Below are 57671 nucleotides of genomic sequence, written 5' to 3'. Positions count from 1 at the left end.
GGCCAGGTTCGCGGTGTGCATCCCGATGACGAGGGTGGCGACACCGGCCGCCTGGGCGAGCAGTCCCAGTCCGCGCTTGGCGGTCGTGGTCAGCCGGGTGGTGAGGCTCTGGGCGGTGGCGGCGGCGCCGAAGACGGCGAAGACGATCAGCCCGGCCAGCGCGCGGGAGGGGTGGTGCAGGGAGCCGGCGACGAAGCCCGGGGCCACGGAGGTGAAGAGTCCGAAGACGGCGAAGGACGCGAACCCGGCGGCAGCGGCGGCGATGTATCCGGCGCGGTCACCGTGGTCGACCGAGATGCGCTGGGGCCGGTAGGCGGGCCGGACGAGCTGTTCCTCGACCGTCTCGGGCGTGAGGGCGATCGCGACGATGCTCGCCAGCAGCAGTGCGGCGAAGACGATGTAGGGGGTGCGCAGGGGGCCGGTGACCCACTGGGCCAGGAGGCCGGCGACGAGCGGGCCGATGCCGAGGCCGCCGATGTTGGCCGCGGTCGACACCAGCTCGAAGCGCTGGGTGGAGGCGCCGGGCCGGTGCGCGGTGTGCAGTTCGTGCAGGTGGGCGGTGGCCGTGGCGGTGACCATGCCGACACCGAGACCGGTGATGAGCCGGGCGGCGAGCAGGACGGGCAGGGACGTGTCGGTCAGGAAGAGGACCGCGGCGATCAGCTCCAGACCGATCGCGGGGACGAGGACCTTCTTGCGGCCGACCCAGTCCGAGATGTGGCCGGCCAGGATCAGGCTGATCACCACGCCGACCGCGTAGACGGCGAAGACGACGGTGACCATGAAGGTGGAGAACCCGTCCTTCGCCATGTACAGCGGGTACAGCGGCGTGGGGACCGTGGAGAACGCCATCGCGGTCAGGAAGGCGAACGCGATGAGCGAGAACCCGACGCCGTGGCGGCGGGCACTGGCACGGGTGCCGGTGGGCGCTGCCGCACGCGGGCGGGGTGCGGATGTCGACTGTGCCATGGGGGACTCTCCAGGCTGAGGCGTTTTGCTTGAACGCTTAACAGAGTGGACCGGCGGAACTATCTCGTCCAACGAAAGTTGGTGAGGGTGACCATCTCTGAGGGAGATACTTGGGCCATGGAACTGCGCCAGCTCGAATGCTTCGTCGCCGTGGCGGACGAAGCGAACTTCACCCGCGCCGCGGCCCGCCTGCACGTCGTCCAGTCCGCCGTCTCCAGCACGATCAAGAGCCTCGAACGCGAACTCGGCACCCCGCTGCTGGACCGCAACTCCAAACGGGTGCTGCTCACCGACGCCGGCGCCGCACTGCTGCCCCGCGCACGCGCCACACTGCACGCCGCCCGGGAGGCCGCGGACGCGGTCGCCGAGGTCCGCGGCGGACTGCGCGGCACCCTCCGGCTGGGGACGATGACCTCGGTACGGCTGCTCGACCTCCCGGCGCTGCTCGGCGAGTTCCACCGCCGTCACCCCGGTGTGGTGCTCCAGACCAGCGCGGTGCCCTCCGGTTCGCAGGGGCTGGTGGACGCCCTCCTCGAACGGCGCCTCGACCTCGCCTTCGTCTCGGTGCCGGGGCCGTGTCCGGCCGGCGTCACGCTGACCGACCTCACGAGTTCCGTCCTCGACCTCGTCGTACCGGCCGGCCATCCGCTGGCCGGGCGCCGCAGCGTGTCGATCGCCGAGCTGACCGGACTCGACTTCGTCGACTCCCCGGTCGGATACGGCAACCGGACCGTGGCCGACCGCGCCTTCGCCGCCGCGTCCGTGCCCCGCCGCGTCGCCGTCGAGATCACCGACGTCGGCACCGGCGTGGACTTCGTACGGCACGGTCTCGGGGTGGCGCTGCTGCCCCGGTTCGCCCTCCGGGAGACCGCGGACATCGTGACCCTGACCGTGAGCGACGTCGACCTGAACTGGCCGCTGTCCCTCGCCGTGCCGAGCGAGTACCGGCCCGGTGCGGCCGCGCGCGCCATGATCGCGATGGCCCGCGAGTTCGTGACCTGAGAGGACCGCCCCGTGCGCGCGACGGGACCGGCTCCGGCATACCCGAGCCGGTCGATCCCGACGATGCTCGCTCACCGCGTCAACGTACGGCGGTGTCATGCGTCGGCTCATGACATGAATAGGTGAAACGAGGATTCGACCAGCCCGGCTTCTCATGCGAGATTCTCATGAAACATGCGAGAGCTGTGTTAGGTTCAACCGTATGAGTATGGCTCTGGACGAGCGGGTGCGGTCCGCGGTGGCCGCGCTGCTGCACGCGACCGGCGAGTCGCAGACCGCTCTCGCCGCCGCGCTGGGGGTGAGCCAGGCCCAGGTGAGCCGCCGTCAGTCCGGCAGCGCGGCCTGGAGCCTGGCCGACTGTGACGCGGTCGCCGCGCACTACGGCGTGGACGTCCTCGACCTCCTCGCCGGGCCCACCCGCGCCGTCGAGGCGCTTCCCGCGGCACGCCGCCGTCCCCCCGGCGGCCACACCACCACCGCCCGCCCCGCGGCCGTACCGGAGGGGGGAACCCGATGACGGACTTCGACGCGATCGACGCCCTGCTCGCCGGCGCCAGGCAGGAGGTCCCGCTGCCGCCCGCCGGGGAACGGCGTGCCCTGCGCGAGGGGCTGAACCTCTCCCGCACCCAGCTCGCGCGCGCCCTGGCGGTCAGCCCGTCCACGATCGCGGGCTGGGAGTCCGGACGCGACCCGAGCGGCGAAGTCCGGGAGAAGTACGCGTACTTCCTCAAGGGAGCGCGGGCGAAGCTGGCGACGGCGGCCCCGGCCGGGAAGCCGGAGGATCTCCCGCCGACCGAGGCCGACGCCGAGCCGGAGACCGAGACCGACCAGCACCCCGTCCAGGACGACGGCGACGACGTGGGAGCACTCCCCACCCCTCGGCCCTGCGTCCTGTGCGGACAGCCCGCCCGCCACCAGGTCGCCGGATTCCCCCAGCACCTGGACCCCTCGCACTGCGGCACACCCGAGCGCACGCGTACGACCCACCCGGCGTCGGCGGCCGAGCCCCCGTCCCCGCCCACGCCCGCCTCCGCACCCCCCCGCCCGCAGGCAGGCGGCGGTGTCAAGGTCGTCCCCGCCGGCCGCCGGCTCAAGACCGCCGACGACCCCGACCTGATCGCCGCCGCCGTGTCGGCCGCCCTCGACCAGCACGGCGGCGATGTCGAAGCGGCGACCGCCGCGCTGGTCCGGCGGGCCATCCCGGACGCGATGGCGTTGCTGGACCAGACCCGCAAGGGCGGCCGGTACGACATCGTCGCGCACCCCTGGCTGCCCGACGTCCTGCGCAAGCAGAGTGCCCGTGGCCCGGACCAGATCTGGGAGGCCCGCCCCAAGTGGACCCGTCCCGACCTGCCGCCCGGCGAGTTCGAGGTCACGGCGCTCGACGTCAACGGCGCCTACCTGTCCGCGCTCAAGACGCACCTGCCGCTCGGCCAGCTGGAACACTCCACCGGCGACCGGCACGACCGCCGCCGTGCCGGCGTCCACCTGATCACCCCGCCCGCCTGGGAGCACGACGCCTACCTGCCCAACCCCATCGGCAGCCGCGACGAGCCGGGCCCGCTCTGGGTGACCGAGCCGACGCTGCGCCTGCTGCTGCGCCTGTCGGGACCGAAGTACGGCCTGTGCGACCCCCCGGAGATCCACGAGTCCTGGACCTCCGGCGCCACCGAGGGCCTGCTGGAGAAGTTCCGCGTCGCCCTGAAGGACGCCCGGGACCGTGCGATCGCCCACGACGACGACGTGACGCTGGAGTACGTCAAGGCCATGTACTCCAAGTTCGTCTCCACGATGGGGGAGTCGAACTACAACCGGGAGCTGTACCGCACCGACTGGATGCACCTGATCCGCTCCCAGGCCTTCGCGAACCTGTGGTGGAAGGCGCACCGCGCCTACGACGAGGGGCTGATGGTCGTCCGCGCGATGGGCACCGACGAGCTCCACGTGATCGGCGACTGGCGCGCGGTGTTCCCCGAGGGGCGCGGGGTCAGCGAGGTGAAGGTGAAGGACGTGTACAGAGTCGGCACCCCGGTGGCGGCCGGCCAGGACGTGTAGCGTGACGCGTAGGTGAGGTCGTATCGGGTCGAGGGGCGGCGGGAGACAGGGAGATGCCGGAGAGGACGCTCAACTTCGGTGCGTACGGGGCGCGTGGCATCAAGGGGTACGAGGCCGTCGCCCGGCAGCTGGACGCGCTGGCCGGGTTCGTCGCCACCCCGGTCACGGCCCGGCGCGGCCTGCTCGCCCGCCTGCGGTACCTCACCCGCAGCGACCAGTCCCGCCAGGCGGCCCGCGCGGCCGGCCTGACCGTCACCGACCGCACGCTCAGGGCCTGGCTGCGAGAGGAACGGAGTCCCTCGAAGCGGAACCTGGAGCGGATCGAGACGGCGTACCGCACGGTCCGCCGCCAGAACGTCTCCCGCTACCTGCTGGCGCGCCTCAACCGCGAGGGCCGTGGCACCCGCGTGGAGTTCCATCCGCTCAACCAGTCCCAGGTCCTCCGCCCCCGTCAGCGGGTGGTCGCCTACCGCACGCTCAACGTCCGCCACTGGGACCGCATCGTCGAGGCCTGGGCGGCGGGCGACGCGCAGGCGCTGGACGACGCCTGGATCTACGACGCGGTGGTGGACCTGGGATCCGAGTGGGGCCAGTACGAGTACGTCACCAACATCGGCTTCGCGGCCTGAGCCCTGCGCCCGCAGCCCTGAGCCCTGCGCTCCCACGCCCCTGACGACAGCGCCCACCGGCGTCAGTACGCCAGCTCCCCCGTGCCGCGCGTCGCGATCGGGTAGCTGCTCAGTACCTCCTCGGCGATGCCGAAGCCGGCCACCAGCGTGGGCGCGGCGGGGACCAGTTCCCCGATGGCCGCGTCCGTGGCGTCCGGCAGTGCCACGGCGTCCTCGGGCCGCAGCCGGTCGGTCAGCAGCAGGTCTCCCGTGTGCGGTGCGATGCTCCGCAGCACGAACAGCCGGTGCAGGGCGTACAGCAGGGCCTGGGCCTCCTCGTCGGCCGTACGGTCGGCGGCCTCCAGCAGAGCCGCGCCGGCCAGCCGCCGGGCATGCGCCTCGACCAGTCGCAGCGCGGGGGTGACGGCCTGGTTCCAGCGGCCGAGCGGGTCACCGGGCCGGCCGGCCCGCAGCCGGGTGCGGGCGCGCTGATGCCAGACGCGTTCGACGTCGCCGAGCAGGGCTTGCAGGTGGTCCGGGGAGCCGAGCCGGTCCACACCGTCCGGCAGGGCCACCGGGGGCTGCGGGGTGAAGTGGCCGAGCAGCAGCTCGCCCGCCGCCTTGGCCCAGATCACCAGGTTGTCGCCCTCGGCGGTGATGGCGCCTTCGTGGGCCGGTATCTGCCCGGCGATGCCGTTGACGAGGAACAGGCCCTGTGCGCCGCAGCGTTCCCGGCACTCCGTCATCACGGCCCGTCCCTGCCAGGTGATCCAGCCCTTGGCGACGGCGATGGCGCGCTCGGCGTCCTCCTGCTGCTGCGGCTCCACGGCCTCGGCCCACTGGCGGACCACCGAGCGCTGGAGGAACGACGCCGCGTAGGTGGTGGCGAGGGCCTCGATCAGCGGGGCGTGGTGGCTGCGGTAGGCGAACAACGGCACGGTCTCGCCGGTGCGGACCCCGCTCGTGCGCCGGTTGTGCGCGTGGGTCACGGCCACGGCGAGGGCGTTGCGGGTGACGCCGAGGCTGAACGCGCTCATGCACAGCTTGCCGGCGGTCACCCGGCCCACGGAGGCGAGGAAGCGTTTCCGCTTGCTTCCGACCCCGCTCGTGAACGTGCCGTCCGGGGCGAGCCGGCCGTGGTCCGCCTGGAGCATGGCCTCGTAGGGCAGCCGGACCCGGTCGAAGGTGGTCCGGCAGTGGTCCACGGGGCTGGTGGAGGTCTGGGGCAACCGTGTGACCGCGATGCCGGGCAGGGGGCGACCGGCGTCGTCGTGCAGCGGCGTGAGGAAGAGGAAGACGCCGTGGTCGGTGCCGTCCACGATCAGCCGGGCGGCCACGACGGCGTCCTTCGGCCCGCCGGTGGAACTGGTGTTGGGCATGAACTTGGCGGCGGCCGGCGTCGGGGTGTGCAGTTCGAAGACGCCCTCGGCGGGGTCGTAGGTGGCGGTCGTCTCCAGTTGGGAGACGCTGTTGCCGTGGCCCGCCTCCGTGCACAGGAACGTGCCGGTCCTGGTCATGGCGGTGTACGGCGTCAGGTCCCGCCGCTCACCGTCGTGATCGACGAGGCTGCCCAGGAAGAGGTTGTAGTGGATCGAGCTGACGGTGCACAGCCCCACGTCGGACACGCCGATCCACTCGTGCAGCGCGGTGAGTTCCTCGACGTCCCGGACCAGGTCCAGGGGCTTGCCGACCACGTCGTTGACCAGCCGCAGCCGGTCGTAGGACAGCTCGGTCCGCTCCTGCGGGGACAGCCCTTCCCGGAAGAGGAACGGCTCCGTCGCGAACAGCTCACGCCACGGCGTGTGCAGGGTGTCGAAGCGGCCGCCGTACAAGGCGTCGGTCAGTGCCGCGGCGGTCGCGGGCGCGGTACCAGTCACTGCGGAAGGGGAGTGGTTCATAACGAGTGATAGTAGTTGATGTCACTAAGTGACAACTAACTAAGACAAGGCGTGCACCCAGGTCACATTGCTGTCATCCCCGGGCGGCCTTGCCGGTGTGCTGGACGCCGACGCGCCCACCGCGGTAGAGGAGGACACTGATGACGGCTCCCGCGAGGAAGAAGCCGGCCGACCACCAGTAGACGGTGGCGTAACTGTGCAGCTGTGCCTCGGCCAGGACCTGCGGCGTGGGCTGCTTGCCGCGCGCGTAGGCGGTCGCCGCGCTGGTGGCCAGGGTGTTCAGCAGAGCGGTGCCGACCGCGCCGCCGATCTGCTGCATGGTGTTGACGGTGGCCGAACCCACCCCGGTGTCCTCGGGAACGAGGCCGCTGGTGGCCAGGCTCACGGCGGGCGGCAGGACCAGACCGATGCCCAGGCCCATCACCATCAGCCAGGGCAGGATGTCGGCCGCGTAGGTGCTGTTCAGGCCCAGCCCGGTGAACCTGGTCAGGGCGAATGCCGCGATCAGGGCACCGGCCGGGATGACGTACTTGGGGCCGAGGCGGGGCACGAGCACGATCGTGGACACCTGGGCCGTGACCATCAGCACGCCGATCATCGGCAGGAAGGCGAGACCGGTCTTCACCGGGTCGAACCCGAGAGAGGTCTGCAAGTAGTAGGTCAGGAACAGGAACACGCCGAACAATCCGGCACCGCAGACCGCCACCACGCTGAAGGAGGCCGCGCGGTCGCGGTCGGCCAGCACCCGCAGCGGAAGCAGCGGGTGCCCCGCCCGGCCCTGCCATGCGGCGAAGGCGGCCAGCAGGGCCCCGGCGGCTGCCAGGAAGCCCCAGGTCAGCGGGGAGGACCAGTGGTGGCTCTCGGCGTTGGAGAAGCCGTAGACCAGCGAGAACAGCCCGCCCGACGCCAGGAGCGTACCGGGTGTGTCGAGGGCGGGCCGGTCGGCCGGGCGGCCCCCGCGCAGGAAGACACTGCCTCCGACCACGGCGAGCACGGCGAAGACCAGGTTGACGTAGAGAGTCCAGCGCCAGCTGAGGTGCTCGGTCAGCACACCGCCCAGCAGCAGCCCGATGCCGCCACCCGCGCCGGCGATGGCACCGTAGACACCGAACGCCTTCGCTCGGTGCCGCGTACCGGCGAAGGTGATGTTGAGGAGCGCCAGGGCGGCCGGAGCCAGCAGGGCGCCGAACAGGCCCTGGAGCGTGCGGCCGACGACCAGCACGGTGAAGTCCTGGGCGGCGCCGGCCAGCGCGGACGAGGCCGCGAAGCCGACCACACCGGCCAGGAAGACCGCCTTGCGGCCGATCAGGTCGGCCAGCCGGCCGCCGAGCAGGAGCAGGCTGCCGAACGCGAGGGAGTAGGCGGTGACCACCCACTGCCGGTTGCCGTCGCTGAAGCCGAGTTCCTTCTGGGCCGACGGCAGCGCGATGTTCACGATGGTGGCGTCCAGCACCACCATGAGCTGGGCCAGGGCGATGACTCCCAGCACCCACCACTGTCTGGCGTCACCTCGCGCGGGGGGTGCGCCGTCGCGGGCCGTCGCGGTGGGGCTGTGGTCGTGGACGTCGTAAGTCATCGAGCGCACTCCGAGGGCTGACCGGACCGGACAACGGCAGCGAACCGGGCTCGCGTGCCCCGACGGGGCGGTCCCCCGGGGCGGTTCAGCAACCCCCCACGAAGCCGGGCTCGGACCGTGATCCACCTTCTCCCGCCCCGCAGCCGGTCAGCCATGGAGAGAGCACCAGCATCACGGCCGGGCACCCGTGGGGAACGCCCTACGCGCGGGCTCGGGCGCGGAACACGGGGACGTCCCCGCCCGCCGGCACCCGCCTGGACGTCAGTTCCAGGCGCTGCGCGATGTACTCGCCGAGCGGCTGATCGCCGGCGGGCAGAAAATCGCCCGGCTGTCCGCGGTGCTGCCGTTGCTGCCCAAGGTCATCTTCACCGGTACCCCCGGCCGGTGTGGGTCTGGGCCGTGATCCGCAGCTGGCTGGCGGCCGGGGACGAACTCGTCAGCACCATCGGCGGCATCGGCGAACTGCGTCAGAACTTCGTGGCCTGAGCCCGCCCGGGCCCGACGGAAGAAGGAGTCCCATGGCACTGCATCGTCTGGCCTCCATCACGATGGGGGTCCCCGACGTCGCCGGAACCGCAGCCTATTACACCGACTTCGGCCTCACCCCGGAGGCCGACGGCTGGTTCTCCACGCGTGACGCCGGCCGCCAGCTGCACATCGTGCGCACGCCCACGCGTCGCCTCGTCGAGGTCCGCGTCGGTGCGGACGACCGCGACGACCTGGCCGCGGCGGCCTCCGGACTGCGCCGTCTCGGCGTCGAGTCCCGTGTCGAGGACACGACCCTGACGGCGTACGACAGGGCCACGGGCGTCCGCGCGGTCCTGGAGGTCACCCCCCGGATGGCGCAGGACCCGGTGCCTGCCCCCGTCTACAACGGCCCCGGCCGAGCCCAGCGCACCGGATCGCGGGCCCCTGGCGTCCTGCGCACCGGCCGGGTGCGCCCCCGCAAGCTCGGACACGCCGTCCTCGGCACGACGGACTTCGAGGGAACGACCGCCTTCTTCCGTGACGGGCTCGGCTTCAAGGCGTCCGACTACGTGAAGGACCACGGGGCGTTCCTGCGGTGTTCAACCGACCACCACAACGTTTTCGTCCTGAAGATGCCCGTCGCCTTCATGCACCACTCGTCCTGGCAGGTCGACGACGTCGACGAGATCGGCCGCGGCGCCGTCGCCATGCTGGAGGGCCATCCCGAGCGGCACGTGTGGGGCCTGGGCCGTCACCACGCCGGGTCCAACTTCTTCTGGTACCTGAAGGACCCGGCCGGCAACTTCAGCGAGTACTACTCCGACATGGACTGCGTCGTCGACGACCAGTTGTGGAAGCCGGAGGTCCTGGAGGGGGCGAAGGGCCTGTTCAGCTGGGGACCCCCGCCTCCGCCGTCCTTCCTCTCACCCGAGGACCTCGCCGCCCTCATGACCGGCTCCCACAGTACGGCCGGGTAGTCCGGAACGCGCGCGGCCGACCCGCACGGGGTGTGCGCCGGGGACAACCGTGCTCTGCGGATGGCACTTGTGTGCAGACGAACCCGTCCGGATGTCCCTGGCGGGCTCCCCGGGCTGAAGTGAGCGCAGGGCCTGCCGTGCCGGGGTGGAGACCCGCGCTACCCCCAGCGGGTCGACGGTGACCAGGCGCAGCTCGAAGTGCGGCCACCCGGGCAGCGCGGTGCCCGACCGGCGCGGCTGACGGCTCACCGCACCCGTACCACTTCCAGGCTGCTCGGCTTGTCCCCGCCACCGCGCAGGGTGACGTCGAACAGCAGCCGCCCCCGGCCGGGACGGAGCGTCACCTCCCGGCCGGGGGAGACCCGTTGTTCCCGCCCCTGTTCACGGACACCCGGCCGGGGGCCCGCTATCCAGGAGACGTACGCGGAGGAGTCGCCGGAGTTGCGGACCGTCACCGCCGACGTCGGCACGCACGTGCCGTCATCGCGACGCGGGGCCGGGCAGACGTACCGCAAGTCTCCGAAGCCGTAGCTGCCGCAGGACAGTTGCATGCTCCCCGGGAGGGCGGACCGGCACAGGCGGCCCACGGCCACTCGGTCGGCGTCGTCCGCCCGGCCGTCCCGGAAGGAGAGCCTGTGCCCGGTCACACCCCATGCGGTGACGGCGAGGCAGGCAGCGATGGCCGACCGCACGACTCCGCGTCGTACGCGTCTCATGAGCCTGGCAGAAGAGTTCACGGACTCACATGTCTGTGCATCGATGAATGATGGACATCACTATGTGATGACCGGTGATATGGTGCGCGCGCCGATCACACATCTGTTGGGAATTATATGAGTGACATTACCTCTGCGCCGGGTGGCCGCGGCCGGCACCGGAAGACGAAGCAGCCCGGCGAGGGCGTCCGGCGAGCCGTCGTACTCGCCCTGGCCGTGCCGGTGGCCTCGGCCGCCCTGGCCGGCCCCTCGGCGTTCGCCGCCGACAACCGCGCGACGGTGGCGGGGCACAGCAAGTCCGACCAGACCGCCGGCGTCGACTCCGGTGATCAGCAGATGGTCGCGAACCTGGAGTCCCGCATCGCCGACCCGCGCCTGGGGACCGAGGTCAGCGGTGTGGTGCTCGACGCCGGCTCCGACGCCACCCTGTGGGACCACAACGGCTCCACCGCGCTGATGCCGGCCTCCAATGCCAAGCTCGCCACGGCGACCGCCGCCCTCACCGTCCTCGGCCCGGAGCACCGCTTCCAGACCAAGGTCGTCTACGGTCACGGCACCCTCACCCTGGTCGGGGGCGGCGACCGCACCCTCAGCGGCGACGACCTCGCGCAGCTGGCGCGCACGGCTGTCGCCGGGCTGAAGAAGGCCGGCCTGACCACGGTGAAGGTCGCCGTGGACGACAGCCTCTTCCCCGAGCCGACCCTGGCCGACGGCTGGAACGAGGGCTACTACCCCGACACCGTCGCGCCGGTGCGCGCGCTCGTCGTCGACGGCCATGGTGTCATGGACACGTCCATCGACGCCGGGCAGGTCTTCGCCCGCCTGCTCGCCGCGGACGGCGTCACGGTGGACGGCGATGTCACGCACGCCACGGCGGACCGGTCCGCCGTGCCGGTCGCGCACCACAGGTCCGCTCCGCTCGCGGACATCGTCCAGCACATGCTGAAGACCAGCGACAACAACATCGCCGAGACCCTGCTGCGCATGACGGCGTTGCGGGCCGGGCGTCCCGCCACCTTCGAGGGCGGCACCGAGGTCGTGCGCCACGTGCTCAGCCACCGCTACGGCGTATCCCTCGACAACTTCGAGCTCCACGACGGAAGCGGCCTGTCCCGCAGCGACCGCATCCCGGCCGCCACCCTCGCACAGATCCTCGAACGGGTGACGGAACCGCGCTACGCCCACACGCTGAAGCCCGTCCTGGACGGCCTGCCGGTCGCCGGGGAAGCCGGGAGCACCCTCGGCCCCGAGTACGGCCGCTTCGACGATCCGCACTCCGAGTGCGCCGTCGGCAAGGTGCGGGCGAAGACGGGGACCCTCACCGGAGCCATCGGCCTGAGCGGACTGACACGTACCGACGACGGCGAGTGGAGAGTCTTCTCCTTCGTCGAGAACGGCGCGACGGCCGCTCAGGCCGACACCAAGGACGCGATGGACGGTCTCGCCGCCACCGTGAACGGCTGCTGGGCCTGAGCGGCGTTCCCCGAGCCCCAAGAGCGGTGTCGAGGGACTCGGGCACGGGAGGGCGTCGACTGCCGGTCGGACCAGGTCCGTCGGACGCCCTCCCGTACGGCGCCTGTCAGTACCTCAGCCGCTCCAGCCCGTTGGCCCAGGGATTGACCAGGTAGGCCGTGCGGGTCCTCGTGTCCAGGAACAGACCCCGGCGGGACGTGGACTCGAAGTTGGACACGGCGAGGGTGGAGTCGACGATGTTGGCCACGGGGTGCCGGGCGAGCACCTCACCGGTGTCGGGGTTCACGACCGTGACCTCGCTGAGGGCGTTGTTGTCGCCGCTGGTGGCCGCCTCGTAGAGGTGGGCGACGACGGCCACGTGGTGCCGGGTGTCGAGGACGGGCCAGTGCACACCGCGCGTTCCGAGGTCGGTGGCGCCGCCGGTGGACAGGTCGCCCTGGTCGGCGGTGCGCCAGGAACTGGTCGGGAAGGCGCCGCTGCTGTAGTCGGGTGTGGTCGCCCCGGCGGCGACGTACACCTTCTTTCCCTTGCCGTCGGGCAGCAGACCGGCTGTGCACAGGGGCATGGCCGCCAGCGGCGAGACGGTGCGGGTGCCGGCGTCGTAGCGGACCGCCGCGTACGGCACCCGGCCGGACAGGCACGGACCCATCGTGCCGCTCGTCGCCACGAAGAAGTCGCCGGTGGAGGCGTCCACCGAGACGTTGCTGAAGGCCCGGCCCGGACTGGACGCGTTGACCGGCACCGGCGCGGACACCGCGCCGGTCGCCATGTCGACCGTCCAGAGCCGGTCCACCCCGGTGACGGCGTCGTACGTGACGACGACGGCCCGGTGACGAGCCGGGTCCACGACACCTCCCTGGTAGTAGACGGAGGTGGTGCCGGCATCGGGATCCAGGGTGCTCAGCCGCACCCGCTCACCGGTCGCGGTGTCGCGCAGGTCCACCTCGGGCAGGGCGCCGCCGGCGAACGGGCGGTGCGCGACGAGGGTGTGCCCCGTCGTGGCGTCCGCGCCGACCACCACCTGCATCATCCCCGTGCCCGTCTCGTGCGACACGGAACCGCCGAGGCGGCCGTCGGCCAGCGAGTAGGCCGTGGTGTCGGCCCCGGTGTGACGGCCGTCGGCGAAGGTGTCGGTGGCCAGCAGCGCGGTGTCGCCGGTGACTTCGAAGTTCTCGAGGGTGCCCGGGACGGTGTCGCCGTCGAGGTACTCCACGAAGGACGTCGGTGACGCCTCCCCGACGGGTGTGCCGTGCCGGGTGGCCAGGACGCGCACCGGGTACTGGAGCCCGGTGGGCAGGTCGAGCGCCGTGAGGTCCAGCGTGGTGCGTCCCTTCGCCGAGGGCAGCGGGCGCAGCAGCGTCGAGGCGTGGTCGACCCCGTTGTCGTCGCGACGGCTGCCGTTCTGGTTGGTGGTGGTGTTGAGCGCGCCGTACAGGGTGGGCGCGGGCGTGAGGAACTCGACGGCGGCACCGTCGGCACCGCGCACCCCGCCCGCGTCCCAGGACAGCGTCAGCCGGCGGTCGGCGCGCGTGAGGCTCACCGAGTGCCCGGTGGCCGCGCCGTGGCCCAGCAGGGGCGCCTCGGGCCGCTGCCCGGTGCCCGGCGCCACGCGCAGGGCGCGGAAGTCGCCGTAGACGCCTCCGCCGTGCAGGGCGATGCCGACGCCGTACAGGCCGGCGCCGCCAGGGGCGAAGGCGGAGGCGGGTATCGTGACGGAGCCCTTGGTGGCGGTGAGCGGGGTGTGCCAGGCGGCCCGGAACTTGTCCGTGGTGGTGAACGGCGTCCAGTGGCCGACGGAGGAGAGCACCAGCTCGGCGTCGGTGGTGTCGCGCAGCCCCGTCAGGTCGTAGTGGACGGTGACGGGCCGGCCGAGGGCGGCGGTGCCGGGCGCGGTGGGGGCCTGGGGCTGGCTGTAGGTGCCGTCGGCGGCCGTGAACGTCACCCGTTGGCCGGCCGAGGCGACGACCTTGCCGTGGTCCACCGCCTCGAACGTGACCTCGACACTACGGGGGCCGGTGGCGGCGAGCGGCAGCCCGGCGGCGGTCAGCAACTCGCCCGGCAGCAGGCGCAGGCTGGGACCGTCGGCCGGGATGGTCCGGCCGCCCGCCACGCGCAGCCGGTAGGTGAGGCCGGGCCGGGCGCCGGTGAGGTCGAGGCCGAAGGTGATCGGGGAGACGGCGTTCTGGCCGGAGCCGTCGCCGTCGTCGCCGCGCGGGCCCGCCAGGTCGACGGCGGCCGGGTCGGTGGCCTCGACGAAGGCGGTGGTGGGCGTGACGGACAGTACCTGCCGCTGGGCGACGGAGAGCCGGGTCGCGGCCGGTGCCATGTGATGGCGCCGGGCGAGGACCATCTCCACCGCCGCCGTGACGTCCAACCGCGGCCCCATGCGCAGACTCCGGTCGGCCTGCGGCGGCTGGGCGAGCGGGCGGCCGGTGCTCACCAGGAGCTTCCGTACCTGACGTGGCGTCAACTTCTGACCGGTGGCCTCGGCTGCGGCGAGGACGTCCGCCGCGGCGGCGGCGATCATCGGGGCAGATGCGGAGGTGCCGCCGTTGAGGACCACACCCGTGCCGTCGGCGGTGTGGATGAGGGAGGGCAGGTTGTCGCCGGGCGCGGCCAGGTCGACGCGGCTGCCGAAGCCGGAGGAGTACCCGGCCGAGCCGTTGTAGCGGGTGGTCGGGTAGGCGGCGGTGCGGACGTCACCGGAGGTGAGGGTGTCGTCGGTGGTGCTGCCGCCGGCGGCTATGACCCCGGTGTCGCGTACCCGCGAGGGCGTGGTGGTCGCGGCCACGTCGTCGATGGTGGTCTCGCGGCGGGCGTCCGCGGTGCGCTCGGTGGGGGTGCTGCCGCCGTCGGGACCGACGGAGACCGGCAGTCCGAGACGGGTGCCGTCGTTGGAGGAGACGACCACGACGATGCCGGAGTCCACGATGTCGCGCAGGGTGTCTCGGATCTCCGGGTCGTCCTCCAGCCAGCGCGAGGGGAAACCGAGGGTGCCGTCGGTACCGAAGCCGAGGCTCGCCGTGATGACGGTCGGGCGGGGCTTCTGGGCCGCGGCGGCCCGCAGCGCGGCGGCGATGCCCGGGGCGGAAGGTTCCTGGGGCACGACCAGGCGGTACCGGGCGCCGGGCGCGATGCCGAGCAGATCGGTGGCACCGCTCCCGGTGGCCTCCGGGCGCTGCCGGTCGTGCGGCAGGGGCGCCATCATCGAGAAGTCCAGCAGGACCTCGCCCAGATTGGGGTCCTGGCCCTCGGTGGACCCGGCCGGGTCGAGCCGGCCCCTGTCGTCGCTGACGTAGGTGGGGATCAGCGGCAGCGACGGGTAGTCGAGGTAGCGCCGGCCGTCCCGCAGCACGGTGGTGGGCCCGTACTGCCGTACGTAGTCGTCCCCGGCGTCCGCCATGGACTGGTCGGTGAGGTCACCGATGGAGACGTTCGTGATGATCTGCCCGGCGCCGGGCAGGGCGTGCGTGTAGGTGTCGGCGTCCTGGAAGGCACCGACGGCGTTGACCCCGCCCGCGTTCAGGTACGACTGGAACGACGTGGTCAGGCCCTCGTTCGCGGGCAGCCCGGCCGCCGCCGCCGAGCGCCGCGCGGCACCCCGGGCCGACGCGTCGACGGCCTCGCGGACACGGTCCGGCAGGGGCACGGCACCGGTGTTCATGGCCTCGGGCCGCACCATGGACGAGGCCGCGCCGGTTCCTGTCTGGTACGCGGTCAGCGCGGCGTTGTCCGCGCGGCGACGCAGCAAGGAGGCGGAGGGGGTGATGGCCTCGCCCAGCCCGCTGCGGCCGGCGGTGACCGGTACCGGGAACGCGCGCGTGGTGCCGTCCTCGGTGGTCAGGGTGCCGGTGCCGTCGGCGGACCAGCGCACGACGGACCCGTTGTCGAGTTCGACCGTGTGTGCGGCGGGGACGCCGGAGCGCGGGGCGTCGTCCGTTACGGCGGCCCGCGCGAGACTCGGCGTGGCCGTCGCGAGCAGCAGCGAGGCGAGCACCGCTGCCGGTGCTCTGAGATGGCGTGATGACATGCAGCGCCCTTCGGGAAGGTCTCTCGCGGTGACGGGAAGGGCCGGCCACGGCGTCGGGGCCGGCGGGGGCGGTGCGGATGCCAGCCCACCCTCGGCGAGAGCCGGAGGCCGGACAAGCCCGATCCGGCCTCCCGTTCGCGCAGTTGCCCATATGCGCCGCCCACACCGGACGGGCCCCACCGGCTGGGCTCGGCTTCGGCCCGTCCTCGCGGCAGCGGGAGCGCCGGAACGCGAGGGAGGACCCGCGGGCAGGCGGTGGGCGGGGGACGGCCGGGTTCAGGGGGAGGCCGCGTTCGGGAACGGGGCCGGGTCCGAGGGCCGGGCCGGTGCCGGACCGCCGGTGGCCGCGCCGCCGGTGGTTACGGTCTTGGTGGCGCCGGTCGTTGGATGTCGGCGGTTGCGGGTCTTGGCGCGACGGCCGTCGGACGCCCGCGTCGGCGGCGGAATCCGCCGCGGCCGGACACTCCGTCCGGTGCGACGGCGTCGGTCGCCTGCAACTCGTCCGGCAGCCGCCGGCGTTGTCACCGTGGTCCCGTCAGGGCCGCCGGTACCCGCTCCGGGTCGGCCGCCTTCCCGGCCGGCTCGTGGGAGGCGCGGAGCCGGGTATCCTTGATGAACAGCGTGACCACGAACGCGAGACACGCGAGCGGCGCGCAGTACAGGAAGATGTCGCCGATGCCGTGTCCGTAGGCCCGCTCCAGCCAGAGACGGGCGGCCGGGGGCGGCACGCGCAGGTCCGGGACGGCGCCGCCGACGCCGTCGCGGCCACCAGCCGGCCGCGCGGGCCGAGCGAACCGATGTCCTCACGCGCGTGGTGCCCGACCTGCGAGGAGACCTTCACCGAGCCGAGCACGGAGACGCTCACCGCGCCGCCCAGCGAGCGGAAGAAGGTGACGGCGGAACTCGCCGAGCCGACCTCGGACAGCCCCACCTGGTTCTGCGCGCACAGCACCAGGTTCTGCATCACGAAGCCGACACCGAATCCCGTGAGCACCATGAAGACGGCCATGCGCGGGTACGGCGTACCCTGGCGCAGCGTGCCCAGCAGCACCAGACCGGCCGTCAGCAGCACGCCATCGGTCGGCAGCCAGCCCTTCCACCGGCCCGTGCCGGTGATGAACCGGCCGGAGACCGTGGAGGCCACGCACAGGCCCGCGAGCACGGGAATCGTCATGGCGCCCGACATCGTCGGTGACGCGCCCCGCGCCAGCTCGAAGTACTGGTTGAGGAAGACCGCGCCCGCGAACATCACGGCGCCGACGAACAACGAGGCGAGCGAAGCGAGCGCGATGGTGCGGTGGTGGAACAGACGCAGCGGGAGGACCGGGCGCCTGCCCTGCTCTCGACCCGCAGGAAGACCAGCGCGAAGACGACGGAACCGCCGACCACGACACAGGTCTGCCAGGACAGCCGGGCGTACCGGTCGCCGGCGAAGGTGACCCAGATCAGGAGCAGGGACACGGCCTCGGTGACGAGGGAGGCGCCGGCCCAGTCGGTCCCGGTCCGCTGCCGGGGCAGCACGGGCAGGTGAAGGTTTCTGCGCAGCACGACCAGCGCGGCGGCCGCGAACGGCACGCCCACGAGGAGGCACCAGCGCCAGCCCGGCCGGCCGGCGTCGGTGATGGCTCCGCCGAGCAGCGGACCGCCGACCGTGGCGACGGCGAAGGTCGCGGCCACGTACCCCTCGTGACGTCCGCGCTCGCGCGGGGAGACCATCACGGCCATGACGATCTGGGCCAGGGCGGACAGGCCGCCCGCTCCCGCTCCCTGGACGGCACGCGCGACGATCAGTATCCCCGCGCTCGGGGCCAGGCCCGCCCCCACCGACCCGGCGATGTAGACCCACAGGGCCGTCTGCACCAGCGTCTTCTTGCTGTGCCGGTCCGCGAGTTCGCGCCACAGCGGCGTGGACGCCGTCATCGCCAGCAGCGAGGCGGTGACCACCCACGTGTACGCGCTCTGCCCGCCGCCGCGATCGTTGATGATCTCGGGCAGGGCGCTGGTGACGATGGTGGACGACATGATGGCGGCGAACAGGCCGAGCAGCAGCCCGGGCAGCGCCTGAAGGACCTGCCGGTGCGTCATGGCGGGATCTTCTCTCTTCTGCACCGGGGCACTCGGCCGGACTCCGGTCATGGCCTGACCTGATGTGCGGCCACATGGGAAACCTGTGTGCCGGCGTGTTGTCACTTCCGTGCCGCCGTCCCACCGAGCCGAGCGGCACCCAACCTGACGTCCGGACACACCTGTTGGCACGAACGGGCAGGCGTGGCCGCGAGCGATCTCCCGTCCGGTAAGAATCGGCACAGCAGACGGCGTGCGAGACGTTCCCGCTGTCACAACGTCGTCGGCAGGCCTGACCGCGGGCCGTCCAGAGAGTAGATACGGCAGTCACGCAGTGAGATCCCCCCGATGAAACATGCGCAGCAGGATCACCGCGCCGTTGCTTCCCTTGCCGCTGGTTCGCCTGCCGACACGAACCGCGGCCACCTGGCCCCGTTACCGGGCGAGGTGTTCACTGGGCTCCGGCGGCGGGGCCGGACCTGCCTTGTGGGCCTCGTCTTCCCACGGACGCAGCATCCCCGTCGCAGCCCGCCCTGGTGCACCGCGCCATCGACTCGGCGGAGCACCGGCTTGACGACTCGGGGAAGCCGCGCCGGCACGTCGACGCCCAGCGGTCGGCGCGGAACACCGCACGGTACGCCCAGCGATGTCTACGCGTCGACCGCCGCGGCCCCCCGACGCGCTGACGATCCCGGCCGACAGCGGGCCCGGTGTTCCGGCCGGGCTCCGCAGCCGGAGGGCGCCGGCCTCCGCGGCAGGCACCCCTTTCCCGCACACCACCAGCACCTCGCACGCGAGGGGGACCCCTGATGATGTCCGTACTCGACCCGGACCGGACCGCCGGCCTGAACCGGCTGCTCGACGACGCGGTCCGGCGCGGGCCGCGGGCCGGCCACGCGATCGTGCTCTCCGCCGACGGCCTGCTGCTCGCGTCGTCGGAGGGGCTGGGCCGAGATCGCGCTCGGCAGTTGTCGGCCGTCGCCTCAGGCTTCCACGGACTGGCCCAGGACACCGGTCGCCACTTCGGCGGCGACACGGTGCTCCGGACCGTGGTGGCGATGGAACACGGCCGTCTCTTCGTGTGCGCCGTCGGCGAGAACGCCTGCCTGGCCGTCCTGGCGCCGGAGGGCGCCGACATCGAACTGGCCGCCTCCGGCACGACACGCCTGGCCGGCCGGATCGCTCGGTACCTCGACGCCGGCCCCTCCCGCCCGCTCCGTCCGCGGCCGGCTGACGTCCTGCCCGAGTCCCGGCCGAGCAGCGAGGCGGCGTCCGCGCGCGGCCGTACACGCTGATACGGCGGCACCCCCCGCTCACCGCGACACAGTCGGCCTCGTCACCCGGTCGTGGCGACGGTGTCGTCCCTGTACGCCCGGCAGGCGCGCAGCCGGAGCACGGCCGTCGGCGGAGCCCGTGTCAGTGACGCACGACGATCGACGCCTTCCGCACCAGCCGGCTCCTGTGCGCCGACCGGCGCGGGCCGAGGCTGTGCTGATCACCCTCCGCGAAAGAGGGTGGAGAGAATGCGAACCCGCAACGGCATCGATGCCCGCAACGACTTCGACGCCCTGGTCGTCCGGACCGACTTCGACGACCCCGAGGCGTGGCGCGCCGTGCGGGAGGGCGTGGCGACCGACGCCGCCGACGGGCGGGGATCGCGAGAAACGTCGGCCTGCCCGCCGTAGCAGAGGACCGGTACCCGGCGGGTGGTCCCCCGGCCGGGATCAGTCACGATGACGCCGAAGGTGCCGTTCGCGTCCTCGTCGGTGTGCCGGCAGGCCGCCGCCCGTGACGCGACCGCGGCCGTTCGCCCGGTCGCACCGCGCACCGGAGCCGTCCGCCCGGTCAGGCCCCCTGCGGTTCGGTCCCCTCCTCCTGCCGCCGTCTCCGGCGTATATCGCCGAGCGCGCGACGACGTCTGAGACCGCGGTGTTCGCTCTCGCTGAGGCCGCCCCAGACTCCGAACTCCATACCGGTGTCACGTCCCCACGCCAGACAGCGTTCGACGACGGGGCAGCCCTGGCAGACCGCTTTGGCCTCCTCGATCTGCAGAAGGGCCGGCCCGGCATCGCCGACGGGGAAGAAGAGTTCTGGGTCGTGTGTGCGGCACGCCGCGTGATGACGCCAATCCATGGTCGCTTTCCTCGCCGTGCGGGCCCGTGCGGTGCCTCGTCCCTGGCCGTGCCGGAACCCGTGGTGCGCCCTGTGCGGGCCGCGCGCGGGTCCCGTCATCGGTCTCCGGTCCGCGGGATCCGTCGGGCTGTCGTCGTGTCAGGTCCGCCGCCACCGGGGCCCGGAAAGGTTTCGCCCGGACCAACAGGGCCAGGTCGGTGGCCGGCGGACCACTCAGCGAGCCTAATCAGCCCGACGCCGACGCGCATTCGATGTCACGGCACTCGACGGCGCCGTGCCCGTGAGGGGCCGCGGCGGACGGTGATCAACGTCGGCGGTCACGGTGGCCGCCACACGGTCCGCGGAGGCTCGCGCGGTGCATCGAGCCGAGCGGCCGTGACGGGCCGGTCACGCATCGGCGGCCAGGAGCGCAGGGAGCGTGCGGCGACATCGCCCACGTCGGATGTCGTACGCGTGCCGTACGACATCAAGGCAGTCCCCGCCCGCCCGCGAAGGCGTCCGGTGGCCAGGGGCCAGGGTGGCCCCACCGGTCCGTGTGTACAGCCCCGAGGCACGGCGGCCGGCCACCACGCACGCCCGACGCCGCTCCCGTACGGCCGTGGCCACGTCGAGGCGTTCCCTCGCGCGGGCAGCCGCCTGCTCCGGGTCCGTCAGCGCACCTCGATCCTGGCCGCGTTCTCGGCCAGCCAGTTCTCGAAGCTCCGCAGTGCCGGGTTGATCGCACGCAGCCCGGCGAGATCGCGGGCCGTGGTGAACTCGCGGTCGAAGTCGCCGTAGTACTGGAACATGTTGCCGATCTCCCGGGCCGCCGGAGTGCCGAGGGCGCGGAAGGCGTCGTAGGGCACGGACCGGAAACGGACGGGCTCGCCGAGGGCCGCGCCCAGCTTCTCGGCGTACTGCGCGCCGGTGAGGTGGTCGCCGGCCAGACAGACCGTCTCCCCGACGAACCGTTCGCCGGCCTTGAGGAGGGCGTGAGCGGTGCGGCCGATGTCGGCGGCGTCGACCAGGGCCAGGCGCTTGCCGTCCTCGAACGGCATGGTCACCGTCAGGACGCCGTCCTCGGCGCGGCGCGGGGCGAGGGGGCCGAGGAAGCCCTGGTAGTACGAGGTGGTGCTGAGGAACGTGGTGGGGACGCCGGCCTCCGTGAACAGGTGGTTGCCCGCGCCCTTGGCGTCGAAGTGCGGCACGTTGTAGCCGCCTTGGAGCACCGGCATCCGGTCGTCGTCCAGGGGCAGCAGCTCGCGGGTGTCGTCCAGGGTCGACCAGATCACGTGCCGCAGGCCCGTCGCCCCGGCCGCTCGGGCCAGGACGCCGATCTCCTCGGTCTCCTTCGCCGCCGAACCATGGGCCCAGAAGTCGGTGACGAGGAAGGCACCATACGCGCCGTCGAGCGCCGCGTGCACCGTCGGTTCGTCATGGAAGTCCGCCCGGACCACCTCGGCCCCCAGCGCGGCGAGCTCCCTCGCGGCGGGCGAGTCCGGGGTCCGGGTGAGCGCCCGTACCGCGAATTCCGTGTCCGGGTCGGCGAGGATCGACCGCACGACACCGCCGCCCTGAACTCCCGTGGCACCGGCCACCGCTATCACTCTGCTGGTGCCCATGGCGGCAGTCCTCGTCGTCGGGAAGGAGCGGGTGGGGGATGTGCCAAGGACGCTAGGCGCGGTGTCCCGACGCGTCAACGGTGGTGGGTGGACGTGTGACGTCCCCTGACGGCGCGGTCATCCCTCGGTGAGCGAGTGCAGAGCGAGTGCAGGAACGTACGCGCCGCATCCAGAGCGTCGTCGTCGGCGGCGTCACCGAGGGAGACGACATGACGGCTGTCGGCGTGTCATCGTGAGGTCACGGATGTGCTCGCCTTCGAGTGCCGGTCCGGACGCGGAGGTTTCGTCGCCCCGCCGCCGGCCCGCACGGGCCAACCCGGTGCGTTCCGGTCAGGGACTCGCTCACGTGCGCCGGGGCGTGGCTCTCCACGGTGCCCCGCCGGTCGCGCGCCCGAGGGCCTGAGGCCGCCGCGGACCAGGCGACGGACGCGGCCACATGTCGGCGCGCCGGCTGCGCCTCCCCGGTCACCCGGTCTGTCCCGCACGGCCCACGGCCCACGGCCCACGACCGACGGGCGGCGGGCCGTTCGGCCGGGGCAAGACTGCATGCGGTTCTGCCTGGTTCCCTGCCGGTCCTGCTGGTTGGCTGACGACGAGCCTCCGGGCGCGTTGCCGGAGGGAAGGAAGGAGAAGCCGATGGTGCCGCTGCCCACGGGAACGGCCGACCCCGGCCCCGGGCGCGAGAGCGTCGCGGTCCGGCGGCGCGTCGGCCGTCCGGCAGCAGGGCCCGGCGGCCGGACGGCGGACGGCCTGCGGCTCGTGATGGGCTGCGACGACGCGTTGACCGGGAGTGAGTTGACCAGGAGTGCGTTGACCGAGGGCACGGCGGCCCAGGAGCGCGAGCGGGACCTCGCGGGCCCCGGCCCGGAGCGGCCGATCGGCCGCGAGGCGGAGACCGACCGGATCCTGCGGCTCCTGGACGCCTGCGGTGACCAGCCGCGGGCCCTGCTCATCGTGGGAGAGGCCGGCACGGGCAAGACCCACCTGCTCCGGGCCGCCGGGAAGGCCGCCGGAAGCCGGACCCGCGTCCTGTCCGCGCAGGGCTGGGAGCCGGAGTCGACACAGCGTTTCGCCTCCCTGCACCAGCTTCTCCTCCCGGTCCTCGATGAACTGGACACCTTGCCGCCAAGCCACCGAACGGCCCTCGGTCCGGTCCTCGGTCCGGGGGAGGGCGGGGTGCCGCCGGACGGCGCGGCGCTGCGCCTCGCGGTGCTGGCGCTGGTCGACCGGCTCGCGCAGGAGGGCCGGGTCCTGCTGGCCGTGGACGACATCCAGGACTGTGACCGTGACTCGATGAACGTCCTGCTGTTCGTGACACGGCGGCTGACGAACCCCGCAGTGACAGCACTGTTCACGGCACGCGGGCAGGTTCCTCCGCCCTGGGTCCCCGGTGACCTCCCCGTCCTCCCGCTCGGGGAGCTGCCCCCCGGTGCGTCGGCGCGGCTCCTTGACGCCCAGCCGGGCGCTCCCACGGGACGGGCCAGGCTCGAACTGCTCCGGAGAGCCGAGGGCAACCCCTCTGCGATCGTCGAGCTGTGCCGGGCCGGGTCGTCGGCGCGGCGAGAACCGGGAGAGGCCGCCCGTGTCCAGCAGATGTTCGGCCCACGGATGTCCGCGTTGCCGCACGCGACACAGCGGGCGCTGCTGTACGCGGCGACCGCTTCCCCGTACGAGGACCTCACCACCGTCATGGCCGCGGTGGGTGAGCACGACCTGCGGGTGTGGACCCCCGCGGAGTCAGCGGGGCTGATCACCATCGCCGGTGGGCGGCTCACCTTCCGCAACCCGCTGGTCCGCATGGCCGCGCTCCTGACGCACTCCGTACGACTGCGGCAACGGGCTCACCGGGAGCTGGCGGCCTTGAGCGGCCACTCTTTGCACCGGGCCCGGCATCTGGCCGCGGCAGCCGTTGGTACGGACGAGTCGGTGGCCATGGCCCTGGAGGAAGCCGCCGTCCCCGGTCCGCGAGCGGTCTCGTGCTTCGACGCGGCGAGGGCGCTGGAGGAGGCCGCGGACCTCACCCCCGCGGGCGAGGACCGGGCCCGTCGCCTCGCCAAGGCGCTGTTCGCCGCGAGCTTCGTAGGGGAGCCGGAGTGGGTACGGGACCTGTACGCCCGCTTCACCAGGGAGGACCACGATCCGGAGCTGCGGTGCGCCGCGGTCTGCGCCATGAGCGGCGCGCTGTCCGCGCTCTCGCTCCAGCGGGAGGCCTTCGACCTGTTGCTGGGAGTGTGGCAGGACACACCCCCGGCGGATCCGGCGACCGCCCACGCGATGGCCGCCGTCGCCATGGGCATCGCCGCCCAGTCCGGGCTGCCCGAACACCGGGCACAGTTGCCGCGGCTGTTCGACCTGGCGGGCCGGACCGCCCGGGAACGGGGCAGGCGGACGCGGGACGACTGGTTCGTCGCCGAGTTCGCCCAGTCCGACGCCCTCGCGTCCCTGGAGACTCTCGCACGTGCCGGGGTCGAGCTGTCCTCCGGCACCGCCGGTCCCCCGCACGAACCGGCCGCCCTCCGACCGGGATCGTCCAGCGGACTGCTCGGGCTCGTCACGGCCGCCCTGCGCGCCCATCACGTCGACGAGTCCGACGTGTGCGCCGAGCTGGGCCGGCAGGCGCTGGAACCGCTGCGTTCGCGAGGAGCGGTGGGTCTGCTGGCATGGATTCTCCCGGGCCAGGTCGAATCCCTCCTGAACCTCGGGCGGTGGGCGGAAGCCGGGAGACTGATCGAGGAAGGCGGTGCCCACGCCGCCGTCCACCGGCTGACCCGCCTCGGACTGGACCTCGAAGCGCTGGGGGCGATCCTGCGCGCGCTCCGCGGGGAGAGCGTGCCTGAGCAGGAGTTCCCCGGTAGCGGATGGGCCGCCGTCAGCCTGGACGAGAACCGGGCCACCCAGGCGCGCATGCTGCGGGCGTGCGGTCTGACCGCGATGACCCTCGGGGACGCGGAGGGCGCCTACCGGCACTTGCGGTCCCTGTTCACCGACGACTGCGCACCCCTCGACCCGTTCCTGTCCCCCCGTTGCGTCGCCGAGTTCGCCGTCGCGGCGCAGCATGTCGGCCGGCAACATGAGGCGGCGCGCGTCCTCGAAGAAGTCCGGCGAGGGCTGGGCCCCCGTCCGACCACCCGGATGAGGCTGCTCATGCACCACGCGGCGGCCCTGGTCGCCGAGGACACGCACGCCGAACGCCACTTCCGGCTGGCGACGGACGATCGCGAGGGGGACAGGTGGCCCCTGGAGCGGGCCCGGGCCCGCCTGCACTACGCGATCTGGCTGCGCAGGCGAAGGAGGCCGCGCGAGGCGCGCGTACAGCTGACGATCGTGGTGGAGGTCGCGACCCGTCTCGGCGCCCGTCACCTCGCCATGGTGGCTCGCGGTGAGCTCCGCGCCACCGGGGTGCCCCGCCGGGCCGCCGTGTCGAGTCCGCTCACTCTGTCGGAGCTGACCTCCCAGGAACAGCGGATCGTGCGGCTGGCCGCCCGTGGTCTGTCCAACCGTGAGATCGGCGAGCGGATGTTCCTCTCACCGCGCACCGTCAGCACGCACCTGTACAAGGTGTACCCCAAACTCGGCATCAGCAGACGCCACCAGCTCCGTGACCTCGTGCCCAGCGACTGAGGGACCCGTCGACGGGCCCGGCCCGCCGCCGGCGGACGGACGTCCAGGCGGCCGTATCCGAGGGGGAGACAGGTGACTGCCGGGAGGGGCGGGTGCCCGATGAGCGCGCCGAGACGACAGAGGGTCACACCGGCGGCCCGCGACGGCGGGCGGCGCCCGGCGGGGGCACGGGCCGCGGCGGGCACGGCCGGCCCGGGCGCCGCCGCGCGTCCCGTCACCGCAGCGAGTCGAGGAGCGTTCGCGCGGTCGCCAGGTCCTTTGTGTGTGCCGCGTTGCCGAGAGCGACCACCTGGCTGAGGCAGGAGCGGGCCTCCTCCGTCTCGCCCAGTTCGAGCAGGGCCTCGCCGAGGCGGGTGAGCGCGAATCCTTCCGCGAAGCCCGAGCTGGCGTGCTGGGCGTGGACGAGGGCGGCGCGGTGGTGTTCGGCCGCCTCCCGCCACCGGCCCAGGGCGGCGTAGTCGCTGCCGAGCGCGCTCGCCGCGTGGGCGCGGTTGGAGCGGGCCACGTATCCGTCGATGGGGCAGTCGGGTGCGTCGAGGAAGGCGGCGATGCGTCCGTGCTGGACCAGCGCCTCCTCACCGCGGCCGAGCAGCCGCAGACAGTCCCCGTGGATGCCGGTGGCCTGGAGCCAGCCCTCGTGGTCGCCGGCCGCTTCGAAGAGAGCGACGGCGGCCAGGGACTTGTCGGCGGCTTGCTGGACCTCCCCGAGGCGCTTGTGTGCGCCTGCCGTGTACGCGACCGTCCATGCCTGCTGGGCTGTGTCACCGGTGCGGCGGGCGTACTTCAGGGCCTGTTCCAACTGTTCGAGGGCTCGCCGGTGGTTGTGCTGGCAGGTGCCGAGTGCCCAGGCGTGGTAGTTGAGATGGGTGGCCCGCAGCCGTGGGTCGTCGAGTGCGGCGGCGGCCTGGCTGGAGAGGTGGAAGACCTCGGGCCAGTGTCCCCAGTACACCCACAGGTCGGAGAACCAGTGCATGGCCTCGGCGGTTTCCACGACGCGGGTGTGTTCGTCCCGGGCGGCGGTGGTGCGCAGGGCGGCGAGCCATGCCGCCGCTTCGTTCTGGAGCCAGGCCCGTGCCTGTTCGGCGTTGTCGAGGGGGACGAGGCCCTGCCAGGAGGGGGGTGGGGCGCCGTAGCCGGGTTCGAACCAGCGGCCGGCGATCACCGCCGTGTCCAGCAGCCAGGTGCGCAGCCGGTCCTCGGCCGTTCGGCGGTCGGCTGGTTCGTCCTCCTCGGTCAAGCGGGCGCGTGCGAACAGGCGGAGCAGGTCGTGAAGTTGGTAGCGGCCGGTGAAGGAGGTCTGGAGCAGTCCTGCCTCGACGAGTTCGTCCATGACTTCTGCGGCCTCGAACACGGTGGTGCCGGTGAGGGCGGCTCCGTAGGCGGCGGTCATGTCGGGGCCGGTGACGAGGCCGAGGAGGCGGAGCATCCGGGCGGCCTGGCGGGTCAGTTGGCGGTAGGAGAGCATGAACGCCGCTTCCACGCGCACGTCGCCCGCGGCCAGGGCCCGCAGCCGGTGTTCCTCGTCCGCGAGCCGCCGTACCAGATGGGTGACCCTCCAGCCCGACCGGACCGTCAGCCAGTTCCCCGCCACCCGCAACGCCAACGGCAGGCCCCCGCAGAGCGCTGCCACCCGTGCCACCGCCTCCACCTCGGCGTCCGCCCGCTCCTCACCCAGGATCCGGCGCAGGAGTTGGACGGCTTCGGTCTGTGTCATCTCCGTGAGCGCGAGGCGGTCCACGGCCTCCAGTCCCGACAGGGACCAGCGGCTGGTGACGAGGACCAGGCTGCGGCCGGTCGCGGGCAGCAGCGGGCGGACCTGTCCTTCGTCGCGTGCGTTGTCCAGGACCACCAGGCACTGGCGCTCGGCGAGCAGGGCCCGCAGCAGTCCGGTGTGGCCCTGCGCGTCCTCCTCCGCGAGCCGCCGGTCGGACACGCCCAGCGCCTTCAGCAGTCTCAGCGCGGACTCGGTGGGAGCGACAGGACCCTCCACGCCGTGCAGGTCCACCACGAAACACCCGTCGGGGAACCGCTCCGTCAGTTCCGCCGCCGCCTTCAACGCCAGGGTCGTCTTCCCGCACCCCGGCGGACCCCACAGCACCCACACCGACCCGTCACCGGTGGTGTCGGCCGTCTCCGCTGCCTGCCTCAGCCGTTCCAGCTCCGTCGCACGCCCCGTGAAATCCCGCACGGACCTGGGAGGCACAGCCGAACCGGTCACCGCCTCGGCACGCGTCGGACGCGCCAGCCGAGCCGCCGACAGCAGCGTCTGACGGTCCGCTTCGGCGAGTCCCAGCCCCTGCGCCAGGGCCGCCACGGTGCGTCGCTGCGGAACCCGGCTCCGGCCCCGCTCCATGTCGCTGATCGCCCGGACACTCACCCCCGACGACTCGGCCAGTTCCTCCATCGTCAGACCGGCCCCGTGCCGCAGACCGCGCAGCACGCTTCCGAACGGCCCTTCCACGGCCCCAACCCCTCCCAGACTCCGGGCGGACGAAACAATACGGCGCCGGGCGGGCGGCCAGGGCCGGCGTCCGACCGCCGGACGACGCGGCCGAACGCCGTGCCGTCCGAGGTGTGGGCGGCCCGTACCCGGCCGTCGGGTCCGAGCGGAACGAGTCACCCGGCGACCTGGCCATCACGGTGACCACTCGGCGATCGCCGGCGCACAGGCCTGCCCGGCACCGTTGCTCCCGTACGGCCGGACGTCGCGGGCGGCTGCTCGTCCCGCGGCACCCGCCGGGACGCGGTGGTCGGGCTCGGCCACCGCGCATCCGTGCACCGCCTGGCACAAGCCGCCTCGCGTGCCGCACCTGACGCGTCCGGCACCACCATGTCTCCTCCGTCAGGGCACCAGTACCAGCCGGCCGCGCAGTCCACCCTCCGCGAGCCGGGCGTGGGCCTTGGCGGCGTCGTCCAGAGCGAACGTCTCGGCCACGCGGAGGGTGAGCACGCCCTCGTCGACCAGCCGAACCAGCTCCGCCAGCCGCGCTCCGTCGGGACGCACCAGGACGGCCGCGGTGCGCACCCCGCGCACGGAGGCGGGCTCGGCCTGCGGGATGACGCCGACGTAGGCGCCTCCGTCGCGGATCCAGGGCAGAGCCGCCTCTCCGAGGACCGCCGCGTCCAGGACCGCGTCGTACGACCCTCCGCCCCCGGTGGTGAAACCGGTGGCACCCAGGGACCTCACGAGTTCCTCGTCGCTCTCACGGGCCAGCCCCGTCACCGCGATCCCGCGGTGTGCGGCGAGTTGCACGGCGAATCCGCCGAGGGCGCCCGCAGCCCCCGTCACCAGCAGCGACTGTCCCGGCGTCAGCTCCAGCACGTCCAGGGCCTGAACGGCGGTCAGCGCGTTCAGCGGCAGGGTCGCGGCTGCCACCGCGTCCACCGTCGCGGGTGCCTTCGCCACGGAGCCCGCGTCGAGGACGACGTACTCGGCGTGGGTGCCGAGCGGCTTGGCCATGCCGTAGTCGAGGGCCACCACCTGGTCTCCGACGTTCCACCCGTCGGCGTCACCGGTCGCCTCGACCGTCCCGGCGACGTCCCAGCCGAGGCCGAGCTGCTGGTTCTCCCCACCGAAGGCGCCGGAGCGAATGCCCGCGTCGATCGGGTTCAGCGCCGCCGCCGCGACCTTGATCCGCACCTGTCCGGCGGACGGCTCGGGCACCTCCGTCTCCGTGACCTCCACCACCTCGGGCCCGCCGAAGCCCCGCACGACTGCTGCACGCATGACAACTTTTCCTGTCTGGTGAACTTACTGAGTGACTACGTTGTGTTCGGCCTGTTGGTTCGTCTGGCCGACATTGAGCGTAGTGACGTTACTATCCATGCGGAAGTAGTTACCTGAAAGTGCATATGTCCCCAGGAGGAGAGTCATGACGATCCCGGCCGAGGTGCCGCAGGGAGAGCGGGCCCCCATCACGTACGACGCGTTCCGCTGCGGATGCCCCACCAACCAGTTGCTCGGCAGGCTCAGCGACAAGTGGGTCAGTCTGGTCGTCGCCGCCCTGGCGTCCGGCCCGCTCCGTTACAGCGACCTGGCCCGCACCATCGTCGGAGTGAGTCCGAAGATGCTCACCCAGGTGCTGCGTTCCCTGGAGCGTGACGGCATCCTCACCCGCACGGTCACCCCCTCGGTCCCGGTGCGCGTCGACTACGCCCTCACCCCGCTCGGTGAGAGCCTCGCTCTGCTGTTGACCGCGGTGAAGAACTGGGCGGAGACACACTTCGACGAAGTGTGCGCGGCACGGCAGCGCTATGACGCGGAAAACGACATATAGTGTCGCGGTGTATGTCGCATGTTACTTAGCGACATGGCAGTGATTGACATCACTAATCTGACAAACTGGTGACCAGTGATGTCATGCCCTCGATCGCTCATCACTCCCGCTTCAGGAGGACTCATGGACCAGTCGGACCGCGATGCCGCCCACCGTCGCAGAACCGTGCTGACCGCGGGCTTGGGCGCCGCGGCGGCCCTCGGGTTGTCAGCCGGAACCGCCGACGCCGCGCCGGCCGCCCACCCCCGGCGAACCGCCCGGATCCTGGGCCGGGAGGTCGACGTCACGTACGCGACGCCGGAAGTGGTGCGGCTGTTCGCGTCCTACTTCGAGGCGAAGACGGCGAGGGACGTGGACGCGACCATGGCCCACTTCGCGCGGAACATGACGTACATCGACGCGACGCTGGGATGGGCCTGGTACGACTGGCAGTCGTTGTACGACCTGTTCGCCAAGTTGATGCCGACGTGGCCCGCGAGCTCCGCGTCCTACCCCACCCGCATCCTCGGTGACGCGAGCAGCGCCCTGGTCTGCTTCACCGACACCCCGCAACTGTTCGGCCACGAGATCCGCCCCCTGGGAGCCGTGAACTTCCGGAACGGCAAGATCACGCGCTGGATAGACTACTGGGACGGGCGGGCCTTCACCGTCGCCGGCATCGAGCAGGAGCGCACACCGGCCGACCAGTTCCCGACAGACTTCGCGGAGGCGGCGGTCGGGGAGACGGCGTCACCGGTGATGCGGTCGACCGTCCGGAGGCTGAGTCACGCGCTCGGCACCGGCGACGCCGCGCAGGCGACCTCCCTGTTCCACCCCGACGCGGTGTTCGAGGACCAGGCCCTGCACCTGAGCATCACCGGGCGCATCTCGCTGGAGGCGTTCCTGACCTCGGCGCTCGGCCTGCTGCCCTATGGCCGGGGCGCGACGGTGCGGCACGCGGTCGGCAGCCGCAGCGGCGGAGGGTACGAGTGGGTCAACGCCTCCTCCGCGGCACCCCGAGGCATCACCGCGCTCTCCCTCGACGCCGCGGGCCTGATCACGCGTCTGACCACGGTCTGGGACAGCTCACTGTGGTCGGTCGACGCGATCGGCCGGGCACAGGCGGCCGGCATCCCGCGGTGAACAGCGGCCCCACGGTGAAGCCGGCTCCCGCGAGACGGCGCCGGCGGGGCATCCCGGACGCGGTGCCGCCCTTCGGCGGCACCGCTCCCGGCCAACGATGACAGCGGACCGCTGAGGAGCCCGGCCGAGGGCCGCGCGTGGCCCGCCCGGCAAGACCACAGAGAAAAGGGAACGTTCGTGGAACTCGGCGTCTATTCCTTCGGTGACCTACTCCTCGACCGGACTCCCGAAGCGGCCGGGCGGCGCCTGGACACGCTCGTGCGCCAGGCGCAGGCCGCGGACGAGGCAGGGCTCGACGTCTTCGCGCTGGGCGAGCATCACCGGCCCGACTACGCGGTCTCGGCACCGGAGGTGGTGCTCGCGGCCATCGCGGCGACGACCCGCCGGATCCGGCTCACGACAGCCGTCGTCGTCCTCTCGACGGTCGACCCCGTGCGGCTGATGGAACAGTTCGGCACCCTCGACCAGATCGCCCACGGACGGGCCGAGATCACGGTCGGGCGTGGTGTGTTCCCCGAGTCGTACCGCCTGTTCGGGTACGACCTCAAGGACTACGAGGCCTTGTTCGACGAGAAGGTCCGCCTCCTGCTCCAGCTCCGCGACGACCCCGACAAGTCCTGGGAAGGCACGTTCCGGGCCCCGCTGAGCGACATGTGGATCGGACCCCGGCCCGCCCAGGAGAGGCTGCCCGTCTGGATCGGGGTGGGAGGCACCCCGCAGAGCGCCGTACGCGCCGGAACGGTCGGGCAGCCGATGTTCCTGGCCCTGTTCACCGGGCCGCGCGACGGCGCGCGCCTGGTCGACCTGTACCGGCGTGCGGGGGCGGAGGCCGGCCACGATCCCGCGTCGCTGCGGCTGGCCACCGGCGGGCACATGTTCATCGCACGCACCTCGCAGGGCGCCCGGGAGCAGTTCTTCCCGTACTACTCCCGCTACTTCTCCTCCCACCCCAGCTTTCCCGGCGGCATGCCGCGGCCCGTCTACGACCAGTGGATCGCCAAGGGCCTGCTGGTGGGGAGCCCGCAGCAGGTCATCGACGGCATCATGGCCCACCACGAGGTGCTCGGCGCCGACCGGTTCGTCGGCCAGTTCGACCCCGGCCTGCCCGAAGACCTCGCCGACAGCAGCCTGGAACTCCTCCTCACCGAGGTGCTTCCCGTCATCAAGGCCGAGACCCGCGCGCCCGGCATCACGGCGACGGAGACCGCGCCATGAGGACCGGAGGCCGGCACCGCATCACCCCCCGTGGCACCGCAGCACGCCGCTCAGCCCGTCGGCCAGCGTGACCGCCGGCCGCGCCGCTCCCCCCGGGCCGGTCCCGGTCGCGTCGGCGGTGGGCGGGGGCGCGGGGCGTTCGAGGGCGCGGAGCACCGCGCGGACCTGGGCGGCCGGGTACGTCGCCGCGTAGGGCTCGGCACGGTCACCGGCGTAGGCGCGGGCCAGGGCGTCGCCGACCGCCCGCGCGTGGGCCTCGGCGAAGGACGCCGCGTTCGCGTCCGTGCTGAGTTCGGCGTACTGGCGCCCGTACGCGTCGGCCTCGGCCGGGGTGTACCCGTGCGCCAGGGCGTAGGCGCGCGCGTTGGTGTGCGCCTCGGTGCAGGCGGAGCGGCGGTCGTACGCCGCCCCGTACACCCGCAGCAGCACCGGCCGCAGGGCCGCCCGCCAGCTGCCGTGGGCCACCGGGGCGCGCGCGGCCGCGCGGTGCAGCGCGGTCAGGTCGGCCACCGCGCCCGCCCCGTCGTCCGGCCACGCCTCTGCCAGCAGCGGCAGGACGGTACCGGCCTGCCAGGCGTGCACCGCCCACAGCCCGCCCGCCGGCCGCCCGGCCCGCAGGGCGCCGTGCACCTCGCGGGCCCAGCCGTCCGCGGCGGGGCCCGGAAGCTCCTCGTACAGGGCGGTCAGCAGGTGCCACACCCCGTCCGGTACGCGGGTGTCCACCGGGGGCGCGGGGGCAGCGCCGGCCAGCGCGGCCAGGAAGATTCCGGCCCCCGCGGCATCCGTGCTCATCTGCGTCCTCGTCTCCTTCCCCGCCGGTGCGGCGGGTGTCACGCCTGCGGGCGGGTGCCCTCGATGGCCACGCGGTGGCCGTGGCGGGTCAGCGGGAAGTAGTCCCACACCGCGTGGTGCTGGACGCAGCGGTTGTCCCAGAACACCAGGGTGCGGGGCTCCCAGCGGACCCGGCACTGCAGCAGCGGGGTGCGGGCGACGTGCGTGTACAGCAGGTCGAGCAGGGCGGAGCTCTCGGCGCGGGACAGCTGGGGGATGTGCGAGGTGTAGGGGGCGTTGACGAACAGCAGCTTGCGGCCGGTCTCCGGGTGCCGGACCACGACGGGGTGTTCGGTGCGCGGGACGTCGTACTCCGCGGGCGGGGTCAGGCCCGCCGCCGTCCAGGGCAGGGCGCCGTCGTGCACGGCGGTCAGACCGTCGAGGAAGGCGCGCAGGGCCGGGGAGAGCAGTTCGTAGGCCAGGTGCATGTTGGCGAACATGGTGTCCCCGCCGCTGCCGCCCTCGGGGACCGTGGTGAGGTGCAGCATGGAGCCCAGGGAGGGGGCGGCGTCGGCGGTGCCGTCGGCGTGCCAGCCGTCACCGGCGACCATCCGGGACTCCTTGGTGGCCTTGATCTCCAGGATGTACGGGTCGGAACCCTCGGCCGCCAGCGCCACGGGGTGCAGTTCACCGAAGAGGCCGGCGAACCGCTTGTGCTGCTCGGGGGTGAGGTCCTGGTCCCGGAAGACGAGCACGTGATGGGCGAGGAACGCGTGCTTGACCTCCTTCTCCTGCTGCGGTGTCAGCTCCCGCGAGAGGTCCAGGCCGGACACCTCCGCGCCGAGCACCGGGGTGATCGTCCGGACCGAGAGGGTCTCGTACGGCTCCGGCGGCCGGGTCGTGAGGCGCTCGACGGCCTGCAGTGCGTACTCCTCCACGTGGTTCCTCCTCAGGAATGGGGGTGCGAAAGACGCATGGGGTGGTGGGGCCGGGTCAGAGCCCGTGGTCGAGGGCCGGGTCACAGCCCGTGGTCGAGCAGGTCGGCGACGAGCAGGCGGCCGAAGGCGAGGTTGCCGTGGATGGGGTCGTCGGCCGCGCTGAACGCGGGGCGCTGGAGTCCCGAGCGGTCGGTGACCCGGGCCCGCAGATCGACGATCTCCACGCCGCGCGCGGCCAGTTCGGCGCGCAGGACGCGCTGGGCCGCGAAGAAGACCGCCGGATCGGACATGGCGGGGACCCGCTGCGGAGGCATCAGGGCCAGGACGCGCAGGCCGAGCCCGACGGCGTGCTCGTAGAAGGCGAGCGCGCCGCGGGCCGTGGCCCGCACCAGCGCGGCGAACAGGTCGCTGCCCAGGAACCCCGGGTCGTACGCGCCCCGCGCGTCCCGGTGCACGGCCCAGTTCTCCCGGGTGGCGATCGTGTGCGCGCTGAGGCCGAACGTGCACACCAGCGGCACCGGCAGCCGGCCCAGCGAGGGTGCGCCCAGCGCGTCGAGGAACCGGCGGTACAGCCGCTGGGCCTCGGCGTCGCGGAAGACGACGTCGGGGCCGTCCGGGTCGAAGAAGGGCCCGAGGAAGTCGCGCCCGGAGCCCACCGGACCGCCCTGGAAGGGCAGCCCGGCGGCCTCGGCGGCCCGCCCGACGCACGCCGCGTGCGAGTCACCGAGGAGCAGGAACCGGGCCGGGAGCGTGGCCGGGGCCGTGGTCGCGGCTGTAGTAGTCGAGTACGGCGTCGTCACACCAGGTGTCCTCTCCGCCGGCGTCCGGGGTGGGGGTGGGGTCGGGGGCGTGCTCCGGGCGGCCGGTCCGGCCGTGCAGCCCGTCGAGGAAGTGCCGCATCACGAAGGCAACCCCGTCGGCGCTGACCGTGCGCAGGTTGGGCCCGTAGAACGCGGCCCGGTAGGGGAAGCCGGTGACGATCTCGTAGGACGGGAAGTAGTCGACGTGCTCCAGCTCCGCGGCCAGCTGCCCCGCCGCCGCCCGCAGGACGGACTTGGAGTGGGTCGTCGCCACGAGGGCGTGCGCGCCGGTCGCGGTCGCGGTCAGCGGCACCGGCGACACCGTGAGGACGGTACGCAGCCGGGGACCGGCCTCGCGGGCCAGGGTGAGGGCCGCCGTCAGATCGCTCAGCACCTCGGCGACCGTGTGGTTGCGCAGGCGGTGCCGGTCCGGGTCGAAGGTGCCCCGGACCGTGCCCGGGCACATCGGCAGCACGGTGCCGTCCGCCGTGTCGTGCCAGGCCTCGGTCAGGCCGAGCGTGAAGACCAGCACGTCGGCCGTGGCCAGGGCGCGGCGGATCGCGTCGAGGGTGACCTGGCGGGAGGCCAGCGCCTCCTCGGGCGAGGAGAAGCCGTCGGGTTCGACGGTGGGACGGTACGGGTCGTGGCAGCGGCCGTCCGCGTCCCGCCACACCTCGACCGGTGGCGTCTGCTTCCCGAGCGCCCAGGCGAACCACTGGCGCAGCCCGGCCGCGGTGTAGATGTTGCCGGTGCGGAAGGAGAAACGGCGGTAGCCGCGGTCCTGCCGGGCCTCCGCGGTGAGTCCGGGCGGCGGGGGCTCGGCGTCGTACCAGTGCATGCCCTCCCGCAGCAGGGCCGGGCCGATGTGCCGGGCGAAGCAGGAGCCGGCGGTGATGACCGGGGCGTCCTGGCCGATGGGGAACTTCGGCGTCCAGAGGTCCTGGATGTCCGCCGGCGGCCGTTCGGCGACCGCGGTGCGCCAGAAGGAGCGGTCGGGGAGGCGGGCGTAAGGGTGTCGCATGAAGGGGGTTCCTCCTGGTGATCCGGGTCGTCCGCCGGACCGGCGGTGATCGGCTACAGCGGGCGGGACTCGGCGGGGACGGGCGGGTGGGACGGCTCACGGGTCCGGGCGTACGCGGCGAGGTCCGCGCCGATGACGGACGCGATCCCGGCCGCCCGGGGCGGGGCGACCAGCCCGTAGTGGTCGGTGTCGACGCGCAGCACGCGGGCGGACGGCGGCAGGTGGCCGCGCCAGCGCGCCGCCGCCGCGGGCTCCGGGGCGAGGGCGTGCGCGTCCGGCACGGGCCGCCCGGCCAGCCACAGGACGGCCGGCGTACGGGTCAGCCGGGGCGGCCGGTGCCCGGCCATGGCCGCCAGGTTGGCCCGGCAGCAGTGGGCCAGCCGCTCCGCGTGACCGCGGCCCCGTTCGGTCAGCGGTCCTGCCCGGTTGCCGGCCAGTTCGCGCGCGAAGACGGCGTCCACCTGCCGCTCGTCGTAGGCCGCCAGCCGTGGTCCGGCGTCGGGCGGCGGCGGGTCCAGCAGGTAGAGGCCGGGTACCGGGTCGCCGTCCGCCTCGGCGAGGGCGGCCATCGACAGCGCGGTCCAGGCCCCGAAGGACCAGCCGGCCAGGCGCAGCCGGTGAGCGGCGGGCGGGAACGCGGCGCGGACGGCCGCGAGATAGTGCGCGGCGCGCTCGTCGACCGACCAGGCGGGCCGGTCCGGGTCGCGCAGCGCCGGGTCGGGGATCAGACAGACGGTCGGCCCCGGCGGCAGCGCCGACACCAGTGGACGGTACGCCTGGATGTCACCGCCGACGGGATGCACCAGGCACAGCACGTCCGGGCCGGTGCCGCGCTGCCACACCTCGACGTCCACCGGCGCCGCCGTGCCGCCGGGCGCCGGCCGGGCCCCGGTGCGCAGATGACCGGCGATCTCGGTGAGGGTGACGCGGTGACTGAGCCGGGACAGGTCGAGGTCGGCACCGAACCGCCGGTTCACCTCGTCCAGGAGGTCGAGCAGGGTGAGCGAGTCGGCACCGAGGTCGTAGAGGGAGGCGTGGGGGTCGACACCGGGAAGGCCGAGCAACTGGGCTGTGGTGGCGGTGAGGTGGGGGAGGGGTCGGGGAGGGGCGGGTGCGGTCGGAGTGGTCTGTACGGGAGCGGGCGCCGGTGCCGGTGCCGGTGCCTGCGCCGGAGCCGGAGCCGGAGCCGGTGGGTGGGCCTGTGCCGAGGCCGGTGACTGGGTCGCGCGCCTTCTCTCCGGTGCGACGGCTCCAGGCCCGTAGAAGACGCCGGCCTCGGACAGCGGCGTGGTGTTCACCATCAGGTGCGGCAGCCCCAGTTCCAGCGCCTGTCCGAAGACGGCCGCGCCTTCTTCCGGGGTGAGGGCGACGGCGAGGTGGTGCTTGTGCCGGGCGTCCGGGGCGGGAACGTCCCACGCCATGCCCGCCTCCCGCCAGGCGTCCCAGCCGATCGACACCCGGGTGGTGCGGCCGGCGCCGGTGCCGGGCGCGTAGTGGGCGAAGGCGTCCAGAAGGCCGTTCGCCGCCGCGTAGTCGAACAGGCCGACGCCACCGAACCTCGCCGACATGGACGAGCAGTAGACGGCGTGGTCGGGTCGGTACGCGGCGATCAGGCGCTCGGTGAGCAGAGCGGCGCCCAGTTTCGCCGCCGTACGCCGACGGGCCTTCGCCCGGTCCCGGCGTACGAGCAGTCCGCCGGCGGCGATGCCCACGGCGTGCACGATGCCGACGAGCCCGTCGAGATGGGGCGCGAGCCGGTCGGTGACCGGTTCCGGCGCCTCCTCGGCGAGGTCCGCCCGCACCATGGTGATCCGGTCGGCCCACGGTGCCAGGGCCGCCGGAAGACCGGACCGGCGTCCGACCAGGACCACCCGGTTGCCGGCCGACTGCCGCAGCAGGTCGGCGGCGATGGTGCTGCCGATGCCCCCGGTGCCGCCCAGGACGAGATGTGTCCCGGTGCGGCCGGGGCGCGGACTGGAGGCGACCGCGACCGGCACGGGGACCGCCTGCACGGTGCGCCGCCACCAGTACCCGCCCCGCAGGGCGAGCTCCGGCTCGGACCGCGCCGTGTCCCCGTCCTCCCGGTCCCCCTGCCCGCCCGGGAGATCCGCCAGATACGGCACCCAGTCGGCCGGTTCGGGACCCGGCAGGTCGGCCCAGCGCAGGGACAGCCCCAGCTCCTGGCGGGGCACCCGGACCGCCGCGGCGAGCAGGCCGGCCTCCGGGCGGGCGACCTCACCGGTGACCGGCTGTGCCTCGTACGACAGCAGCCACACGCGGGGCCGCCGCGCGGCGGGGACGTCCGCCAGGGCCCGGCACAGGGCCGCCACCGTGTCCAGGCACGCCCACCGAGCGGTCTCCAGGGAGCGCCGGCCGACCTCACCGCGGACGGCGAGCGGCAGCGCGTGCAGCCAGTCCACATCGGTCCCGCCGGCCGGGGCCACCTCGGCGAGCAGCGCCGCGAGCTGGGCGGCATCGGCCGGATCGGCCTCGTAGGCGGTGCTGTCCCGGCGGACGAACGTGTCACCGGCCCGCACCAGGACCACCCGCGCGTAGTGCCGCTCCAGCTCCCGCCAGGCCCCGGATCCGGTGCCGGGCGGTACGACGACCACGGCGGTACGGCGCGGTGCGGCGCCCTCGCCCGAGTGCGTCCGGGCCCTGCGCAGCCGTACCCACAGCGGCTGGTGCAACCAGCGGTCGGCGGGCAGCCGGGCCGGCCACCCGGCACCCTCACCGACACCGGCACCAGCGACGACCTCGGTGTCGTCCCCGTACCCGGCCCCGTGCCCGGTGCCCCGCGCACCCTCCCGGCCGGCCTCATGCGCCCGCTCGTGACCGACGCCGCCGGTCCCCTCGCCGCCCGGTGCCACGACCCGGCGCGGGAAGTCGTACTCGGCCAGGTCGAAGGCGGGCGGCGGGAAGTTCCAGGGGGCCGGTGCCGGGCCCGGGGGCCAGATCAGGGTGTGGCCCGCCGTCCAGGCGTCGGCCAGTTCCCGCGGGTCGTGGTGCCCGGCGACGACGTGGACGTCGGACGCCGGCGGCCGGGTGGGCGTGAGCGAGCGCAGCCAGGACACGGCCGACTCCGCGTCGGGGCAGACCGCGGCGGCCCGGTGGGCGAGTGCGGGGCGGCCCGCCTGGAGGTGGCGCAGCACCCGGGGATAGTGCTCGGGGTGTGCGGTCAGGTGGTCGGCGATACGGCGGCCGTCCGCGCGCAGCGCCTCCGGGCTGCCGGCGGAGAGCAGCAGACAGGGCACCACGGGAACGGCCTCGGCGCCCGCACCGCTCGTGCCGTCCGGTGCCTCCAGCAGGACGTGTGCGTTGGTCCCGCCGATGCCGAAGCTGCTCACCGCGGCCACGCGCGGACCCGGTACCGGCCAGGGCTCGGCCTCGGTGGGCACGCGGAACGGCCCGCCCTCCAGCTCGGGGCCCAGCCGGTCGAAGTCCACGGTGGGCGGGACGATCCCGTGGTGCGCGGCGAGCACGGCGCGGACCAGTCCGACCACGCCGGCCGCGGCACCGAGGTGCCCGATCTGGCTCTTGACCGAGGACAGCGCGAGCCGTGCCCCGTCCCCGAGGCCGTACGCCTGGCGCAGGGCGGCGGCCTCCACCGGGTCCCCCAGCCGGGTGCCGGTGCCGTGCGCCTCCACGTAGCCGAGGTCGCCGCCGCCGCGTCCGGCGCGTCGTACGGCCGTCTCGATGGCGTCGCGCTGGCCGGGCACCGACGGGGCGCTGTACCCCAGCTTGCGGGCGCCGTCGTTGTTGACGGCCGAGCCGGTGACGACGGCGTAGACGGTGTCGCCGTCCCGGCGGGCGAGCGAGAGCGGTTTGAGGACGACGACGCCGACCCCGCTGCCGCCGACGGTGCCCGCGGCGTCCGCGCTGAAGGGCCGGCAGTGTCCGTCCGGGGAGAAGATGTGCTGCGGCCGGTAGGTGTAGCCGTCGGTCAGGTCCGGGTCCACGAGGACGCCGCCGGCGAGCATCACGTCGGCGTCGCCCTGCCGCAGCAGCCCGGCGGCGACGTGCACGGCGACGAGCGAGCTGGAGCAGGCCGACTGCACGCTGAAGGCGGGGCCGGTCAGGCCCAGGTGGTAGGCGGCCTTGGTGGCCAGGAAGTCCTTCTCGTGGTGCAGGGCCAGCCGGAAGGAGTCGGGCAGGGCGGCCGGGTCGGCCTCGCGGAGCATGCGCCGGCCGTACGTGTCCTCGCCGCAGGCGGCCACGATGCCCACGCGCCGCGCGGCGGGATCGGCGAGCCCGGCGTGCGCGAGCGCCTCCACGCAGCTCATCAGGAGGTGCCGCTGCTGCGGGTCCATCAGGCGGGCCTCGGCCGGGCTGATGCCGAACCGCGCCGGGTCGAAGGACAGCGGCCCGTCGAGCTGGCTGCGGGCGCCGACCCGGCCGTCGGGCGCCGGGAAGTGCTCGATGCCACGTCCGCCCGAGGTGACCAGATCCCAGAAGGAGGCCAGGTCGGGGGCGCCCGGCAGCCGCACGGCCATGCCGATGACGGCGACGGGCTCCGGGCGGTCGGGGGTGTACCCGCGCGCGTCACCGTCGTACGCGGCGCGAACGGCGACTGCTCCGGCCGGCTGCCGTTCGCACCCGGCCGCTCCGGCCGCTCCGGCCGCTCCGGCCGGCCGCCGTGCCGCCGGCGGTGTCACGGGCCCCCTGCGGGACTCCACGGCGTGGGCCAGCTCCCTGATCGTGACGTGTTCGAAGAGGTCGGGCACGTCGAAGGGCAGATCGCCCTCGCCCGCGCAGCGCAGGTGGAAGCGCATCAGGTCCAGGCTGGTGGCCCCGGCGTCGAAGAACCGCTGCCGGGCGTCGACCGTCTTGCCGGTGGCGTCCGCGAACAGGACGGCGAGCCGTTCCTCCAGCGCGGCCGGAGGGGTCTTCGGGGTGGCGCCGCCGCGGGGGGTCAGGTCGTGGCCGGGAGCGCTGACGGCCGCCCGGCGGTCCAGCTTTCCGCTAGGGGTGCGCGGCGGCGCGGTCAGCCGCCGGAACCTGGCCACGCGCGCGTGGGCGGGCAGCCGTTCGGCCAGGTGGCGCGTCAGGTCCGCGAGATCGGGGTCGGGGTCGTCGTCCCGGCACTGGAGGCAGGCCACCAGGGCCCCGTCCACGACGCTCACCACCGCGTTGGTGATCCCCGGGTACTCCAGCAGCGCGGCCTCGACCTGGCCCAGTTCCAGCCGGTGGCCGCTCAGCTTGACCTGGGTGTCCTCGCGGCCGGCGTAGTGCAGCAGACCCTGCGCGTCGAAGCGGGCCAGATCACCGCTGCGGTAGAAGATGCCCAGCTCGGGGTCGTCGGTGAAACGGGTGCGGTTGAGGCCGGTGTCGCCGAGGTAGCAGCGCCCGGCCATGAGCCCGCCGATCAGCAGGTGTCCGGTGGCGCCGGGCGGGACGGGGTGGCCGCCCTCGTCGACCACCCGCAGCACGGCACCCGCGACCGGCCGGCCGATGGCGGGACGCACCGGCCACGCGGCCGGGTCGCCGTCCAGGCACAGACTGCTGACCACATGGGTCTCGGTCGGGCCGTAGTGGTTGAACAGGCGGGCTCCGGGCAGACCGGCGAACCAGCCGCGGATGGCGTCGGTGCACACCAACTGCTCGCCGGCGGTGATCACTTCACGCAGCCGCGACGGATGGCGGCCCGTGCGCACGCCGTGCTCGGCGAGCAGTTGGAGCGCCACGTACGGCAGGAAGATCCGCTCCGCTCCCCCCGTCTCCAACTGCTCCAGCAGGGCGGGCATGTCGTGCCGCCACGCGGGGTCCACGAGGCGGAGCAGGCCGCCCGCGCACAGGGTGGTGAAGATCTCCTGGAAGGAGACGTCGAAGGACAGCATCGAGAACTGCTGGGTGACGGCCGGACGGGACAGGCCCCCGGGCCCGCGCTGCCAGTGCAGCAGGTTGCACAGGGTCCGGTCGTACACCTGGACGCCCTTGGGGGTGCCGGTGGAGCCCGAGGTGAACAGCGTGTACAGCGGACGCCGGCCCGCGTGGGCCGGCGCCGGCGCCCCGCGTACCGGCGCGGGAGTGCCAGTCAGCGCGATGGCGTGGCGTGCCAGCCGGGGCGGTGCGATCGGGTCGAGGTCGGCGGCGTGCTCGGGTGTGACGAGGACGCACACCGGGTCGACCTGGTCGAGGACGTGCCGCAGCAGGGAACGCGGATAGGCCGGGTCGAGCGGTACGACGGTGAGGTTGAGGCGGGCGGCTGCCAGCAGGGCCACCACGTGCTCCGGTGAGGGTGGCAGGTACAGGGCGACGGCGGCCGGGGCGGCGGGGTCGTCGGGGAGGTCGTGGCGGGCGGCCAGGTCGGCGGCCAGGGCCGCCGCGTGCGCGTCGAGTTCGGCGTACGTCAGCGTGGTGCCGCCGGCGGAGACGGCCGGGGCGCCGGGGGTGCGCCGCACCTGCTCGGCGAAGCCCTCGGCGACGGTGGCGAAGCCGGCGGCGGGCTCGGGGCCCCGGCCGGACTCGGGCAGGCCGCGCCGATAGGGGGCGACCAGGTCGTGCAGGGTGGTGTCCGCACCGTCGGCGAGCCGGTCGACCGCCTCGCGGAAGAGCCGGGCCGCCGCCTCGGCCCGTTCGGCGCCGAGGTCGTCGCGGTACTCCCACAGGCAGTCGAACCCGGACTCGTGCTCCACCACCGACAGGGTCAGCGCGCACTTGGCGCCCAGCGGTCTCGGCCACACCGGCCGCACCCGGCAGCCCGGCACCCGGAACGCGTCGAACTCGGTGTTCTCCAGCACGAACAGGAAGTCGAACAGCGGCCTGCGCTCGCGGAAGACCTGGTCCGCCAGTACGTCGGCGAGGGCGACGTCCTGCCCGTCCAGCACCGCGCGCACCGAGGCGGCGTGCCGGTCCAACTGGTCACCGAGGGGGGTGTGCGGCTCCAGATGCGACGGCACGAGCACGGTGTTGGCGAACATGCCGACGCAACTCTCGAACTCCGGCCGCTGCCGGCCCGCCACGGGCGCGGCGATCAGCGGGCGGGACTGGCCGGTCACGCCGTACAGCGCCCAGGCGAAGGCGGGCAGCAGCAGCTCGAACCTGGTCATGCCGCGCTCGGCGGCCACCCGGTCCAGCGCGGCCCGGCGCCCGGTGTCCAGGGTGGTGCGCAGCAGCCGGGCGGCGGGGCGGTCGGCCGGCCCGGCGGTGTCCAGGGCCGGTGACGGCTCGTCGTGGCCTCGGTGGTGGTCGCGCAGCCGGGAGCGGAGGCGCCCGTAGGCGGGGCTCGCGTGCCAGGCCCGCTGCCAGTGCGCGAACTCCAGCGGGGTCACGGCGGCCGGGCCCGGCCCCTTCTCACCGCCGGCGCAGGCGGCCGTGAGATCGCGGAAGAGGATGTTCAGCGACCAGCCGTCCACGGCGATGTGGTGCAGGTGCAACAGCAGGGTGCCGCCGTCGTCCCGGGGCAGCCAGGCGGCCCGCAGCATCCGGCTGTCGCGCAGGTCGAAACGGCGGGCGAAGAACCGGCCGGCGGTGTCCTGCCAGGGCTCCCCGGGCCGGGCGTCGAACGGCTCGCGGGCGTCGGGCTCCCAGGGATCGTAGGGCGCGTCGACGTGCTGCCGCAGTCCCCGGGCGGTGGGCACGAGCCGGGTGCGCAGCGCCGGATGCCGCTCGACCAGCGCCCGGACGGCGGCGCGCAGGGCCCGGAGGTCGACCGGGCCGCGCACCTCGAAGGCGAGCGGCACGTCGTACGAGGCGTCCAGGGGATCGCGCTGGTGCAGCAGCCACAGCCGTTCCTGTTCGCCGGTGGCCGGCGCGGTGGGCTCGCCGGTGGGCGCGGGCACGGGCGGGTGGTCGCCGGCGGACGCGCCGGGATCCGTCACGGCGTCGGCCAGGGCGGCGAAGTCGCCCCGCAGCACGAGCTCCTGCGGAAGGTCGACGGCGAAGCGCCGCTGGATCTCGAACCGCAGCCGCAGGGCCTTCAGCGAGTCACCGCCACTGGGTATCCAACGGTCGTCCGGGCGCAGTCCGGTGACCCCCAGCACCTCCTCGGCGAGATCCAGCAGGCGCCGCTGGGCGGCCGTGACGGGTACGGCGTCCCGGACCCCGCCGCGCCACGGCTCCCCGGCACCGGCCAGCAGGGCGGCCTGGTCCACCTTGCCGTTGGCGGTCCGGGGCAGGGCGTCCACGAGGTGGGTGTGGTGGGGGCGCATGTAGGGGGGCAGCGCGGCGGCGAGGTGGCGGTCGTACGCGTCGTAGGCGTCCTCGGAGAGCTGTTCCGCCGGCACCAGGAAGGCGAGGAGTTCGTTGCGGCCGTCGTCGCGCCGGGTGCACACGTACGCCTGGCGGACGGCGGGGTGGGCCAGGATGCGGCGTTCCACCTCGCCGGGCTCGATGCGGAAGCCGCGCACCTTGACCTGCCGGTCGGCCCGGCCGACGTAGGTGACGCGGCCGTCGGCGTCCTGCCGTACCAGGTCCCCGGTCCGGTACCAGCGCCTCTCGACGCCGTCCGGGCCGGCCAGCCGTACGAAGCGCCGCGCGGTCTCCTCCGGGAGGTTGCGGTAGCCGAGGGCCAACGCGGTGCCGGACAGCAGGAGTTCGGCCACCTCACCGGGTTCGGCGGTGCGTCCGTCGGCGGTGCGGACGGTGACGCCGGTGCCGGGCAGGGCGGTGCCGACGGGTACCAGGTCGCCGGCGAAGTCCCGGGGGATGGCGCGGCACAGCGCGAAGGTGGTCGCCTCGGTCGGCCCGTACACGTTGTGCAGTACGGCGCCGGAGCCGGGGTTGGCCTCGTACCAGCGGCGGATCAGACGGGCGTTGAGCTGTTCCCCGCCGATGAGCACCTGCCGGGCGGCGGCGAAGCAGTCGGGCACCTTCTCGACGACGGCGTTGAACAGCGCGGTCGTGACGAACAGGGTCTCGACGCGGCGGTCCCGCAACTCGGCCGCCAGCCGCCGGGGATCGTGCACCGCGCGCTCCCCGAGTACGACACAGGTCCCGCCGGTGAGCAACGGCACCCACACCTCGAAGCTGATCGCGTCGAACGCCGGGTTGGCCAGACAGCCGTACCGGACCCCGGCCCCGAGCCCGATGTATCCCGCCTCGGCCAGCCGCCGCACACCCGCGTCGGTGACCTCGACACCCTTGGGGCGACCGGTGGTGCCCGAGGTGTAGAAGAGGAAGGCGACGGGGGACGGGGACGGGGTGCCGGCCTGGGGGTCGGTGGCCGGTGCGGAGGCGACGGAAGGGCGGGGGCCGGCCGGGGCGCCGACCGACTGGCGCGATGCGGGTGAGAAGCCGGCCGGCGGAGGGGGGCTCGTGGCCGGCTCGTCGTCGCCGACCAGCTCGGCCGCCTCCAGCGCGCGGACGCCGGCGGGCGCAGCGGGCGGGTGCGTGCCGGCGCAACCGTCGTCGTGTACGACGGCCACCGCCTGCGCGTCGGTGAGGATGTGCCGTTGCCGCTCCGGCGGGCTGAGCCGGTCGAGCGGGACGACGGTCGCGCCGAGGCGGCGGATGCCGAGCATGACGCACACCAGCCGCCACGATCTGGGCAGGGACACGGCGACCGCGTCACCGGGCCGTACCCCCGCCCCGCGCAGCCGGCCGGCGATTCGGCCACTGACCCGCTCCAGCCCCGCGTAGTCGAGGACCACGCCCCCGTCCTCGACAGCGGGCAGGTCCGGCGTACGGCGGGCCTGGGCGAGCACGGCATCGGCGAGGGAGGAGGGGGTCGGCGTGGCGGGGGCCGGGGTGCCGGGCGGCTCGGCAGCGGGTACCCCGGCGTCGGTGCGGCCGCACTCGGTGCCGCCGGGGACGTTCCGGGTGGAGTCGGTGCTCATCGAGCCTCCCCGCCGAAGCCGGCCACGGCCGCCGGACGCGTCGCGGGCGTCGGGTCGGGCAACGGGGCGCCGTGATGGCGGAGTTCCGCGGTGAGCAGGTCCGCGACACGGGAGAGGTGCGGGGCCTCCAGCACTTCCCAGTGGTCGCAGTCCAGCGTCTCCACCCGGAAGCCGCCGACGGCGCGCCGCTGCCAGAAGTCGCGGACCTCCGCGTGCTCGGGGGTGTCCGCGCCGCCCGGGACGGCCTGGGCGAGGACCAGACGGGCCGGGGACGTGGCCGGGTCGTGGTCGCGGGCGGTCAGCCGGTTGTGGTTGTAGATGCGGAAGTACCGCTCGATCTGGGCGTCGTCGATGCCGGGGTACATGCCGTTGAACCTCACCAGCTTGTCGCGGAACTCCTCGAAGTCCACCGGGGTGATGCCGGCGCGGGCGGCCGGGTCGTCGGTGGCCTGTGTGTCGAGCAGGACCACGCTGACGTCACCGCGCCCTGCCCGGGTCAGCAGGCGTCCCATCGCGTGCGCGACGAGTCCGCCGTAGGACAGGCCGGTCAGCACCAAGGGGCCCTCCCCCAGCGGCTCCAGCAACCGCAGATACGTTTCCGCCATCGCCTCGACCGTCGGCAGCACCTCCTCGCCGGGATTCACGCCCGGTGACTGGATGCCGGACAGGCCGATGCCCTCGGGCAGGTGCCGGGCGAGCGGCAGGTAGCAGAAGGCGGTGCCGCCGGCCGGGTGGACGCAGACGACCCGGGGCCCGTTGCCCGCCCGGAACTCGATGACGCTGCCCGTCTCCCGGGCGGTGCCGTGCCCGCGCAGGCGTCCGCCGAGCGCCTCGATCGTGGGATGCAGCATGACCTCCGCGACCGGCAGCGGCCGGCCGAACGCCTCGGTGACGGCGTGCGCCATCTTGATGGCCGACAGCGAAGTGCCGCCGATGTCGAAGAAGTTGTCGCCGATGCCGATGTCGGGGTGGAGCAGGATGTCCTGCCAGATCCGGTACAGGCGGTGCTCGACGCCGTCCCGGGGGCTGGCCGTGTTCACCCGGCTCGCGCCGTGCTCGCCGGCCAGGCGCAACAGCGCCGGGCGGTCGAGTTTGCCGCTGCGGTTCAGCGGGAGGGCGGGCAGGTCGAGGAAGACGGCCGGGATCATGTAGTCGGGCAGCCGCCGGGACAGGGCCGTCCGCCACTCGTGCGCGGTGCGGACGGCGGCGGTGCCCCTGCCGATCCCGGCGACCAGCCGGGGCTGTCCGGCCGGGTCGCGGTCGGCGAGGACCACGGCCTCGCGGACGCCGGGCAGGGCGGTGAGCGCCGCCTCCACCTCGCCCGGCTCGATACGGAACCCGCGCAGCTTGATCTGGTCGTCCGCGCGCCCCGCGTAGTGGGCGTTGCCGTCCGGGAGGCGGCGGGCGAGGTCTCCGGTGCGGTAGATGCGTTCACCGGGGACGAACGGGTCCGGAAGGAAACGTTCCTTCGTGAGGTCGGGACGGTTGAGGTACCCCCGGGCGAGGCAGGCGCCACCCAGATAGACCTCGCCGACCACGCCGGGCGGGACGGGCCGCATGCGGGCGTCGAGCACGTACAGGCGGCTGCCGGCCAGCGGCCGTCCGATCGGGCAGGGGCGGTCCAGCGGCCCGGGATCGTAGGAGGCGGTGCTGTACAGCGTGGCCTCGGTCGGCCCGTAGCCGAAGCAGACCCGCAGGCCCGGGAGGTGCCGGGTCATCCGGTGCAGGGCCGCCTCCGGGATCGGCTCCACACCGGTCAGCAGCGTGCGCAGCCGCAGTCCGCGCAGCCGGCCGGCCGGGTCCTCGTCGATCCACTTCACGTACGCCGGCGGCAGGAACGCCTGCGCGACGCGGTGCTCGCGCATCCACCCCAGCAGCTCCTCCGGGTCACCGCGCAGCTCCTCCGGAACGATGTGCAGCACACCACCGGTGGTCAGCGGCAGCAGCAGTTCGTGCACCGAGGCGTCGAAGCCGATGCTGGACCAGGCGGAACCGGCCTCGCCGGGCACGGTGCCCATGCGGGCGTGCCAGTTGGCGAAGAGGCCGAGCACACTGCGGTGTTCGACCGCCACGCCCTTGGGCCGTCCGGTGGAGCCGGACGTGAAGATGACGTAGGCCAGTCGGTCGGGCGCGTGGCCGATGCCGGGCGGCGGGTGGTCCCCGGTCACGCCCTCCGCCTCGGTCGCGGCCAGGTCCAGCCACCGCTCCGGGCGGTCGCCGGCCGGCCGGTCGCTCAGCACGACGCGGCAGGCGGCGTCCTCGGTCATACCGGCCAGCCGCTCGCGGGGCTGCCCGGGGTCGAGCGGCAGCCAGGCGGCACCCGCCTTCAGGATCCCGAGGATGCCCACGACCAGCTCGGCGGTCCGGCCGGTGTGCAGCCCCACCACGTCACCGGGGCGAACGGCACGGGCGACGAGGGCGTGCGCGAGCCGGTTGGCACGGCGGTCGAGCGACGCGTACGTCAGCGTCCCACCACCCGGCGCGACGACCGCCGGCCGCTCACCACGGACCCGGACCTGGTCTTCGAAGAGGGGGACGAGACCGGGGGCGGTGAGGAAGGGGTTGGGGGCTGTCCGTGACGCCGCTCCTCCGCCCGCCGCGAGGGCACCCGTCGCGTCCCAGTCGGCCAGCAGGGCCCGCTGCTCCTCCGCGTCCATCAGTTCCAGTGCCGCGATGTCACGGTCGGGGTGGCGGGCCATGTCGGCGAGCAGGCGCCGCAGGTGGTCCGCCCAGCGCCGGGCGGTGGTGGCGTCGTAGACGGCCGTCGCGTAGTCCAGGTGTCCTACCACCCGGCCCTCGGACTCCGTCAGGGACAGCGCGAGGTCGAACTTGGCGGGGGCGTGCCGGATGGGCAGGGGCTGCGCCGTCACACCGGGCAGCCGCAGCAGGTCCTTCCGGTCGGGTGTCCAGGCGACCATGGTCTGGAACAGCGGCGTGCGGGACGCGCTGCGGGGCGGGTTGACCAGCTCCACGACCCGTTCGAAGGGCAGGTCCTGGTGGGCCAGGGCGGCCCGCAGGACCGCGCGGGTACGGGCGACGGCCTCGGCGGCGCTCGGGGAGCCGGACAGGTCGATGCGCAGGGCCAGGGAGTTGACGAGGAAGCCGATGAGACCGGCGGCCGCGGGGCCGCGCCGGTTGGCCACCGGGCTTCCGATAACGATGTCAGAGCGCCCGGAGAGCCGCGAGAGGAGGATCGCCCAGCCGGTCAGGGCCGTCACGAAGAGGGTGGCGCCGTGCCGCCGGGCCAGTGTGCGCAGGGCCGCCGTGGTCTCCGCGTCGAGCTCGAACCGGGCCCGTCCGCCGTCGTAGCTCTGCTCCGGCGGGTGCGGGCGGTCCGTGGGCAGGTCCAGTGACGGCGGTGCGTCCCGGAGGGTGTCGCGCCAGTACGTCTCCTGCTCCCGCAGCGCCCCGCCGAGTACGGCCTCACGCTGGGCCCGCACATGGTCGGCGTACTGGGCCGGCAGCGGGGGCAGCGGGTCGGCACCGCCCTGGGCCAATGCCTCGTAGAGCACGCCGAGTTCGCGCATCATCACGTCCATCGACCGGCCGTCGTAGACGCTGTGGTGGAAGGTCAGCAGCAGGACATGGCGCTCGGCGCCGAGGATGACCAGCCGGCCGCGCCCGAGGGGACCGGCCGCCAGGTCGAAGGGGGTGCGGGCCTCCGCCTCCTGAAGCGCGAGGACCCCGCCGGCCGGGTCGGTCGAACTGCTCAAGTCCTGGAAGGTGAGGGCGAATCCGGCGCCGGGCGGATCGACGTGCTGACGGACCTCGCCGTCCTCCGCCACGAGCCGGGTGCGGAGCGTCTCGTGGCGCCGGGTCAGCGCGTCGAGGGCACCCGCCAGGGCGTCACGGTCGAGGGGGCCGAGGAGTTCGAAGGCCAGGGTCTCGTTGTACGCCACGTCTCCCCCGGGGAGTTGGGCGAGGAACCACAGGCGCTGCTGGGCGTACGAGGCCGGATGGGAACGGGGTGAGAGGGGGGTCGGGTTGTGCACCGCTGATCCTGACCTTCCCGTGAAAGGAAGTGAACGGCCCTCCCTGCAAACGGGACAGCCGTGCCTGAGTATTTTGCCGAACGCACAACTGCCGTGATCATCGATCACTGGCTGAGGCCATGTCAACAGGCCGGTATTTCGGATTCATGCGGTGCCGATAACGCCTGTGAGTCCATCCGAAAAGTGGCACGAGAAGGGAAAACCCAGGTACTACCCCGGTCCGTGACCAACCATGCCGCTACGGTCTCAACTGGTGTGGAGGGGGGACCTGTCGACCAGGATCAGAAGCCTCGGAAGACGCCGTCCCCGTTCGCGGCATCAACGAATTCTTCCCAGTCCATGTTGCCGATGGAGATGTTGTTCTCCATCGACCAAAGTTCTCCGGCTATGACTCGAAGTCCACCGAATTCCTGCTCCGATTCCTCCTCGTCCTTGTCATGCGGCAGGACGGCGAGCAAGGGCATGTTTGGCTGCAAGGTGTGGTCCGTGCGTGGCCGTCTCCCAGGTCGTGCCATGGGGCGTCCGGTGGTCCTGCGCTGCCGACCGAGCCGCTGGGGGGAGTTCGCAAGCCACGCATGACGCGCCATAAGTCCAGACCTATCCGGCCATGTTGCGCCCTATGTCGTGAATAGCCCGATTGACGAGCCGGATTGGGAAACTTAGCGTGTCCGCGTCATGGGGCGACGGCGCCCGCAGCGGCCAGGGGGCTCACCGGGCCCCCGACGGGGCAAAGGGGTACGGCACCTTGCGAGGATCACGGAGAAGAACCGTCATGGCCGTCATGGCCGGTGTCGCGGCACTCGCCATGGCCGCCTCCGGGACGGCGGCGGCAGCCATGCCACCGGTTTCCCGGGGCGATGCATCCCCGTCGGCGCGGCCCGGTGTCAGGCAGGTGGTGGCTGCCGACCGCGAGGTCACCCTCATCACCGGTGACGTGGTGCGGCTCGACCACCGCGGCGGGGTGGTGAAGGTGAGTCAGGCGAAGGGCCGGGAGTCGGTCCCGTTCCAGACCTTCTCGGCGAAGGGACACACCTATGTGCTGCCCACTGACGTCGGCGGCCTGATCGCCTCCGGAAGAGTGGACATGCGGCTGTTCGACGTGACCGAGCTCAGCCGCCCGGAGTACCGTCAACTGGTCGGCGACGGAGTGCCGTTGCTCGTCAGTTACACGGGCGCGAAGCGCAGGGCCGCCGCGCGGGCCGGCGGTGCGAAGGTGCGGGCGGAGATCGCCACCACCGGCAGCGAGGCGCTGACCGTGCCCGGGACAGCGGCTTCGCGGGTGTGGACCTCCCTCACCGACAGCCCCGGCCGGAGCCCTCGGCTCGCCGCGGGGGTGCGCTCCATCCGTCTCGACGGACTCATCGAGGCGTCGCTGGACGTGAGCGTGAAGCAGATCGGCGCCCCCGAAGCATGGCGTGCCGGATACGACGGCACAGGAGTGAAGGTCGCCGTGCTGGACACCGGCGTCGACACGCGCCACGCCGACCTGGCCACCCAGGTGGTCGCGGAGAAGAACTTCACCAGTGCCCCCGACGCCGCCGACCACAACGGCCACGGCACCCATGTGGCCTCCATCCTGGCCGGCACCGGGGCCGCCTCACACAGTACGTACCGGGGAGTGGCACCCGGCGCCGACCTGATCAGCGGCAAGGTGCTCGACAACTACGGCAGAGGCACCGAGTCCTCGATCATGGCCGGCATGGAGTGGGCCGTCGACCAGGGCGCCACCATCGTCAACCTCTCGCTGGGAGGTTCCGACACGCAGGGGACCGACCCGCTGGAGGAGACCGTCAACAGGCTCTCCGACCGTGCCCTGTTCGTGATCGCCGCCGGCAACGGCGGACCGGGCGCCATGACGGTGGGCACCCCGGGTTCGGCCGACGCGGCCCTGACCGTCGGCGCGGTCGACAAGCAGGACGTGCTCGCCGCCAGGTCGTCCCGCGGCCCCCGGCTGGACGGCGCGATGAAACCCGACCTCACCGCGCCCGGCGTGGACATCACCGCGGCGGCCGCCGACGGGAGCCTCGTCGACCAGAGCGGTGTCCCGCACCCCGCCCCCGGCTATCTGACGCTGTCGGGAACCTCCATGGCCACGCCGCACGTGGCGGGCGCGGCCGCACTGCTCGCCCAGCGGCATCCGGACTGGAGCCCCGATCTGCTCAAGGAGGCGCTCGTCGGCTCAGCCCAGCCGGGCCCCTACAGCGCCGTCGAACAGGGCAGCGGACGGGTCGACGTGGCACACGCCATCACCCAGAGCATCGCCGCCCGGCCCGCCTCGCTGAGCTTCGACCGGCCCGGCTGGCCGCACGACGACGACCAGCCGGTCACCAAGACGCTGACCTACCGCAACACCGGCACGACGGCGGTCACGCTGGACCTGGCGGCCACCGCCGACGGCCCGGCGGGTGCCCGCGTACCCGACGGCTTCTTCACCCTCGGGGCCCGGCGGCTCACCGTCCCGGCAGGCGGTACCGCCTCGGTCGACGTCACCGCGAACCCCCGCCTCGCCGGCTCGACGGAGGGCGTGTTCAGCCTGGCCGTCACGGCGACGGGAGGCGGCCAGACCGTCCGCACCGCGGGAGGTGCCCAGATCGAAGGGGAGATGTACGACCTGCGCATGAAGGCCACCGCGCGGGACGGCTCCGCACCCGACGAGGACACCTGGAAGGCCTGGATATACGACCTGGCGGGCAACCGTTTCTACCCGGTCACCAGTGACGACGGTACGTTCGAACTGCGCCTGCCCGCCGGCGACTACACCATCCTGGGCGAAGTGATCACGCTGGACGAGGAAGGTGTCGCTTACGTCGGCGAGGACTGGATGGTCGCTCCCCGGCTCAGCCTCACCGAGGACACCAGCCTCGCCTTCGACGCGAGGCAGGCCAGGCCCCTCGACGTGACCGTCCAGGATCCCGCCGCCACCCTCAAGTCCGGCAGTGTCAACATCATCCCGCACGGCATCAGCGGTCTGCCGATCGCCCTCTCCACCTATCCGATGGCCGAGGGCATCCGGCTCCAGCAGGTCGGCCCCGAGCCGGAACCCGGCACGGTGACCTCCACCCTGCTCGTCGATCTCGCCCACGGCGACACCGACTACCTGCTGACGGACGAGCTCAAGGACGCCTTCTTCACCGGCTACCGGCAACACGCGAAGGCCAAGGACCTGGCCGAGCTCACCGTCCGGCAGGGCACCACCATGACACCGCGGTGGGGCGCGATCGTGTCCGAGCCCGAGTACCGCACACCGCCGGCGGCCGTCTCCACCGACCTGCCCCACACCACCACCCTGTACCTCCAGGGCGGCATCGAGTGGAAGCACACCTTCGAGCAGCAGGCGGTCCGGGACACCGAGGCCCAGTACCGGCTGCCGGCCAGGAGGTACCGCGCGGGACGCGCGTACACCGAGACGTTCAACACCGGTGTCTTCGGGCCCGCGCTCGACACGGACACCGGCGCGGGGGCGGCGACGGGACTCGTCAGGGACGGTGACCGGCTCACGGGAGCGGTGAACCCGTTCACGGACGGCGCAGGACACGACGGGGAGAGTGTGTACGACGGGGAGAGCGCCACCACGACGGTCTTCCGCAACGGCGTGGAGTACGCGACGCTGGCCGGCGTCCTCGACGACACCGCCTTCGACCTGCCCCCGGGCAGAGCCCGCTACCGGCTGGTCACGAACGTCAGCCGCGCTCGGTCGGCGGTGTCCACGGTGGGTACCGAGGTCTCCTGGTCCGCCGAGTTCAGCTCGGGCCACACGGCGAGGCCCACCGCGCTCCCGGCGAGCGTGGTCCGCTACCGGCCGGAGCTCGGCCTGGACTCCACCGCGCCGGCCGGTGCCCGGCAGACCGTCCCCGTCACCGTGCAGGGCTCGGCAGCCGGCCACCGCCTCGGATCGCTGACCGTGTACGTCTCCTGCGACCGGGGAGCGCACTGGTCCCGGACCGCCGTACGCCACGGCAAGGTCACCGTGCTCAACCCGGCCGCGGGCGAGTCCGTCTCCTTCAAGGCCGAGTTCACGGACCGCCAGGGGAACGCCTTCTCACAGACGATCCTGGACGCCTATCGCACCCGATGACACGACCCGGGGCCGTACGGGCCGCCGCACAGGCGGCCCGTACGGTGAGCGCGGCACCAGGGGAGCCCGGGTCACTCATCGGTCAAGGAGAAGGCGGACCTCGCGGGGATCGGCCGACGGCCCGCGTGAGGTACGCTTGATCTTGAGCTGGTCGCCCGAACACGGGGCGCCCGGTGATGCGTTGGTGGTCCAAGGAAAGACGCCCCGCTTCCTGCGGGGAGATGCAGGTGCAAGGCCTGCCCGGCGCTCGACGGAAAGGTCCCCGGCCTCGAACAGGCCGGGGACCTTTCCCATGCCGGCACCCGCCCCGTGCACCCGGCAGCGCCCTCGGGCCACGGCGACTTCGCCCATGGGGGCGTGCGGCCGCCGAAGATGTGGGACTGTAGTGCCGGCCGGGCCCGTTGCTTCCCCCGTGGCGACGGGCCCGGTCCCGCCGCGACGTGGGCGCGGCGCTCCTGATGATCGACTCGCGCCTCAATGGCGTCTACGACGGCAGAACCGGACCGACCCCGAACAGCGGGCGCACCGTGTTCCCCGGACCAGCGTCCCCGCGTCGAGCCGCGTTCGTCCTGGCACTGACGGACAGGAAGCAGTGCGCTCGCCGACAACACCACCGGCATCGACCTGAGTGACGTCAGTCGCCGGCCTTGATGCCGTTGATGACCGTCGTGCCCTGCTGCGCGGGGACACCGAGGGTCTTCAGGAAGGGCAGGGGGAAGCCGAGGGCCGGGGCGGTGAGGCGGTCGAGCTCGTCGAGGTGCTCGGCGGAGAGGGTGACGTCCAGTGAGGCCAGGTTGGCGTCGAGCTGGGCGACCGTACGGGCGCCGATGACCGTGGCCGTGGTCAGGGGCTGCTGGCGTACCCACGCCAGCGCGACCGCCGCGACGGTGGTGCCCGACTCCTCGGCGATGCGCCCGAGTACGTCGATCAGGGCGAAGGTCCGCTCGTTGAGGTGCCGGCCGACGAACATGCCGCGGCCGGAGCCCTCCGGGGTGTGGTTGTCACGGGTGTACTTGCCGGTCAGCACCCCGTTGGCGAGGGGGCTCCAGGGCATGACGCCGAGGCCCAGTTCGCGCGCGGCGCCGAACAACTCGCCCTCGGAGGTGCGCTCCAGCAGCGAGTACTCCAGTTGCAGGGCGGCGACCGGTGTCCAGCCGCGCCACTCGGCGAGGGTCGCCATGCGGGCCACGGCCCACGCGGGGGTGTCGGAGAGGCCGACGTAGCGCACCTTGCCCTCGCGGACGAGATCGTCCAGCGTGGACATGGTCTCCTCCAGCGGGGTGTGCTGGTCCCAGTTGTGCTGCCAGTACAGGTCGATGTAGTCGGTGCCGAGCCGTTCCAGCGAGGCGTCGATGTGTGCGCGGATGGCCTTGCGGCTGGTGCCGCCGTTGTTCGGGTCGGTGGGGTCCATGGACAGGGCGACCTTGGTCGCGATCACCAGCCGGTCGCGCTGCGCGGGGTTCTTGCGCAGGTAGGCGCCGATGACCTGTTCGGAACGCCCCTCCGTGTAGCGGTTGGCGGTGTCGATGAAGTTGCCGCCCGCGTCGGTGTAGCGCGCGAGGATGTCGAGCGAGGTCCGCTCGTCGGCGCCCCAGGAGGGATCGCCGAAGGTCATCGTGCCCAGGGCCAGGGGGCTGACGCGAAGGCCGGTGCGTCCGAGCGTACGGAAGTCGGTGAGGCTCACGGCGGGGTTCCTTGACTCTGCTGAGGGTGCGGGACGGGTGCACCGGGTGGGTTGCTGGTCGACGTCGGTCGAGCCGGCGCGCCGGAGCGCACGTAATGACGACACAGGCGCATCCATCCGGTTGGTTGGAAAGCTAGCGCACCATGTCAGTGAAAACAACCGGATGGTTTAACCGCCTCGGCGGGGGTTCTGGTCGACTGTCGGACGAGATCTACAGCGGACCGAGCCGGCGGGGCAGCGGGCGGAGCAGCGCCCGCTGCGCAACCTCGGAGACCGATCCCCAGGTGATCGGGGCGATCAGCACCACAGGGAGCACCACCAACCCTGGCTGGAGCGCCACCACCGCCGTAGCCACGGCGCCGGGCCGGCCGCGCGGCCTCAGCGCGGCGCGAGCGCGTCCGTGCGGACGGCACGCAGAGCACGGTCGACGGTCTGCCGGTTCTCGCCGACCGGAGCCACGTAGTCGAGGACGTCGCGTGCGGCCGCTTCCCCGAGCGTCCGGGTGATCACCCAGGTGGCCAGGTACTGGGACGCCAGGCAGCCACCCGCTGTCGCGATGTTCCCCTCGGCGTGGAACGGCGCGTCCAGCACGGTGACGCCGCGGGCCTCGACGAACGGCCGGCTCTTCCTGTCCGTGCACGCCGGCATGCCCTCCAGCAGCCCCAGCCGGGCGAGCACCAGCGCGCCGGAGCACTGCGCGCCGATCAGCTGGCGCGAAGGGTCGAGCCGCAGCCGGGAGACCAGCTCGTCGTCGGCGACCACGTCCCGCGTCCGCACGCCACTGCCGATCAGCACGACGTCGGCCTCGGTCACGAACTCCATCGGGCGCTGCCCGGTCACCTCCACGCCGCTCATCGACCTGACCACCGGCGCCGGCGTCGTGACGAAGGCTTCCAGGCCGTCCTCACGGCACCGGTTGATCAGCGCCGAAGCGATGAAACTGTCGAGCTCGTTGAACCCGTCGAAGGTGACCACGGCTACCTGCATCACAACCCCCTCAAGAACGGCACGGACCCCAGTCTTGCCCACCGCCCCTGATCCGCACCAGCCGCTCACGGGCCCGTTCCCGATCCCCGGCGCCGGGCTCCGGCAAGGGATGCGGGAGCTGTGAACCCCGGGCGAGCCGTCACGCGGACGAGGGGGACAGGGCGGCGCCCAACGAGCCCCCGCCCTCCGGACCGTCGTTGGTGACGACGGCGGGCGCCGGCGCCGGTACCGCTCCGGGACGGCGGTGGACGTACGGCGGTGCCTCGGGCCGGTCGCCGTCGGCCGGCTCCCGGACGAGGTGGTGGTCGGGGGAGAGCGCGCACGCCGGATCGGTGCGGGCGGCGTCGCCGGTGAGGGCGAACGCCTGGCAGCGGCAGCCGCCGAAGTCCTCCTCCTGGCGGGGACAGCCCCGGCAGGGGCCCGTCATCCAGTCGGTGCCGCGGAAGCGGTCGAAGGCCGGTGACCGCTCCCAGATCCAGGCGAGCCGGTGGTCGCGGACGTTGGGCGGGTCCAGGTCCGGCAGGGAGGCGGCCGCCGGGCAGGGCAGCACGGTCCCGTCCGGCGCGACGGTGAGCGAGACCGCTCCCCAGCCGCCCATGCAGGGCTTGGCCACACCGTCGAAATAGTCGGGGACGACCCATACCAGGTCGATCCGCCCGGCGAGTTGCTCCCGGCGGCGTTCCACGGTCTCCCGGGCGCGGGCCAGCTGGTCCCGGGTGGGCAGCAGCGCGGCCCGGTTGAGCAGGCCCCAGCCGTAGAACTGCGCGTTGGCCAGCTCGATGCGGTCCGCACCCCAGGCCAGGCCGAGCTCGATGACGGCGTCGACGGCGTCGAGGTTGTCGCGGTGCAGCACGACGTTCAGCCCGAGCGGGATCCCGGCCCGGCGGACGAGCGCCGCGGCCCGTTCCTTCACGGCGAAGGAGGCGGGGCGTCCGGCGATGCGGTCGTTGGCCTCCGGCTCGGCGTGCTGGACGGAGAGCTGGACACTGCGCAGCCCGGCCCCGGTGAGGGCGCCCAGCCGGGCCTCGTCCAGGCCGGTCCCGCTCGTGACGAGCTGTGTGTAGATCCCGGCGGCCTCGGCGGCGGCGACGATCCGCTCCAGGTCCGGGCGCAGCAGCGGCTCGCCGCCGGACAGATGCGTGTGCACGACGCCCAGTTCACCGGCCTGACGCAGGACGTCCGTCCACTCGTCGGTGCTCAGCTCGGTGGAACGGCGGGCCAGCTCCAGCGGGTTCGAGCAGTACGGGCAGTGCAGCGGGCAGGCGTGGGTGAGCTCGGCGAGCAGGGCCCACGGGGGTGCGGGCGCCACGACGGACCCGGGGTTCACGGCGGTGGTCACGTCAGCCAGCCCTCCTGCCGCAGGCTGTCGAGGAAGGCCGGGACGGTGGCGGCCACCGGCGCGCCGGGAAAGCGCTCGGCCAGCTCGCCGACGATCCCGGGCACGGTCCGGGTGCCGTCGCACAGGCCGACGACCATGCCGCCATGGCCTTCGAGAACGACCACGCGTTCCGGCAGGACCAGCAGGTCCGTGCCGCGCACGGCGTCGTGCCGCAGCATCAGCGCGGGGGCGAGCGCCGGGCACCACTGGTCCGCGGTCCGCGGCATCACACCCGCTCCCATGCGCCGTCCCGGTCGTGCGCCCGCTCCTCCTGCCCGACGTGCCCGGACCCTGCCGCGTACTGCTGTACGGCGTCGAGCAGGGACCACAGCACATCGCACTTGAAGGAGAGCGCGGCCACGGCCTTCTCCTGCTCCTCACGGGTGCGGGCCCACTCCAGCACGAGGTCCAGCGCCTCGGCACTGTCGCGCCGGCCCTGGTCGA

General features: G+C 73.3%; 34 protein-coding genes and 1 pseudogene (2 of these 35 cut by a window edge). 13 read left to right on the top strand and 22 right to left on the bottom strand.

All coding sequences use genetic code 11. The annotated features are described in order from the left end of the window. On the bottom strand, positions 1-969 hold the 5' portion of the coding sequence (locus C3492_RS27520) for an MFS transporter (protein ID WP_103815051.1). It extends 282 nt beyond the left edge of the window; the window shows 969 of its 1251 coding nt (coding positions 1-969); its start codon is at positions 967-969; its stop codon lies beyond the left edge, outside the window. Positions 970-1086: 117 nt separating this feature from the next. Between C3492_RS27520 and C3492_RS27515 the strand changes: the two genes are divergently transcribed. The 4 genes from C3492_RS27515 to C3492_RS27500 all read left to right on the top strand — a co-directional run bounded on the left by C3492_RS27515 (position 1087) and on the right by C3492_RS27500 (position 4655). Continuing rightward, positions 1087-1971: a LysR family transcriptional regulator gene (locus tag C3492_RS27515; protein WP_103815049.1), complete on the top strand. Its 885-nt coding sequence runs from the start codon at positions 1087-1089 to the stop codon at positions 1969-1971. A 202-nt stretch (positions 1972-2173) separates the two neighbouring features. After that, positions 2174-2488 (top strand): helix-turn-helix transcriptional regulator, encoded by a 315-nt coding sequence (locus tag C3492_RS27510; RefSeq protein WP_181140574.1) that lies wholly within the window; start codon positions 2174-2176, stop codon positions 2486-2488. Further along, the gene (locus C3492_RS27505) at positions 2485-4026 is read left to right on the top strand and encodes a helix-turn-helix transcriptional regulator (RefSeq protein WP_103815046.1); all 1542 of its coding nucleotides are present in this window, start codon (positions 2485-2487) and stop codon (positions 4024-4026) included. Before C3492_RS27510 ends, C3492_RS27505 begins: the two co-directional genes overlap by 4 nt. A gap of 53 nt (positions 4027-4079) precedes the next feature. Further along, positions 4080-4655, top strand: a complete 576-nt coding sequence (locus tag C3492_RS27500; protein WP_103815044.1) for a transcriptional regulator — start codon at positions 4080-4082, stop codon at positions 4653-4655. A 62-nt stretch (positions 4656-4717) separates the two neighbouring features. On the opposite strand, the gene C3492_RS27495 is transcribed toward C3492_RS27500, so the two are convergent. Next, positions 4718-6511 (bottom strand): acyl-CoA dehydrogenase, encoded by a 1794-nt coding sequence (locus C3492_RS27495; RefSeq protein ID WP_258055916.1) that lies wholly within the window; start codon positions 6509-6511, stop codon positions 4718-4720. 94 nt (positions 6512-6605) lie between these two features. Further along, a complete protein-coding gene (locus tag C3492_RS27490) occupies positions 6606-8108 on the bottom strand; it encodes an MFS transporter (protein ID WP_103815041.1) in 1503 nt (500 codons plus the stop codon). 518 nt (positions 8109-8626) lie between these two features. Between C3492_RS27490 and C3492_RS27480 the strand changes: the two genes are divergently transcribed. Further along, positions 8627-9553 (top strand): VOC family protein, encoded by a 927-nt coding sequence (locus C3492_RS27480; protein WP_103815039.1) that lies wholly within the window; start codon positions 8627-8629, stop codon positions 9551-9553. 245 nt (positions 9554-9798) lie between these two features. On the opposite strand, the gene C3492_RS27475 is transcribed toward C3492_RS27480, so the two are convergent. Further along, positions 9799-10200, bottom strand: coding sequence for a hypothetical protein (locus C3492_RS27475; protein WP_146075729.1), 402 nt, complete (start codon positions 10198-10200; stop codon positions 9799-9801). Positions 10201-10386: 186 nt separating this feature from the next. Between C3492_RS27475 and dacB the strand changes: the two genes are divergently transcribed. Beyond that, positions 10387-11742 carry a D-alanyl-D-alanine carboxypeptidase/D-alanyl-D-alanine-endopeptidase gene (dacB, locus tag C3492_RS27470; RefSeq protein ID WP_103815035.1) on the top strand — a complete coding sequence of 452 codons (1356 nt, stop codon included), beginning with the start codon at positions 10387-10389 and terminating at the stop codon, positions 11740-11742. 106 nt (positions 11743-11848) lie between these two features. Here dacB and C3492_RS27465 read toward each other — a convergent pair whose 3' ends face one another. Together C3492_RS27465 and C3492_RS27460 are read right to left on the bottom strand one after the other, a co-directional pair. Next, on the bottom strand, positions 11849-15772 hold the full coding sequence (locus C3492_RS27465) for a S8 family serine peptidase (protein WP_146075728.1): 3924 nt from the start codon (positions 15770-15772) through the stop codon (positions 11849-11851). Between the two features lie 276 nt (positions 15773-16048). Beyond that, a pseudogene (locus C3492_RS27460) lies at positions 16049-17857 on the bottom strand (MDR family MFS transporter). Between the two features lie 788 nt (positions 17858-18645). Between C3492_RS27460 and C3492_RS27455 the strand changes: the two are divergent. Further along, positions 18646-19131: a roadblock/LC7 domain-containing protein gene (locus C3492_RS27455; RefSeq protein ID WP_219822097.1), complete on the top strand. Its 486-nt coding sequence runs from the start codon at positions 18646-18648 to the stop codon at positions 19129-19131. A 228-nt stretch (positions 19132-19359) separates the two neighbouring features. Beyond that, positions 19360-19521 carry a DUF6924 domain-containing protein gene (locus tag C3492_RS44790; RefSeq protein ID WP_181140573.1) on the top strand — a complete coding sequence of 54 codons (162 nt, stop codon included), beginning with the start codon at positions 19360-19362 and terminating at the stop codon, positions 19519-19521. A 160-nt stretch (positions 19522-19681) separates the two neighbouring features. Here the strand turns inward: C3492_RS44790 and C3492_RS27450 are convergent, their stop codons facing one another. Together C3492_RS27450 and C3492_RS27445 are read right to left on the bottom strand one after the other, a co-directional pair. Then, a complete protein-coding gene (locus C3492_RS27450; protein ID WP_103815031.1) occupies positions 19682-19969 on the bottom strand; it encodes a WhiB family transcriptional regulator in 288 nt (95 codons plus the stop codon). Between the two features lie 650 nt (positions 19970-20619). Beyond that, positions 20620-21570 carry an NmrA/HSCARG family protein gene (locus C3492_RS27445; protein ID WP_103815029.1) on the bottom strand — a complete coding sequence of 317 codons (951 nt, stop codon included), beginning with the start codon at positions 21568-21570 and terminating at the stop codon, positions 20620-20622. Between the two features lie 636 nt (positions 21571-22206). Here C3492_RS27445 and C3492_RS27440 point away from each other — a divergent pair. Next, positions 22207-25191, top strand: a complete 2985-nt coding sequence (locus C3492_RS27440; RefSeq protein WP_258055915.1) for an AAA family ATPase — start codon at positions 22207-22209, stop codon at positions 25189-25191. Positions 25192-25405: 214 nt separating this feature from the next. Here the strand turns inward: C3492_RS27440 and C3492_RS27435 are convergent, their stop codons facing one another. Beyond that, positions 25406-27652, bottom strand: a complete 2247-nt coding sequence (locus tag C3492_RS27435) for a helix-turn-helix domain-containing protein (protein ID WP_258055914.1) — start codon at positions 27650-27652, stop codon at positions 25406-25408. 381 nt (positions 27653-28033) lie between these two features. Then, positions 28034-28918, bottom strand: a complete 885-nt coding sequence (locus C3492_RS27430; protein WP_103815027.1) for an NADP-dependent oxidoreductase — start codon at positions 28916-28918, stop codon at positions 28034-28036. A 145-nt stretch (positions 28919-29063) separates the two neighbouring features. Here C3492_RS27430 and C3492_RS27425 point away from each other — a divergent pair, with 145 nt between their 5' ends. From C3492_RS27425 to C3492_RS27415, 3 genes are all read left to right on the top strand, one after another. Then, positions 29064-29468 (top strand): helix-turn-helix domain-containing protein, encoded by a 405-nt coding sequence (locus C3492_RS27425; protein WP_103815025.1) that lies wholly within the window; start codon positions 29064-29066, stop codon positions 29466-29468. A 123-nt stretch (positions 29469-29591) separates the two neighbouring features. Beyond that, positions 29592-30590 (top strand): hypothetical protein, encoded by a 999-nt coding sequence (locus tag C3492_RS27420; RefSeq protein ID WP_103815023.1) that lies wholly within the window; start codon positions 29592-29594, stop codon positions 30588-30590. Between the two features lie 177 nt (positions 30591-30767). Next, positions 30768-31805, top strand: coding sequence for an LLM class flavin-dependent oxidoreductase (locus tag C3492_RS27415; protein ID WP_103815021.1), 1038 nt, complete (start codon positions 30768-30770; stop codon positions 31803-31805). Positions 31806-31826: 21 nt separating this feature from the next. Here C3492_RS27415 and C3492_RS27410 read toward each other — a convergent pair whose 3' ends face one another. From C3492_RS27410 to C3492_RS27380, 7 genes are all read right to left on the bottom strand, one after another. Continuing rightward, positions 31827-32597, bottom strand: coding sequence for a hypothetical protein (locus C3492_RS27410; protein WP_103815020.1), 771 nt, complete (start codon positions 32595-32597; stop codon positions 31827-31829). A gap of 38 nt (positions 32598-32635) precedes the next feature. Beyond that, complete coding sequence (locus C3492_RS27405) at positions 32636-33514, bottom strand: TauD/TfdA family dioxygenase (RefSeq protein ID WP_103815018.1); 879 nt, start codon at positions 33512-33514, stop codon at positions 32636-32638. A gap of 80 nt (positions 33515-33594) precedes the next feature. Then, positions 33595-34314, bottom strand: coding sequence for a hypothetical protein (locus tag C3492_RS27400; protein ID WP_258055913.1), 720 nt, complete (start codon positions 34312-34314; stop codon positions 33595-33597). Next, complete coding sequence (locus C3492_RS27395; protein ID WP_103815016.1) at positions 34235-35335, bottom strand: GSCFA domain-containing protein; 1101 nt, start codon at positions 35333-35335, stop codon at positions 34235-34237. The genes C3492_RS27400 and C3492_RS27395 overlap by 80 nt, the downstream gene beginning before the upstream one ends. Positions 35336-35388: 53 nt before the next feature. After that, positions 35389-45111, bottom strand: coding sequence for a non-ribosomal peptide synthetase (locus C3492_RS27390; RefSeq protein ID WP_103815014.1), 9723 nt, complete (start codon positions 45109-45111; stop codon positions 35389-35391). Next, the gene (locus tag C3492_RS27385; protein ID WP_103815012.1) at positions 45108-49103 is read right to left on the bottom strand and encodes a non-ribosomal peptide synthetase; all 3996 of its coding nucleotides are present in this window, start codon (positions 49101-49103) and stop codon (positions 45108-45110) included. Before C3492_RS27385 ends, C3492_RS27390 begins: the two co-directional genes overlap by 4 nt. Before the next feature lie 281 nt (positions 49104-49384). After that, positions 49385-49618: a hypothetical protein gene (locus tag C3492_RS27380; protein WP_374938379.1), complete on the bottom strand. Its 234-nt coding sequence runs from the start codon at positions 49616-49618 to the stop codon at positions 49385-49387. Between the two features lie 257 nt (positions 49619-49875). Between C3492_RS27380 and C3492_RS27375 the strand changes: the two genes are divergently transcribed. After that, a complete protein-coding gene (locus C3492_RS27375; protein WP_103815008.1) occupies positions 49876-53178 on the top strand; it encodes a S8 family peptidase in 3303 nt (1100 codons plus the stop codon). A gap of 634 nt (positions 53179-53812) precedes the next feature. Here C3492_RS27375 and C3492_RS27370 read toward each other — a convergent pair. The 5 genes from C3492_RS27370 to pqqC form a co-directional block, all read right to left on the bottom strand. Beyond that, positions 53813-54862, bottom strand: coding sequence for an aldo/keto reductase (locus C3492_RS27370; RefSeq protein WP_103815006.1), 1050 nt, complete (start codon positions 54860-54862; stop codon positions 53813-53815). A gap of 378 nt (positions 54863-55240) precedes the next feature. Then, positions 55241-55849 (bottom strand): DJ-1/PfpI family protein, encoded by a 609-nt coding sequence (locus C3492_RS27360; protein ID WP_103815003.1) that lies wholly within the window; start codon positions 55847-55849, stop codon positions 55241-55243. A gap of 139 nt (positions 55850-55988) precedes the next feature. Then, entirely contained in the window at positions 55989-57188 is a 1200-nt protein-coding gene (gene pqqE, locus C3492_RS27355) for a pyrroloquinoline quinone biosynthesis protein PqqE (protein WP_103815001.1), read from the bottom strand. Next, positions 57185-57454: a pyrroloquinoline quinone biosynthesis peptide chaperone PqqD gene (pqqD, locus tag C3492_RS27350; RefSeq protein ID WP_258055912.1), complete on the bottom strand. Its 270-nt coding sequence runs from the start codon at positions 57452-57454 to the stop codon at positions 57185-57187. Before pqqD ends, pqqE begins: the two co-directional genes overlap by 4 nt. Next, positions 57454-57671, bottom strand: partial view of a pyrroloquinoline-quinone synthase PqqC gene (gene pqqC / locus C3492_RS27345; protein ID WP_103814999.1) — the 3' portion only. It continues 556 nt past the right edge of the window; 218 of the gene's 774 nt are visible here — the last part of the coding sequence; its start codon lies beyond the right edge, outside the window; it ends in the stop codon at positions 57454-57456. The genes pqqD and pqqC overlap by 1 nt, the downstream gene beginning before the upstream one ends.

The organism is Streptomyces sp. Ru62 (genome assembly GCF_002920615.1).
Lineage (GTDB): Bacteria > Actinomycetota > Actinomycetes > Streptomycetales > Streptomycetaceae > Streptomyces.
Note: the sequence above shows the minus strand (reverse complement) of the source record. Positions and strands in the feature narration are given on the sequence as shown.

What these genes read in the sequence shown, in the direction of transcription:
- C3492_RS27515 (WP_103815049.1), top strand. Translation starts at nt 1,087, where the DNA reads ATGGAACTGCGCCAGCTCGAATGCTTCGTCGCCGTGGCGGACGAAGCG.
- C3492_RS27510 (WP_181140574.1), top strand. Translation starts at nt 2,174, where the DNA reads ATGAGTATGGCTCTGGACGAGCGGGTGCGGTCCGCGGTGGCCGCGCTG.
- C3492_RS27505 (WP_103815046.1), top strand. Translation starts at nt 2,485, where the DNA reads ATGACGGACTTCGACGCGATCGACGCCCTGCTCGCCGGCGCCAGGCAG.
- C3492_RS27500 (WP_103815044.1), top strand. Translation starts at nt 4,080, where the DNA reads ATGCCGGAGAGGACGCTCAACTTCGGTGCGTACGGGGCGCGTGGCATC.
- C3492_RS27490 (WP_103815041.1), bottom strand. Translation starts at nt 8,108, where the DNA reads ATGACTTACGACGTCCACGACCACAGCCCCACCGCGACGGCCCGCGAC.
- C3492_RS27480 (WP_103815039.1), top strand. Translation starts at nt 8,627, where the DNA reads ATGGCACTGCATCGTCTGGCCTCCATCACGATGGGGGTCCCCGACGTC.
- dacB (WP_103815035.1), top strand. Translation starts at nt 10,387, where the DNA reads ATGAGTGACATTACCTCTGCGCCGGGTGGCCGCGGCCGGCACCGGAAG.
- C3492_RS27465 (WP_146075728.1), bottom strand. Translation starts at nt 15,772, where the DNA reads ATGTCATCACGCCATCTCAGAGCACCGGCAGCGGTGCTCGCCTCGCTG.
- C3492_RS27455 (WP_219822097.1), top strand. Translation starts at nt 18,646, where the DNA reads ATGATGTCCGTACTCGACCCGGACCGGACCGCCGGCCTGAACCGGCTG.
- C3492_RS44790 (WP_181140573.1), top strand. Translation starts at nt 19,360, where the DNA reads ATGCGAACCCGCAACGGCATCGATGCCCGCAACGACTTCGACGCCCTG.
- C3492_RS27450 (WP_103815031.1), bottom strand. Translation starts at nt 19,969, where the DNA reads ATGGATTGGCGTCATCACGCGGCGTGCCGCACACACGACCCAGAACTC.
- C3492_RS27445 (WP_103815029.1), bottom strand. Translation starts at nt 21,570, where the DNA reads ATGGGCACCAGCAGAGTGATAGCGGTGGCCGGTGCCACGGGAGTTCAG.
- C3492_RS27440 (WP_258055915.1), top strand. Translation starts at nt 22,207, where the DNA reads ATGGTGCCGCTGCCCACGGGAACGGCCGACCCCGGCCCCGGGCGCGAG.
- C3492_RS27430 (WP_103815027.1), bottom strand. Translation starts at nt 28,918, where the DNA reads ATGCGTGCAGCAGTCGTGCGGGGCTTCGGCGGGCCCGAGGTGGTGGAG.
- C3492_RS27425 (WP_103815025.1), top strand. Translation starts at nt 29,064, where the DNA reads ATGACGATCCCGGCCGAGGTGCCGCAGGGAGAGCGGGCCCCCATCACG.
- C3492_RS27420 (WP_103815023.1), top strand. Translation starts at nt 29,592, where the DNA reads ATGGACCAGTCGGACCGCGATGCCGCCCACCGTCGCAGAACCGTGCTG.
- C3492_RS27410 (WP_103815020.1), bottom strand. Translation starts at nt 32,597, where the DNA reads ATGAGCACGGATGCCGCGGGGGCCGGAATCTTCCTGGCCGCGCTGGCC.
- C3492_RS27395 (WP_103815016.1), bottom strand. Translation starts at nt 35,335, where the DNA reads ATGCGACACCCTTACGCCCGCCTCCCCGACCGCTCCTTCTGGCGCACC.
- C3492_RS27390 (WP_103815014.1), bottom strand. Translation starts at nt 45,111, where the DNA reads ATGAGCACCGACTCCACCCGGAACGTCCCCGGCGGCACCGAGTGCGGC.
- C3492_RS27380 (WP_374938379.1), bottom strand. Translation starts at nt 49,618, where the DNA reads ATGGCACGACCTGGGAGACGGCCACGCACGGACCACACCTTGCAGCCA.
- C3492_RS27375 (WP_103815008.1), top strand. Translation starts at nt 49,876, where the DNA reads ATGGCCGTCATGGCCGGTGTCGCGGCACTCGCCATGGCCGCCTCCGGG.
- C3492_RS27360 (WP_103815003.1), bottom strand. Translation starts at nt 55,849, where the DNA reads ATGCAGGTAGCCGTGGTCACCTTCGACGGGTTCAACGAGCTCGACAGT.
- pqqD (WP_258055912.1), bottom strand. Translation starts at nt 57,454, where the DNA reads ATGCCGCGGACCGCGGACCAGTGGTGCCCGGCGCTCGCCCCCGCGCTG.